Origin of the sequence: Tepidimonas sp., assembly GCF_046292505.1 — a bacterium.
In the GTDB taxonomy this organism is placed as follows: Bacteria; Pseudomonadota; Gammaproteobacteria; order Burkholderiales; family Burkholderiaceae_C; genus Tepidimonas.
Genome location: NZ_JBKBQX010000006.1, coordinates 55,771 through 110,165, shown reverse-complemented (window position 1 = coordinate 110,165; position 54,395 = coordinate 55,771). Strand labels below are relative to the sequence as shown.

Genomic DNA, 54,395 nt, shown 5'->3' with positions numbered 1-54,395 from the left:
GCCCTTCAGGCGCGGGTGCCCGTCGGGGCCGGTGTCCAGCCGCCGTGGCTGCGGCAGCCACCAGGGGGGCTCCCACAGGGCAGCCATGGCGGCCAGGGCGAGCGCATGGGCCGCAGCCCCACGGTCGCTGCCCCGGCGTCCTTCGGTGTCCAGGGGGGCTTGGAGGGCGGCGCGCCATCGCTGACGCCGTGCCGGATCCCAATCGGCGGCGCGTTGCACGGTCTGCACCCGGGCCGGGCCGAGCCGGGCCGACAGGCGTTCCAGCAGCGCCTCCCAGCTCAGGGTATCGTCGGCGGGCCGGTCCGGCAGCAGCGTGGTGGGTGCCGGGCTCCATGGGACGACATGGATGGTTTCCAGCCACAGCCCCTCGACCGCGGCATCCAGGCGGGCGCGCGCCAGGGCGTCGTGGAGCTGCGAGCGCAGCAGTCGGGTGTCCCGTGTGGGCCGCCGGTGCCGAAATTCCAGGGCCGTTGCCGCCGGGTGGCCCTGCCAGCCCAGCCGCCAGTGCAACACACCGGCCTGCCGCTGCTGCAGCCAGGCCATCAACTGGCCCAGCAGCCGCTGGCCCGCGAAGGCCAGCGCGGCGGTCTCGGCGCTGGGCGCGGGCAATGCCAGGGTCTGGTGGAAGCGTTCCGGTGCCCGCCAGCCGGGCAGCGCGAGTGCTCCCTGACCGTACAGCGCGTCCAGCGCCTGCAGCAGGTCCGGCGCGGTGCGGCGTGCCAGGCCCGCGCGCGGGCAGCGGCGCAAGTCCCCCAGCGTGTGCATCCCCAAGGCGTTCAGCACCGGTCGATGCGGTCGGGCGGGGCCCAAGTGGCTGGCGGGCAGCGCATCCAGACGGGCCCACCAGTCCGGTCCCAGCGCATAGCCGAAGCCGCCGGCCGTGGGGGTGGCGCGGGCGATCGCCAAGGCGGCCAGGGCGGTCGGCGCCGCTCCCAGCCGCCTCCAGCCCAGGGCGGCCCCTTCGTGCCGCAGGCGTCGCAGCAGGGCTGCCCGTCCGCCAAACAGCCGCTGGCTGGCCGTCAGATCCAGCAGCCAGCCGTCCTCGTGCGGCACGGGATGCGGGCCGTAGCGGGCCAGCCAAGGGCCTGCGGGTTCAGGGGTGGACGAGCCGCAGGCGGGCAGACAGGCGATCCACAGGGCGTTCGGTGGCATGGCGTGCGGGGTCTTCCGGCGGGGATGGGGGCAGCAGCCGGCGCAGCGGCAGCGGGGCTTGTAGCCGCACGGGGTGCGCCAGCGGTGGGCCGCGTCGCTTGCGGATGTGCACCGTCAGGCCATCGGCATCGCCTGCACCGATGTCCAGCCGCAGCGGTGCGGCCGAGGCGGGCAAGCCGTGCGCCCGGTCATGGCTGGCCAGCACCAGCGGGGCCGGCCACGCCCCGGGTCGGGTGCCGTCGCGCTGCGCGCTCGAGGCCGCCAGTTGCAGCCGGCGCACCAGTCCCGCCGTCGGCCGCTGCCAATGCACCCAGCACAGGCTGACGTCGGGGCAGCGCAGCGCCTGCTCGGCCGCCCACAGGGCGTCGGCATCGCCCGTGGGCTGCAGGCGCAGCAGTCGCTCCGGGGCCACCCCCTGGGCGGCCCAGGCGTGGGCGTTGGGCTCCAGCGGCAGGCCGATCAGCACGAGCGGCCCCTGCTGGACGGCCGTCTGCAATACCGGCAGCAGCAACCGCCAGGGCAGGGTGTCGGCGTCGAGCGCGCATTCGACCACGGCACCGAGCGGCCATCCGCTGCCCGGCAGCACGGCGTCCAGGGCCGTCCACCCGGTCGTGTGGGTGGACCGCGTGACCGGGGCCATCTGGTCGGCCCACCAGATATCGTGGCGCAGGGGGTTCGGTGCCATACCGATACTGTACAAAAAAACAGTATTGGAGCAAAAGCGTGGGCTCACACGGGGGATGGCTGGCGAACAGCACGCGGGCGGTGCCACGAAAGTAAAAAAGGGTGCCGAAGGTGGTCGGTAGCCGCCGAACGGCGCCGCAGCCGGCTTGGTGATGGCGAGCGCTCGCCCTACAATGCCCAGTGTGGCCGCGGTGTCCGTCCGGTTGGTGTGCAACCGGGTGGGGCGGGCGGCGACGTATCGGCAAATTTGCTGGGTTCGCGTAAAGGGATTGCATGTCTGGATTTGAGTCGGCCTGGAGTCTGTTCATCGACTTCCTGGCCCAGGGGCTGACCGCAGCCTCGTGGTGGCAGATCGTTCTGTTCACCCTGGTGCTCACGCACATCACCATCGTCAGCGTCACGCTGTTTTTGCACCGCCATCAGGCGCACCGCGCGCTGGACCTGCACCCGGCGGTATCGCATGTCTTTCGCTTCTGGCTCTGGATGACCACCGGCATGGTCACCAAGGAGTGGGCGGCCATCCACCGCAAGCACCACGCCAAGTGCGAGCAGGAGGGCGACCCGCACAGCCCGCAGGTGTACGGTATCCGCAAGGTGTTCTGGGAAGGCGCCGAACTCTACCGGGCCGAAGCCAAGAACCAGGAAACCCTGCGCCGCTATGGCCATGGCACGCCGGACGACTGGATCGAGCGCCACCTGTACACCCGGCACTCGCGCCTGGGCGTCAGCCTGATGTTGATCATCGACGTCGCCCTGTTTGGCGCCGCCGGGCTGGCCGTGTGGGCGGTGCAGATGGTGTGGATTCCGTTCTGGGCGGCCGGTGTCATCAACGGCATCGGCCACTACTGGGGCTACCGCAACTTCGAGGCGCCGGACGCCAGCACCAATGTCTCGCCCTGGGGGTTGATCATCGGTGGCGAGGAGCTGCACAACAACCACCACACCTTCCCGACGTCGGCCAAGTTCTCCGTCAAGCCGTACGAGTTCGACATTGGCTGGGTGTACATCCAGGCGCTGGCCAAACTGGGGCTGGCCAAGCCCAAGAAGGTGCCGCCCAAGTTGGCGTTTGGTGATGCCAAGCCGGTGGCCGATGAGCAGACGCTGGAGGCGATCGTCGCCAACCGCTACGAGGTGATGGCCCGCTATGCGCGCCAGATGCGGGCGGCCATGCAGGCCGAATGGGACACCCTGCGGGCCAAGACGGGCGGCGACGAGTCGCTGTTGAAGCTGGCGCGTCGCTGGCTGCACCGCGATGATGACCAAGTGCCAGCCCCGGTGCGGGCCAAGCTGCAGCAGGTGTTCGGTGCCGCGCCCAGCCTGGCCAAAATGCACGCGATGCGCGAGGAGTTGCGCCAACTGTGGTCCAACACCGCGCTGACCCGTGAGCAGATGGCGCGCGAGCTGCAGGCGTGGATCCACCGTGCCGAGCACAGCGGCATCCAGGCCCTGAGCGATTTTGCCCAGCGCTTGCGCGCGGCGCGACTGGCGCCCTCGGCCCCCTGAAGCTGGGGGGCAGCGATAAAAAAACCGCCAGCGTTGCTGGCGGTTTTTTTTGTGGTGCCGATGCGAAAACCGCTCGACAGACAGCCGGCCGCGCGGGCCGGCTGGCGGCTGGTCACTTGAGCTTGGTTTCCTTGTACTCGACGTGCTTGCGCGCCACCGGATCGAACTTCATGAACGCCAGCTTGTCCGGCGTGGTCTTCTTGTTCTTGGTGGTGGTGTAGAAGTGGCCGGTCCCCGCGGTGGATTCCAGCTTGATCTTTTCGCGTCCGCCTTTGGCAGCCATGATGGACTCCTATGTGGTGATCAGGCCTGACCGCGGGCACGCAGGTCGGCCAGGACGGCATCGATGCCGACTTTGTCGATCAGGCGCAGCGCCGCGCCAGAGACGCGCAGACGCACCCAGCGGTTCTCGCTCTCGACCCAGAAGCGGCGGGTTTGCAGGTTCGGCAGGAACCGGCGCTTGGTTTTGTTGTTGGCGTGGGAGACGTTGTTCCCCACCATGGGCTTTTTGCCCGTGACTTCGCACACACGTGCCATGTTGGTCACTCCAATCAGAACAGCCCACCCGGTCGACCCGGGTCGGCACCTCGTCCGCGTCCTGTGTTGTGCCGCCTGCCACACGTGGAGTGCCCCATCGGGATGGTCTGGACAATACACGGCGTGTGGACGGCTCCGGCTCGCGGACGGCCAAATTGCCGCGGCCGCTTGACCGCAGCGAATCAAAGATTATACCGGGTTACCGATGCTTGGGGTTGCACTCTCTTAGGGTGGGGAAGTGGACAGAGGGCTTGTCAGCCTTATGCAGACGGACCGGAACGCACGCGCAGGCGCAATCCGTTGGGCAGAGGGGTCGCTTGACGAAGCACGCCTTCGGCCAGCCAAAGCGCTGACCGTTGGGCGCGCTCGGCCACCAAGGGCAGCGGCAGTTGCAGGTAGTCGTCGTTGAAGACCTCGAAGCTGTAGTCGCCCTGATAGCCGATCTGATCGAGCTTGAGCACCAACTGCACCAACTGCTCGCTGTGCACGCCTTCGCCAGGAAACACGCGGAAGGTCCGCGCGGTGGTCATGCGCTCTTCGAACGTGCGTGTCTCCTGCCACATGAAGTCGGCCAGCTGCACCAGAAAAATTTTGTCCGGTTGTAGGTAGTCGATTTCGTCCAGCGCGGTTTGCGCGGCGAAGATGTGGAACGAGTCGATGCCCAGTCCGAGGTTGGGGCAATCGGCGCGCATCACCGCTTCCCAGGCGGTGGTGAACTCATTGACATGCCGCCCCCACGATAGGGCTTCGTAAGCGATCTTGATGCCGTAGGGAATGGCCAGCATGGCGAGCTTGCGAAGATCGCGGGCGATGTGATCCAGTTTGCCGCTGGCATGACGCGAGGTAGACGAACAGACCAATAGCACGTCGCACCCCAGCGCCGCGCACATCTCCAGCATGGCCTTGGCGATGTCTACCTTGTAGTGGTGCAGGTGGCCGCTCAAACCCTCGAAATCGCGCAGCACCTGAAAGCCCGTGCCGCGCAGCCCGCTGGCCTGTACCGCCTTGACGGCTGCCCGCCAGCCGCCCGGGTGCCCTACTAGGTCGTTGGCTTTGAGCATGACCTGACTGAAACCGGCATCTTTCATTGCCTCCAGTTTGGCCTCCAACGGGCCGGCCAGGCTGATGGTGTCCATGCCAAAGCGGGCAATGGTCTGCTCGATGGAGTGGGTCCGGCGCCACATGATTCAAGCTCCGCCCGTTTCGCTGTGCACCAGCTCGAACACGACCGAGCCCAGATAGGTTTTGGTGATGGCGCCACGGGGCTCGGTGTGGGCCTCAGGTGTCTCCACGAATTCCACCCCCAAGGCGCGCAGCGCCCGTACCGCGGCCAGCACATCCGGCACGCCCAGGCCGATGCGCTGTAGGCGCTCGCTCGCATCGTAAACGTTGGGCTCGGGCTCGACGAGCTGGATCAGGAAGCGGTGGGCAGCCGACAATGCCGGCACACGCAACAACTTGCCCTTGGGCATGATGCCGAAGCGTTCCTCATCCGGAATCGGCTCGGCGCCGAGGAGCTCGCGGTAAAACTCGATCCAGTCGTAACTGCGGCCGGGCCCGATGTATTGCACGATCCCGAAAAAGTGGATGCCTGCTGTGGCCGGCGGATGCTGATCCACCGTGGGGATGGGAACGAAATCGACGTCGTAGATGGAAAACTCCTGATACCGGTCCACCAGATAGATGCGGCTGCCGCCCGCGCCGTGGATGGCGGGGATGTTGAGCTCCATCACCTCGGGATGGGTGGGAACCGCCCACGCCCCCCGCTCCAGCACGTAGTCGTAGGCGGCCCGGGCATCGCGCACGCGCAGCGCGATGCCCGAGATGCTGGGGGCTTCACCGCCGTGGTTGGCGGCTCGGGCTTCATCGGGATGGGCGTTGACGACGATGTTGAGGCCGCCTTGCCGATACAGCAGCACTTCGCGCGAGCGGTGGCGGGCAATGGGGCGAAACCCCATCATCTCCAGCACCTGTCCCAGCGCCTGCGGCTTGCTGGTGGCGTATTCGATGAATTCCACCCCGTCGAGGCCAATGGGGTTGGATGCGTCGCTGAACGAGGCTTGCAACGGTTCACGGGCCGATGCGGTGGGCTTGGTCAGAAAGTCGCTCACAGGTGGCCTCCGATACGGTGGCTCAGTAGCTCAGGCGGGCCAGCGCCCGCAGGTGGTCGGCGCTGGTGCTGGGGTAGCCGAAAAACTCCAGATAGGCCGGGATCTGCTCGAACAGCATGTCAGCGCCCACTTGGATGCGGCAGCCCCGCGCCTGCGCGGCGGCGAGAAAGGCGGTCATTTCGGCGCGCATCACCACTTCGCCCACAAACGTTTGCGGCGAGAGCCGATCCATGTCGATCGGCAGCGGGTCGCCCTCGTTCATGCCCATTGGCGAAGCGTTGACCACTAGGTCGTAGCCGCGGGGGTCGCGTGTGTGCAGTCGTACCGACAGGGCGGGGAAGTGCGCTTGCAGACGGGCGGCCAAGGTTTCGGCCACCTGTGGCTGAATGTCATGCAGTCCCAGGCTGCTCACGCCCGCGGCAGCCAGAGAGGCCGCGATAGCGCTGCCCACGCCGCCGCAGCCTACGATCAGCGCCTTGGCGCCTTCCAGCGCCAGACCTTTGCGCCGTAGGCCGCGCACAAAGCCTACCCCATCGAACAAATCGCCTACGAGGCGCCCGTCTGCACCGCGCTTGACAGCGTTGCAGGCGCCAGCCACCTGCACCGTCGGGCTGGCTTCGTCGAGCAGCGCCACCGTAGCCACTTTGTGTGGCATGGTGATGAGAGCACCCCGCACGTTCTCCACCCGGAACAGGCTGCGCAACAGATCGGGATAGGCCTCGGGTCTGCAACCCATGGGCACCACCACGGCATCAATGCCGCTGGCCTCGAAATATGGGTTGTAAATCATCGGCGCCTTGAAGCTGTGCGTGGGGTAGCCGATGTGGGCGATGAGTTCGGTGTTGCCCGTGATCATGGCTTGGGCTTACTTGCGTAGTTTGTTCAGTTCAGCCATGACGGCATTGACCGTGGCCTCGCCCACATTGACGCTGTGTTTGGCGATGACGGGTTTCATGCGCTCGCGAAACTTGGCCAGTTCGGCGAGGGGCAATTCGGTCACCTGCATGCCGGCCTTGCGCAGGTTATCCAGTGTGCTGGCTACGGCGGCGCGGGATTGCTCACGCTGGTATTTGATGGATTCGGCCGCCGCTTCACGCAGGATGCGCTGCTCATCGCTGCTCAAGCGATCCCAGAAGCGCTTGCTGACTAAAATGGACTGCGGGTTGTACTGGTGGTAGGTAAGGGCCAGATGACGCTGAACCTCAAAGAGCTTGGCACCGTAAATGGTGGCCAAAGGGTTTTCCTGACCGTCCACGGCCCGCTGCTCCAAGGCGGCGTACAACTCGGGGAAAGGTAGCGGGGTGGGGTTGGCCCCCAAGGCGCTGACCCAGTCCACGTTGATGGGGTTGGGGATGACGCGCAGCTTCAGGCCGGCGATGTCTTCCACCCGGTTGATGGGGCGGCGGCTGTTGGTGATGTGCCTAAAGCCCAGCTCGTAGTAGCCCAGTGCGACGAGGCCGCGCTCTTCCAGCTTGGCGTGCAGGCTGCGGCCGAATTCACCGTCCACCACGGCATCGGCCTCCTGCGGGTTGGCAAACAGGAAGGGGAAGTCATAGACGGCGAAGTCGCGCACCAGGCTGGCCAGGATGCCCGAATTCATCGAGGCCATTTCCAATGTGCCGCCTTGCAGGGCCGACAGGTTGGCCTGGTCGCTGCCCAAGGCGCCACCTGGGAAGATATTGACCTTGAGCGTGCCGCCCGATTTGGCCTCGACCAGTTCACCGAATTTTTCCATTCCCATCACGATGGGGTGACCTTTGGCGTTCTGGTTGGCAAATTTGATCGTCTTGGTCTGTGCTGCGGCCACGCCGACGGTGGCGACGGCGGCCAGCGCCAGAACGGTCTTGAGGAACAGTCGTTTCATGGTGTCTCCTGCGGGTAGGGCGGCACGCGAAATGGGGATGGGGTGCGGCCGGCGTGCCGGTCGGTCTGGCCCCAGACGGCATCAGGAATAGAACCAGCGGTACGGAGTGATCACGATTTGCGGGAACAGCACCAGCAAAAACAGCACGATGACCTGGGCCAGCAGGAAGGGCCAAACCCCTTGGGCCACCTGTTGAATCTTCATCTTGCCCACCCCGGCCACCACGTTGAGCACCGTGCCGACCGGTGGTGTGATCAGCCCAATCGCACCGTTCATCACGAACAGAACTCCGAAGTACACCGGATCGGTGCCCGCAGCCTTGACCACTGGCATCAGAACCGGGGCAAGAATCAAAATCATGGGTGTCAGATCCATTGCCATGCCAATGACCAGGATCAGCAACATGATCACGATCAGCAGCAGGGTCGGGTTGTCCATGAAGGGCTGCAGGATGTCGATGAGTTGCCCCGGCAGGTTGGCCACGGTGATGAGCCAGGCGCTGACCGCGGCGGCCGCCACGAGGAACATAATGATGGCGGTGGTCTTGGAGGCAGCCACCAACACCTGATAGAGCTGCTGAAGGCGCATTTCCCGGTACACCACGGTGGCCACGAACAGCGCATAGACCGCGGCCACCACGGCTGCCTCGGTGGGGGTGAATACCCCCATCTTCAGGCCCACCAGCACGATCACGGGCAAGCCCAGCGCCCAGGTCGATTCGCGCAGGGCTTTCCATATCTCGGCGCGACTGGCTCGCGGTGGGGTGGAAGCGCCTTCTTTGCGGGCCACCAGCCACCAAGTGATGGCGATGGCGATTCCCATCAGAATGCCGGGTACGATGCCGGCGATGAACAGTCGCCCGATGGAGACGTTGGCGGCGACGCCGAAAATCACGAACGGAATCGAAGGTGGAATGACCGGGGCAATGATCCCTGCCGAGGCGATCAGGCCGCCGGAACGGGCCCGGTCGTGGCCGGCCTTGACCATCATGGGCAACAGCAACGCTGCCAGCGCCGCCGTATCGGCCACCGCCGATCCGGACAGCGACGCCAGCAGCACCGCCGCCAGGATGGTGACGAAGCCCAGGCCGCCGCGCACGTGGCCCACCAGGGCGAGTGCCAGATTGACGATGCGCCGCGACAGACCGCCGACGTTCATGATCTCGCCAGCCAGCATGAAGAAAGGCACCGCCAGCAGCGGAAAGCTGTTGGCGCCTTCGAGCACGTTTTGCGCCAGGATCTGGGCATCGAACAGATCCAGATGCCACATCAGCGCCACGCCGGAGAGCAGCAGGGCATAGGCAATCGGGATGCCCAGGGCAATGGCGCCGATCAGCGCGCCAACGAATATCAGAACGGCCATGTGGGCATCCCCGGTCAATGTTTGGGGTCGGGTGAGGCGGATGCAGAGGCTTCGGAGGGTTCCAGCCCGCGCGGGCTGTGCATGTGCGCCAGGGTCAGGCGTCCGGTGACTATGCGCCAGAGGTCGATGAGCAGCAGGCAGCCGGCTGAAGCGGCAAACACCACGCCGCTGCCATACGCCCATCCCATCGACCAGCCCGTCACTGGGGCCTGGACATCCCAGTTGATGCGGGTTTGCGCCAGGCTGCCCTGGAACATCAGCCAGGTGGCGAACAGCATCAAGCCGTGACCGATCAGCAGGCCCATGCGCTGGCCCAGCGGCGGCAGCCGTGCGATCAGCATGTCCACCCCCATGTGGGCGCGTTCCCGGATGGCCACCACCGCCCCTAGGAACACCAGCCACAGAAACAGCCAGCGCGACAGTTCCTCGGACACGGCAATGCCGGAATTGAAGCCATAGCGCAACACGACATTGCCGAACACCATGAGGACCATTGCCGCCAGGCAGAAGGCCATGATGGCGCTGAGCGCGCGGCAATAGTGGTCCAGCAAACGATCGAGCATGGGTGTCTCCTTGGATAGTTATTTTGTACGAACTGGTTAGTTTTTTTATAGGGGTAAACCATGACCCCGTGCAAACGGCTGGTGCAAAAGGGGTCAGCGGTCGGCGCGCAGGTAGCGGACCACCATCTCCACCGCCAAGGCGCGGCGATGCGCCACCGCGTCGGTATCTGGGCGGTCGCGCTTGAAGATCAGGTCGAAGGTGTGGCGGTTGGAGACGTTGAAAAACGCCAGCGAAGAAATGGCCCAGTGAATGTCTAGCGGGTCCAAGCCAGGCCGAAACACGCCTTCGGCCACGCCACGGTCATACAGCTGGCGGATGGCAGTGATGGCCGGGGTGTTGAGCTCCTGAATGAAGCGGCTTTGGGCCAGGTACTGGCCACGGTGGATGTTTTCCGACATCACCAGCCGGATGTACGGCTCGTTGCTGTAGTGGTGGTCGAAGGTGTAGGCTACCAGGCGACGCAGGGCTTCCTCGGGGGGGAGGTCTTCCAGGTGCAAGGCTGCCTCGTTTTGTCGCATCCGGCGGTAGGACTCCTCCAGCACCGCCAGGTACAGCCCCTCCTTGCTACCGAAGTAGTAGTAAATCATCCGCTTGCTGGTCCGGGTGGCATCGGCGATTTCGTCGATGCGTGCGCCCGCCAGCCCCTTTTCAGCAAACACCTGGGTGGCCACTTCCAGGATGTTGGCCATGGTCCGCCCAGGGTCGTTGGTACGGGTTGCCACCCACTCGCGACCAGTGCGGGAAGCGCGGGCAGATGGAGACCGCGTAGCGGGATGTACCATCTGGTTCATGGCGGCAGTATATGCCGCCTGCTCGGTCCGGCGCCTCAGCTCGGCTGTTGTTCCAGGAAGCGCTGCGCATCCAGCGCCGCCATGCAGCCAGTGCCGGCGCTGGTGATGGCCTGGCGGTAGACGTGGTCCTGCACGTCGCCGGCGGCGAACACCCCCGGCACGCTGGTCATCGTCGCCATGCCGTCGTGGCCGCCGCGCGTGACGATGTAGCCGTCTTTCATGTCGAGCTGGCCGGCGAAGATCTGCGTGTTGGGGCTGTGGCCGATGGCGATGAAGACGCCCTGCAGCGCCAGCTCCTCGGTGGCGCCGGTCTGCACGTGGCGGATGCGCACGCCGGTGACGCCCTTGTCGTCGCCCAGCACCTCGTCGAGCACGTGCCAGAGCTTGAGCTCGATCTTGCCTTCGCGCACCTTCTCCATCAGCTTGTCGACCATGATGGCCTCGGCGCGGAAGGTGTCGCGGCGGTGGATCAGCGTGACCTTGCGCGCGATATTGGCCAGGTACAGCGCTTCCTCCACGGCGGTGTTGCCGCCGCCGACGACGCAGACGTCCTGCCCGCGGTAGAAGAAGCCGTCGCAGGTGGCGCAGGCGCTCACGCCCTTGCCCATGAAGGCCTGCTCCGACGGCAGGCCGAGGTACTTGGCCGAGGCGCCGGTGGCGATGATCAGGGCGTCGCAGGTGTAGGTGCCGGCGTCGCCAGTCAGCGTGAAGGGTCGTTTCGACAGGTCGGCCGTGTGGATGTGGTCGAACACGATCTGCGTGGCGAAGCGCTCGGCGTGCTGCTGGAAGCGCTGCATCAGCTCCGGGCCCTGCACGCCGTGCACGTCGGCCGGCCAGTTGTCGACCTCGGTGGTCGTCATCAGCTGGCCGCCCTGGGCCAGGCCGGTGATCAGCAGCGGCTTCAGGTTGGCGCGCGCGGCGTAGATCGCCGCGGTGTAGCCGGCCGGACCGGAGCCGAGGATGAGAACGTGGGCGTGCGTGGACATGCCAACGATTGTACGGAGGTGTCGGGCACCGCGCTCGGGTTAAGCTTGGGGTTGCCCACCCAGCTTGCCCGTTTGCCCATGAGCCGATCCGTCAATGCCCTCAACGCCGACCTGGCCACCCCGGGGAGGGGCTGGAAGCGATTCGCGCAGGAGATCGGTTTGCTCCTGGGCGCGGTGGTGCTGGCCTTTGCCTTTCTGGCCATGCTCAGCCACGATGCGGCCGACCCGGCCTGGTCCACTTCGGGCACGGGGGTGGGCTACCGCAACTGGGGCGGTCGGCTGGGGGCGTGGGTGTCGGACATCGGCTACTACGTGTTCGGCGCCTCGGTCTGGTGGTTGCTGGCCGCGGGCGCGCGCGCCTGGCTGGCGTCGCTGGCGCGCTGGTTGCGCGCCACGCCCGCACCGCCGCCCGGGTCCGCCTGGTGGCAGACGCCCGCGTGGCGCACGGCCGCGTTCGGCGTCGCCGTGGTGGGGCTGATGTGGGCCAGTTGCGTGCTCGAATGGAGCCGGCTGACCCGCTGGGACGCCTGGGTGCCTGGGCATATTGCCGGCGGCGTCCTGGGCGAACTGGCCGGACCGGTCGCGCTGCGCTGGCTGGGGGATACCGGATCGGCCTTGGTGGCGCTGGCCGTGTGGACGGTGTCGGTGGCGGTGGTGTTTGGGTTTTCGTGGGCGCAGGTGGCCGAGCGCATCGGCGCGGCGGTGGACCAGTGGATCGAAGCCCGGCGGGAGCGACGCGAGGTGGACGAAGATGTGCGCATCGGCCAGCGGGCTGCGCGCGAACGCAGCCGCCAGGAGGCCGAGGTGCGCGCCTCGCATCCCCCGCACGAGCCGCATTTCGATGTGCCGCCGCCGGCGCCCGAAGCCGACGCGGGCCCGCGGGCCGAGGCGCCCACGGCGGCACCGTCCGATCAGGAGGGTGTCCGTGCGGCGCCCAAGTCGACCGCCCGGCTGCAGATCGAGCCCACCGTGGCCGAGGTGGAACCCAGCGCCCGCGCCGTCAAGGAGCGCCAGCAAGCGCTGTTTGCCGACGGCGAGTCGCCGCTGCCGCGGCTGGACCTGCTCGACCCGCCGGCGCGCCAGCCGACCACCGTGGCGCCCGAGACGCTGGAGATGACCAGCCGGCTGATCGAGAAAAAACTCGCCGATTTCGGCGTCGAGGTGCAGGTGGTGGCGGCGCAGCCTGGCCCGGTCATCACCCGCTACGAGATCGAGCCCGCCACCGGTGTCAAGGGCTCGCAGATCGTCAACCTGGCCAAGGACCTGGCGCGCTCGCTGTCGCTGGTGTCGATCCGCGTCATCGAGACCATCCCCGGCAAGAGCCTGATGGCGCTGGAGCTGCCCAACGCGCGGCGCCAGACCATCCACCTGAGCGAAATCCTCGGCTCGCAGGTCTACCACGAGGCGCGCAGCCTGCTGACGATGGGGCTGGGCAAGGACATCGCCGGCCATCCGGTGGTGGTGGACTTGGCCCGCATGCCGCACTGTCTGGTGGCGGGCACCACCGGCTCGGGCAAGTCGGTCGGCATCAACGCCATGATCCTGAGCCTGCTCTACAAGGCTGAGCCGAAGGACGTGCGGCTGCTGCTGATCGACCCGAAGATGCTGGAACTCAGCGTCTACGAGGGCATCCCGCACCTGATCGCGCCGGTCGTCACGGACATGAAGCAGGCCGCCAACGGCCTGAACTGGTGCGTGGCCGAGATGGAGAAGCGCTACCGCCTGATGAGCAAGCTGGGCGTGCGCAACCTCGCGGGCTACAACGCCAAGATCGACGAGGCCGCGCAGCGCGGCGAGTCGATCCCCAATCCGTTCAGCCTGACGCCGGAGGCGCCCGAGCCGCTGGCGCGTCTGCCCTACATCGTGGTGGTGATCGACGAGCTGGCCGACCTGATGATGGTGGTCGGCAAGAAGATCGAGGAGCTGATCGCGCGCCTGGCGCAGAAGGCGCGCGCCGCCGGCATCCACCTGATCCTGGCCACGCAGCGGCCCAGCGTCGACGTCATCACCGGCCTGATCAAGGCCAACATCCCGACGCGCATCAGCTTTCAGGTCAGCAGCAAGATCGACAGCCGCACCATCCTCGACCAGATGGGCGCCGAGGCGCTGCTCGGCATGGGCGACATGCTCTACATGCCGGCCGGCACAGGTTTCCCGACCCGGGTGCACGGCGCCTTCGTCAGCGACGACGAGGTGCACCGCGTGGTGGCGTTCCTGAAGGAGCGCTATGGCGAGCCGGACTACGTCGAGGACGTGCTGGAGAGCGCCGGCGGCGACGGCTTCGGCGGCCCCGAAGGCGGTGGCGACGCACAGGGCGGCGGCGAAAAGGACCCGCTGTACGACCAGGCCGTGGCCATCGTGCTGCAGGACCGCAAGGCTAGCATCAGCTACGTGCAGCGTAAGCTCAAGATCGGCTACAACCGCGCCGCGCGGCTGCTGGAGGACATGGAGAAAGCCGGCCTGGTCAGCGCGCTGACCGCCAGCGGCCAGCGCGACATCCTGGTGGGCGGCCGCACCGAATGAGGCCGGCGCGCAGCGGCACCCTGACCCCCCGCGCAGGCGCGGAACCCCGCCACCCCCATCCCTTTCCAAGCACCATGCAACGACGCTTCGCATTGCTCGCCTTGACGGGGTCCGCCCTGGGCTGGTTGCCCCTCTCCACCTGGGCCCAAACCGAGGGCCTGCGCGAACTGGAAACCTTTCTGTCCAGCGTGCAGCAGGGCCGCTGCGCCTTCACGCAGACCGTGACGGCCCCCCCGCGCGACGGCGAGGCCATGGCGCGCACCCGCACCAGCCGCGGCGAATTCGAGTTTTTGCGGCCGGATCGCTTTCGCTTCCGCTACACCCAGCCGTTCGAGCAAGTCATCGTGGCGGACGGACAGACGCTGTGGCTGTTCGACCCGGATCTCAACCAAGTCACCGCGCGCCGGCAGGCCGACGTGTTGGCCAACACCCCGGCGGCGCTGCTGGCCGCCGCCCCCGATCTGCGCGCCGTGCGTCAGGCGTTCACCCTGTCAGCGGGCGAATCGCGCGACGGGCTGCACTGGGTAGAGGCTGCGCCCAAGGCGCGCGACGGTCAGGTGCAGCGCATTCGCATTGGATTTCGCCAAGGCCAGCTCGAGGTGCTGGAGATCCTGGACAGCTTCGGCCAGCGCTCTGTGATGCGGTTCGGCCCCCTGGATCGTTCGACCCAATTCACGGCGGCGCACTTTCGCTTCCAGCCACCCGTCGGCGCCGAGGTGCTGCGCCAGTGATGTCCCGGCCCGCATGCACGCCGGGGCACTGCCTGGGCCCATGCCGCCTCAGCCCCGCAGCGGCAGTGCCGCGCCGATGGCCATGAAGACGCCGCCGCAGGCCTGATTGAAGCGCCGGCCCGCGCGGCGCAGCCACGGCGTCAGGCGCGAGGCCGTGCTTGCAATCAGGGTCTCGGTGATCACCTCGATGACGGCGAAGGTGCCGGCCATGACCGCGAACTGCCCCCACAGGCTGCGATGCGGGTCGATGAACTGGGGCAGGAACGCGGCAAAAAACAGCAGCCCTTTGGGGTTGGTGACGGCCGACAGCAGCCCCTGGCGGAACAACGACAGCCCCGAGCGCCGCTGCGGGCTGGGGCGTATGTCCATGCCGATCGGCGGCGCCCGCCAGACCTGGATGCCCAGGTACACCAGATACAGACCGCCCACCCACTTCATGACGGTGAGCCAGACCAGCGAAGTCTGCAGCAGCGCCCCGATGCCAAACATCGACAGCGCAATCACCACGACGAAGCCCAGCGCCCCGCCGCCGATGGTGTAGAGCGTGCGCTGCCGCCCGTACAGCGCGCCGTGGGTGAGGGCCAGCAGGCCATTGGGCCCGGGCGACAGCGACAGCCCCAAAGCCGCCAAGGCGTACAGAAGCCAGGTGTCGAAAGCCATGCGGCCATCGTGCCACTGCGCGGCAGGGGCGGTCAAGCCGTGCGCGCGGCGCGGGGTGCACCTGGGCGACAATCGCCGCATGGCCCAGACCCCCTCCGTCCCCCTGGCCGAACGGCTGCGCCCGCGCACGCTGTCCGAGGTCGTCGGCCAAGCGCATCTGCTTGGCCCCGGTATGCCACTGCGGCTGGCATTCGAGAGCGGCCGGCCGCACAGCTGCATCCTGTGGGGGCCGCCGGGCGTGGGCAAGACCACGATCGCGCGCCTGATGGCGCAGGCGTTCGACGCCCAGTTCATCGCCCTGAGCGCGGTGCTGGGCGGCGTCAAGGACATTCGCGACGCGGTCGAGCGCGCCGAGGCCGCGCGCAGTGGGCTGCACCCGCAATCGACGCTGGTGTTCGTCGATGAGGTGCACCGCTTCAACAAGGTGCAGCAGGACGCCTTTTTGCCGCATGTGGAAAGCGGCCTGTTCACCTTCGTCGGCGCCACCACCGAAAACCCGAGTTTCGAGGTCAACGCCGCGCTGCTGTCGCGCGCCACCGTCTACGTGTTGCAGCCGCTGGCGGAGGCTGACCTGCAGGCGCTGATCGAGCGGGCCTCGAGCACCGGCGAGGTGCCGGCGCTCAGCGCCGCAGCGCGGCAGCGTCTGGTGGCCTACGCCGATGGCGACGCGCGCCGGCTGCTCAACACGCTGGAGACGCTGGCCGTCACCGCGCGCGCGCAGGGCCGCGCCGAGGTGGATGACGCCTGGCTGCTGGCGACGCTGGGCGAGCGGTTGCGTCGCTACGACAAGGGTGGCGACCAGTTCTACGACACCATCAGTGCGCTGCACAAGAGCGTGCGCGGCAGCGACCCGGACGCGGCGCTGTACTGGTTCGTGCGCATGCTCGATGGCGGTGTGGATCCGCGCTACGTTGCGCGCCGACTGGTGCGCATGGCCACCGAGGATGTCGGGCTGGCCGATCCGCGCGCGCTGCGGCTGGCGCTGGACGCGGCCGAGACCTACGAGCGGCTCGGCAGCCCGGAAGGCGAGCTGGCGCTGGCGCAGGCGGTGGTGTACCTGGCCGTGGCGCCCAAGAGCAACGCCGTCTATACCGCCTACAAGGCCGCGCGCACCTTCGTGGCGCGCGACGGCACACGCGCGGTGCCGCTGCACCTGCGCAATGCGCCCACGGCGCTGATGCGCCAGCTCGACCATGGTCGCGGCTACCGCTATGCGCACGACGAGCCCGATGCGTTTGCCGCGGGCGAGCGCTACTTCCCCGAAGGCGTGCAGGAACCGCGCTTCTACGAGCCGGTGCCGCGCGGGCTGGAGCTGCGCATCGGCGAAAAGCTGACCGAGCTGCGCCGGCGCAACGCCGAGGCGCGTGCTGCGGCGGCGACCGGCGTGCCGCCGGCCGGCAGCTCACATTAGTTCGCCTAATGCGTTTGGAGTTGCATTGATAGGAATTCTGGTTTTCCCCGGGTGGGCGCGGAAATTGCCGGGTAAACCCTAGGGTTTGGCGGGTCAGCTAGGGCAAACACGCACCGGTTGGCGAAAAACGCTTCGCTACAATCCGCCCACTCTGAACCCGCCCCAAGGCCGCACCCAGGCCGGAACTGGCGGGTTTTTTGCTAACCCGGCCGGCCAGCAGCCACCGGGATGGTGGTTCCTCACAACGGAGAGCTCTCATGGATGTTTTGCTACAGCAGATCATCAACGGTCTGGTGCTGGGCAGCATGTACGCGTTGGTGGCGCTTGGCTACACCATGGTGTACGGCATCATCGGGCTGATCAACTTTGCCCATGGTGACGTGCTCATGATCGGCGCGCTGACCAGCTGGACGATCATCGTCCAGGCCCGCGAGGCCGCGCCCGGTATGCCCGGCTGGGCGTTGTTGGTCCTGGCCGCGCTGATCTCGATGGTCGTCTGCGCCGCGATCAACTTCTCGATCGAGAAGCTGGCCTACAAGCCGCTGCGCAACTCCCCGCGGCTGGCGCCGCTGATCACCGCGATCGGCATGAGCATCTTGCTGCAGACGCTGGCGATGATCGTGTGGAAGCCCAATCCCAAGTCGTATCCGACGCTGTTGTCGAGCGAGCCGTTCAACCTGGGTGGTGCGGTCATCTCGCCCACGCAGGTGACGATCCTGGCCACCACCGCCATCGTGCTGTCGCTGTTGATGTTCATGGTCAACAAGACCAGCCTGGGCCGGGCCATGCGCGCCACCGCCGAAAACCCGCGCGTCGCCGGCCTGATGGGGATCCGGCCGGACGTGGTGATTTCGGCCACCTTCATCATCGGGGCGATGCTGGCGGCCATCGCCGGCATCATGTGGGCATCCAACTACGGCACGGTGCAGCACTCGATGGGCTTCATGCCGGGGCTCAAGGCCTTCGTCGCCGCGGTCTTTGGCGGCATCGGCAACCTGGCCGGTGCCGTGGTCGGCGGCATCTCGCTCGGCCTGATCGAATCGCTGGGGGCAGGCTATCTGGGGCCGCTGACGGGCGGCTTCCTGGGCAGCCAGTATTCCGACATCTTCGCCTTCATCGTCCTGGCCATCGTCCTGACGCTGCGTCCGTCGGGCCTGCTTGGCGAGCGGGTGGCCGACCGCGCCTGATGCGCCCGGACAGGAGATGCTGACATGAGTCAATCCAAACAATCTTCCAAGCTGGTCGTCTTTGCTCTGGCGGCCATCGGCCTGCTGGTTCTGCCGCTGCTGCTGCAGGCCACGGGCAGCAACTCGTGGGTGCGCATCGTCGATGTGGCGCTGCTGTACGTGATGCTGGCGCTGGGCCTGAACATCGTGGTGGGCTACGCGGGCCTGCTCGACCTGGGCTTCATCGCTTTCTTCGCGGTCGGTGCCTACCTCTACAGCTTGCTGGCCTCCAGCCATCTGGCGGACAACTTCCCCGCGATCGCGGCGATGTTCCCCAACGGCATTCACCTCAGCTTCTGGATCGTCATCTTCCTGGCCGCCATCCTGGCCGGCATGACCGGGCTGATGCTGGGCTACCCCGTGCTCAAGCTGCGCGGCGACTACCTGGCCATTGTGACGCTGGGGTTTGGCGAGATCGTGCGCATCTTCATGCTCAACCTGGACCGCCCGATCAACCTGACCAACGGGCCCAAGGGGATTGCCGGTGTCGATGCGGTGACGGTCTTCGGCCACAACATGGGGCAACGGCTGACCATATCGCTCGGGGACTGGACCTACACCTTCGAGTCGGTGACGCTGTACTACTACCTGATCCTGTTCTTCGTCGTGATGACGGTGATCATTGCGCACCGCATGGGCAACTCCCGCATCGGGCGCGCGTGGATGGCCATCCGCGAGGACGAGATCGCCGCCAAGGCCATGGGCATCAACACCCGCAACCTCAAGCTTGCGGCCTTCGGCTCCAGCGCCACCTTCGGCGGCGTCGCGGGCGTGCTGTTCGCCTCGCTGATGCGCGGCGTCTATCCGGAATCGTTCATCCTGATGGAGTCGGTGATGATCGTGGCGATGGTGGTGCTGGGTGGTCTCGGCCACATCCCGGGCGTGATCCTGGGGGCGCTGCTGCTGGGCGGCCTGCCGGAGCTGCTGCGCCACCTGGCCGGTCCGCTGCACTACCTCACCGACGGGCGTCTGGCGCCCGAGATCTTGCGCCAGTTGCTGATCGCGCTGGCCATGATCATCGTCATGCTGCTGCGCCCGCGCGGTCTGTGGCCCGCGCCCGAGCACGGCAAGTCGCTGAGCAAGTGAGGAGCTCTCCATGACAGACACCATCCTGAAAGTCAGCGGCGTCTCCAAGCGCTTCGGCGGCCTGCAGGCGCTCTCGGACGTCGGCATCGAGATCAAGCGCGGCCAGGTCTATGGCCTGATCGGCCCCAACGGCGCCGGCAAGACGACCTTCTTCAACGTGCTGACGGGCCTGTACACCCCCGACAGCGGCTCGTTCGAGCTGGCGGGCCAGCCCTACACGCCCACCGCGGTGCACGAGGTGGCCAAGGCCGGTATCGCGCGCACTTTCCAGAACATTCGGCTGTTCGCCGAGATGACGGTGCTGGAAAACGTCATGGTCGGCCGCCATGTGCGCACGCGCTCGGGCATCTTCGGCTCCATCCTGCGCACGAGCAGCTTCAAGGCCGAGGAAAAAGCCATCGCCGAGCGCTCGATGGAACTGCTCGAATACGTCGGCATCGCCAAATACGCCGACTACAAGGCGCGCACCCTGTCCTATGGCGACCAGCGCCGGCTGGAGATCGCGCGCGCCCTGGCCACCGACCCCAAGCTGATCGCGCTGGATGAGCCGGCCGCCGGCATGAACGCGACCGAGAAGGTGCAGCTGCGCGAGCTGATCGACCGCATCCGCCGCGACAACCGCACCATTTTGCTGATCGAGCACGACGTCAAGCTGGTCATGGGCCTGTGCGACCGCGTCACCGTGCTGGACTACGGCAAGCAGCTCGCCGAGGGCACGCCCGCCGAGGTGCAAAAGAATCCCAAGGTGATCGAGGCCTACCTTGGTACCGGAGGACACTGAAATGGCGAATACCCTGTTGAAAGTCACGGGCTTGAAGGTCTCGTACGGCGGCATCAAGGCGGTCAAGGGCATCGACCTGGAGGTGCGCGAGGGCGAGCTGGTCACCCTGATCGGCTCCAACGGCGCGGGCAAGACCACGACCATGAAGGCCATCACCGGCATGTTGGTGTCCGAGGGCGGCGACATCGTCTACCAGGGCCAGTCCATCCGCGGGGCGGGGTCGTGGGATCTGGTCAAGCGCGGGCTGGCCATGGTGCCGGAGGGCCGCGGCGTCTTCACGCGCATGACCATCACCGAAAACCTGCTGATGGGCGCCTACGTGCGCACCGACAAGGCCGAGATCCAGCGCGACATCGATCGCATGTTCGAGCTGTTTCCGCGCCTGAAAGAACGACGCGACCAGCTCGCCGGCACGATGTCCGGCGGCGAGCAGCAGATGCTGGCGATGGCGCGCGCGCTGATGAGCCGTCCCAAGCTGCTGCTGCTGGACGAGCCGTCGATGGGCCTGTCGCCGATCATGGTGGACAAGATCTTCGAGGTGGTGCGCGATGTGCACGCGCAGGGGATGACGGTGCTGCTGGTGGAGCAGAACGCCCGCCGCGCGCTGCAGGTGGCCGACCGAGGCTATGTGATGGACTCGGGCGAGATCATCATGCACGGCGAGGCCAAGGCCATGCTGGACGATCCGAAGGTCCGCGCGGCCTACCTGGGCGAAGCGGCCGTCTGACGGCCTGCCGATGCGAACGGGGCGGCACCGGCGTGGGCCGCCTACAATCGAGGGTTTTGCGGTGTGGGCCGCAAAACCCTTTGTTTTTTGCATCCCGGTGGTGCCATGACCGATTCCGTCCATCCCGCGCCCGTCGAGGCCCCGAGCGAAAACCAGCTCATCGCTGAGCGCCGCGAAAAACTCCAGGCGCTGCGTGCCGCTGCCGGTCAGGGTGCCGGGCCGGCCTTCCCCAACGACGTGCGGCCGCAGCACACGGCCGAGGCTCTGCAGGCTGAGTACGGCCACATGAGCAACGAGATGCTCGAGCCGCTGCAGGCCCGCGTCAGCGTCGCCGGGCGCATGATGCTCAAGCGCGTCATGGGCAAGGCCAGCTTTGCCACCGTGCAGGATGCCTCCTTCGGCCCCACCGGCGGGCGCATCCAGCTCTACCTCACCAAGGACGCGTTGGGCGAGGCCGCCTACGACGCCTTCAAGCACTGGGATTTGGGTGACATCGTCTATGCCGAAGGCACGGTGTTCAAGACCCGCACGGGCGAGCTGTCCGTCAAGGCCGATCGGCTGCGTCTGGTGGTCAAGAGCCTGCGCCCGCTGCCGGACAAGTTCCACGGCATCCACGACCAGGAGCTGAAGTACCGCCAGCGCTATGTCGATCTCATGACCGATGTCGCGGCGCGCGAGCGCTTCGTCGTGCGCAGCCTGGCTGTCACGGCCCTGCGTGAGTTCATGGTGCAGCACGGTTTTCTGGAGGTGGAAACACCCATGCTGCACCCCATCCCCGGGGGGGCGAACGCCAAACCCTTCGTGACCCACCACAATGCGCTGGATCAGGAGATGTTCCTGCGTATCGCCCCGGAGCTCTACCTCAAGCGCCTGCTGGTGGGGGGCTTCGATCGCGTGTTCGAGATCAACCGCAACTTCCGCAACGAGGGGATCAGCGTTCGCCACAACCCCGAGTTCACCATGATGGAGTTTTACGCGGCGTACTGGAACCACGTGGATTTGATGGCGTTTACCGAGCAGCTCATCCGCCACGTGGCCCACACCGTGTGCGGTGGCGGCCGGCTCGTCTACCAGGGGCGGGACGTGGACCTGGATGCGCCGTTCGAGCGACTGACCATCCGCGAGGCCATCCTCAAGCACACCGACGCGGGCGAGCGTGTGGACGATCCGGCGTGGCTGCGCGAGCAGTTGCGGCGCCTGGGGCTGGATCCCGTCAAGGACCGGCTGGACAGCCGCAGCCTGGCCGGTCTGCAGGTCCTGTACTTCGAAGAGACGGTGGAGGACAAGCTCTGGCAGCCGACCTTCATCTGCAACCACCCCACCGAAATCTCGCCGCTGGCGCGCGCCAGCGACACCGATCCGACGATCACCGAGCGCTTCGAGCTCTACATCACCGGGCGGGAAGTGGGCAACGGCTTTTCCGAGCTGAACGACCCCGAGGACCAGGCCGCGCGCTTCCATGCCCAGGTGGCCAACAAAGACGCCGGCGACGACGAGGCCATGTACTTCGACGCCGACTACATCCGGGCGCTGGAGTACGGCATGCCGCCCGCCGGCGGCTGCGGGGTGGGCATCGACCGGCTGATCATGCTGCTGACCGACAGCCCGAGTATTCGCGACGTGATCCTGTTCCCGGCTTTGCGGCGCGAGGCCTGATCCGGGCCGCGGATCAGGCGTACGCGCGCAGCGCCTGGCGCATCTTCTTCATCGCCGCTGCCTCGATCTGGCGGATGCGCTCGGCGCTCACGCCGTATTCATCGGCCAGCTCCTGCAGCGTGGCGCCGCCGGTGCCGTCGTCGTTGACCTGTAGCCAGCGCGCCGTCACGATGCGGCGCGAGCGCTCGTCGAGTTGCGCCAGCGCGTGTTCGATGCCCTCCGAGCCCAGGCGCTCGCGTTCGCGCGCCTCCAGCACGGCGGTGGGCTCGTGGCGGTGGTCGGCCAGGTAGGCGATCGGGCCGTAGGCCTCTTCCCCATCCTCGTTGGGCAGGGGGTCGAGCACCACGTCTGCGCCACCCAGGCGGGTTTCCATCTCGATCACATCCTCGCGGCGCACGTTGAGTTCGCGAGCCACGACGTCGATTTCGGCCTCGGACAGGCGCTCGCGTGCCACATCCTCGTCCAGCGCATCGGCCTTGAAGCCCCGCTTGAGCGAGCGCAAATTGAAAAACAGCTTGCGCTGGGCCTTGGTGGTGGCGACCTTGACCATGCGCCAGTTGCGCAGAATGAATTCGTGGATTTCCGCCTTGATCCAGTGCACCGCGTAGCTGACCAGCCGCACGCCCTGGGCGGGGTCGAAGCGCTTGACGGCCTTCATCAGGCCGATGTTGCCCTCCTGGATCAGGTCTGCCTGGGGCAGGCCGTAGCCCAGATACTGGCGCGAGATGGCCACCACCAGCCGCAGGTGGGACATCACCAGCTTGCCGGCCGCCTCCAGGTCCTGATGCTGACGCCAGCGCTGGGCGCAGTCGCGCTCTTCGTCCGCGCTGAGCAGCGGAATGCGGTTGACGGCGCTGATGTAGGCATCCAGATTGCCCAGCGGCGGCAGTGTCAGCGACGTGCTGGACCACGACGCCGCCGGCGCGGCGGGGGACGCAGGCGTGAGGGCAAGGGACATCGCGGTCATGGGCTCTCCTCTCCTGGACTGATCGCTCATCATGTTAGCACTCTCTTGGATCGAGTGCTAAATGCGGAGTTCCCTCCCCGGTGCTCGGTCGGGGGGCGTGGTTGCCCTCGGGCGCCCGAGGGCCGCTTGACGGCCGGCGTCCGATCGGAAACCATCCCGTCATCATGACAATGCATGGGCTCGGTCGTTGGTGCGCTTGGCGTGTGGGGCGACGGGGACTGCCCCGGGCGGTGCTGGGCGCGGGGCTGGCCCTGGCACTGGCGTCGGTGGCCCCGCCGATGCGCATGGCCGTTGCGGAGCCCGCCCGCTTGCGTGCCGAGGTGGTGGCCGCCGGACTGGAGCACCCCTGGGCGCTGGCGTTTTTGCCGGATGGGCGCTTTCTGGTCACCGAGCGTCCCGGGCGCTTGCGTGTGGTCGAGGCCGACGGCCGTCTGGGCGCGCCGATCGCCGGCCTGCCCCGGGTGGATGCGGCGGGACAGGGCGGCTTGCTCGATCTGGCGCTGGACAGTGACTTTCCCCGCCACCGCACCCTGTATTTCTGCTACGCGGAGCCGCAACCCCAGGGCCGCGGCAATTCCACCGCCCTGGCGCGCGCGGTCCTGTCCGCGGACGCGACCCGGTTGCAGGATCTGCGGGTGATCTTTCGCCAGCAGCCGCGTGTCGCCAGCCGATTGCACTTTGGCTGCCGCATCGTCGAGGCGCCCGACGGCACCCTGTTTCTGACGCTGGGCGAGCGCTATCAACGCATGGCCGATGCGCAGACGCTGGACAACCACCATGGCAAGGTCGTGCGCGTGACCAAAAACGGTGCCGTCCCGCCCGACAACCCACTGGTGGGCCGCGAGGGCGCCTTGCCCGAGATCTGGAGCTGGGGCCACCGCAACCCGCAAGGGGCCGCCTGGGGCCTAGACGGCCGGCTGTGGATGCACGAGCACGGCCCGCAGGGTGGGGACGAGCTGAACCGCCCCGAGCGCGGCGGCAACCACGGCTGGCCGGTGGTGACCTTTGGCGAGCAGTATGGCGGCGGGCGCATCGGCGAAGGCTCGCACAAGCCCGGCATGGTGCCGCCGCTGCACCACTGGACGCCGTCGATCGCGCCCTCCGGCATGGCGTGGCTGACCAGCGACCGCTACGGAGCGGCGTGGCGCGGCAACCTGTTCATCGGCGCGCTGCGCGGCCAGCACCTGGTGCGGCTGGAGCTGGACGGCACGCGCGTGGTGCGTGAGCACCGCCTGTTGACCGAGCTGGGTGAGCGCATCCGCGATGTGCGCCAGGGACCGGACGGCTGGCTGTATGTGCTGACCGACGCCCCGGATGGGCGTCTGCTGCGCCTGCGCCCCGCGCCCTGAGGCCCGCTCTGGGGGGCAAACGGGGGCAAACGGGGGCAAACGGCGCCTCCTGGCGTAGACTGTCCGCCTGGGGCCGGCAGGGGGTCGGCCCCAACCGTCTGGAGTCGACCCATGCGCACCCTGTCCCTTCGCTTCACCACGGGTTTGATCGCCGGCGCCACGGCGCTGGCCTTGGTGGCCGGCCCGGCCTGGGCCACCGCCCCGACCGACGGCGCGGGTCCCACTTGCCATGCGGCCGCGGCCCAAAAAAAGCTGGCGGGTGCCGCCAAGACGTCGTTCCTGAAGAAGTGCGAACAAGACGCCCAGACCGCCTGCGATGCCCGAGCGGCCGAGAAAAAGCTGGCTGGCGCGGCCAAGACCAGCTTCACACAGAAATGCCTGCGCGACGCCGTGGGCCAGGCGCCGCATTGAAGCGGTTGAGCGGTCGCGGCGAGAGGGAGCATCCATGTCCGTGTTGACCCTGCAGCAGGCCGTGCGCGCCAACCCCGTGCTGGCCGATGTGGCCGAGCGCGCCTGGGTGTCGCGGCGGCTGCTCCAGCGGGTGGCCGTGCATTTGCCCCCCCTGCTGCGCGAGCGGGTGACCGCCGGGCCGCTGGAGGACGGGGTGTGGTGCCTGCTCGCGGCCAACCCCTCGGTGGCGGCCAAGGTGCGGCAGCTCGCGCCAGTGTTGCTGGCGGCGGCCCGTTCCGCGGGTGGCGAAGTGCAGACCCTGCAGGTGCGGGTGCAGGGGCGCGACGCGTCCCAGGTGCCCGTCCGGTAGCCCGTGCACGCGGGGCTACAATGCCCGCACTGTCGGTTCCGGGTGCGCAGGCCCCCGGGCGGCGTGTCATGGCGTTCCGCCGCTGGCGGAGCGGTCCGAGAATTGCTTGAGCCGCGCCTGCCCCCGGGCGGTCGCGCGGCGGGGTTTGTATGGCCATCCCGTTCCTGACCAAGATTTTCGGCAGCCGCAACGATCGGCTGCTCAAGGGTTATCGCAAAACGGTGGCGCGCATCAATGCGCTGGAGCCGACGTTTGCCGCGCTGAGCGACGAGCAGTTGCAGGCCAAGACGGCCGAGTTCCGCCAGCGGCTGGCCAACGGCGAGTCGCTCGATGCCCTGCTGCCCGAGGCATTTGCCACGGTGCGCGAGGCCAGCAAGCGCGTCATGATGATGCGTCACTTCGACGTGCAGCTGATGGGCGGCATCGCGCTGCACCAGGGCAAGATCGCCGAAATGCGCACCGGCGAGGGCAAGACGCTGACGGCCACGCTGCCGGTGTATCTGAACGCCCTGACGGGCAAGGGCGTGCACGTCGTCACCGTCAACGATTATCTGGCCAGCCGCGATGCCCAGTGGATGGGCAAGCTCTACCACTGGCTGGGCCTGAGCGTGGGGGTCAATCTGCCCCAGATGCCGCGCGAGCAGAAGCAGGCCGCCTACGCCGCCGACATCACCTACGGCACCAACAACGAATACGGCTTCGATTACCTGCGCGACAACATGGTGTACGAGGCCCGCGACCGCGTGCAACGCGGCCTGAACTACGCCATCGTCGACGAGGTGGACTCCATCCTGATCGACGAGGCACGTACGCCACTCATCATCAGCGGCCAGGCCGAGGACCACACCGAGCTGTACCAACGCATCAAGACGCTGGTGCCGGCCCTGACCCGGCAGGAAGGGGAGGCCGACCCCCGAACGGGCGAGGGGGTCATCAAGCCCGGTGACTTCACGCTCGACGAAAAGTCGCACCAGATTCACCTGACCGAGCAGGGGCACGAGCACGCCGAACAACTGCTGGCGCGCGCGGGGCTGCTGCCCGAGGGCGCGTCGCTGTACGACCCGGCCAACATCACCCTGCTGCATCACCTGGTGACGGCGCTCAAGGCCCAGCACCTGTACCACCGGGACCAGCATTACGTGGTGCAAAACGGCGAGATCGTCATCGTCGACGAGTTCACCGGCCGCCTGATGGTCGGGCGGCGCTGGAGCGACGGCCTGCACCAGGCGGTGGAGGCCAAGGAGGGCGTGGCCATCCAGCCCGAGAACCAGACGCTGGCCTCGATCACGTTCCAGAACTATTTCCGCCTGTACGGCAAGCTGGCGGGCATGACCGGCACCGCCGACACCGAGGCGTACGAGTTCCAGGAAATCTACGGCCTGGAGACGGTGGTCATCCCGCCCAACCGGCCCAGCCAGCGCCGCGACGAACAAGACCGTGTCTACAAGACCACCGGCGAGAAGTACCGGGCCGTCATCGCCGACATTCGCGACTGCCACGAGCGTGGCCAGCCCGTGCTGGTGGGGACCTCGTCGATCGAGAACTCCGAGATCATCGCCCAACTGCTGCAGCGCGAGGGGCTGCCGCACGAGGTGCTCAACGCCAAGCAGCACGCGCGCGAGGCCGAGATCATCGCCCAGGCCGGCCGCCCGGGCGCGATCACCATCGCCACCAACATGGCCGGCCGTGGCACCGACATCGTGCTGGGCGGCAACCTGGAGAAGATGATCGCCGCGGTGGAGGCCGACCCGGCGCTGGACGAGGCCGCCAAGGCGCAGCGCATCGAGCAGCTGCGCCAGCAGTGGCAGGCCGACCACGAGAAGGTCAAGCAGCTCGGCGGGTTGCGCATCATCGGCACCGAGCGGCACGAAAGCCGCCGCATCGACAACCAGTTGCGTGGCCGTGCCGGCCGCCAGGGGGACCCGGGTTCCAGCCGCTTCTACCTGAGCCTGGACGATCCGCTGATGCGCATCTTCGCCGGCGACCGGGTGCGCGCCATCATGGACCGCCTCAAGATGCCGGAGGGCGAAGCCATCGAGGCCGGCATCGTCACCCGCTCCATCGAGAGCGCGCAGCGCAAGGTCGAGGCGCGCAACTTCGACATCCGCAAGCAGCTGCTGGAATACGACGACGTCGCCAACGACCAGCGCAAGGTCATCTACCAGCAGCGCAACGACATCATCGATGCCGAGGACCTGTCGGCGCAGGTCGCGGCGCTGCGCGAGGGCTGTTTGACCGACCTGGTCCGCCAGTATGTGCCGGCCGGCAGCGTGGAGGAGCAGTGGGACGTGCCCGGCCTGCAGCAGGCCCTGGCCGAGGAGTACGGGCTGAGCGTCGATCTGGTCGGCGAACTGGAGCGCGCCGAGGCCATGGACGACGAGGACATCGTGCGCCGGGTCGTCGAGGCGGGTCACGCCGCCTACGAGGCCAAGGTGGCGCTGGCGGGCCGAGCGGCGTTCACCCCCTTCGAGCGGGTGGTGCTGCTGCAAACCCTGGACAGCCACTGGCGCGACCACTTGAGCGCGCTGGACTACCTGCGCCAGGGCATCCACCTGCGCGGCTATGCGCAGAAGCAGCCCAAGCAGGAGTACAAGCGCGAGGCGTTCCAGCTCTTTGCCCAGATGCTCGACGGCGTGCGCAACGAAGTCACGCGCGTGCTGATGAATGTGAAGGTGCAGTCGCCCGAGCAGGTGAGCGACGCTGCCGAGCGCCTGGAGCAGGACGCCGAGCGCCTGACCAACGTCACCTATACCGCACCGACCGAGACCGGCGAGGCCGAGACCACCGCCGATCAGGGGCTGCTCAACAAGGCGGGGGCCGCCGCATTGCCGCGCGTCGGCCGCAACGACCCCTGCCCGTGCGGCAGCGGCAAGAAGTACAAGCACTGTCACGGCAAGCTGACCTGAGCTGCCGACCCAGGAGTCCGCGATGGCCGTCAACTGGAGCGTTCCTGACACCGCCGACCTGCTGCCCGTGCCCGGCCTGCGCCTGGGCGTGGCCGAGGCGCACGTGCGCAAGCCCAACCGCAAGGATCTCACCGTCATGCTGCTGGACGAAGGCAGCGCGGTGGGTGGCGTCTTCACGCGCAACCGCTACTGCGCCGCGCCGGTGCAGGTCTGCCGCGAGCACCTGGCCGCGGGGCAGGGCATCCGCGCGCTGGTGGTCAACACCGGCTGCGCCAACGCCGGCACCGGCGAGCAGGGGTTGGTGGATGCGCGCACCGTGTGCATCGCGCTGGCGCAGCGGCTCGGCGTGGCGCCGCAGCAGGTGCTGCCGTTTTCTACCGGCGTCATCATGGAGCCGCTGCCGGTGGATCGCATCGTCGCCGGGCTGCCGGCGGCGCTGGCCGACGCGGCCGGGGACGGCGCCCACTGGCTGCGCGCGTCCGAGGGCATCATGACCACCGACACCGTGCCGAAAGCCGCCAGCCGCCGCGTGGCGATCGAGGGCGTGCCGGTGACGGTGACCGGCATCGCCAAGGGCGCCGGCATGATCCGGCCCAACATGGCCACGATGCTGGGCTTCGTCGCCACCGACGCGCCGGTGGCGCCGGCGCTGATCGGGGAGCTGGCCCGCCGCGCTGCCGACGGCTCGTTCAACCGCATCACGGTCGATGGCGACACGTCCACCAACGACTCCTTCGTCGTGATGGCCACCGGGCGTGCGCCGCTGGCGCGCCTCGAGACGCTCGACAGCCCCGCCGGGCAGGCCTTGCTGGCGGCGGTGACGGAGGTGGCGCGCACGCTGGCGCACGCCATCGTGCGCGACGGCGAGGGCGCGACCAAGTTCATCACCGTGCGCGTGGAGGGCGGGCGCACCACCGACGAGTGCCTGAAGGTCGCCTACGCGATCGCGCACTCGCCGCTGGTCAAGACCGCCTTCTACGCCAGCGACCCCAACCTCGGCCGCATCCTGGCGGCGGTGGGCTACGCGGGTATCGACGACCTCGACCAGGGCCGCATCGAGCTGTTCCTGGACGACGTGCACGTCGTCACGCGCGGCGGGCGCCACCCGGCCTACCGCGAGGAGGACGGCCAGCGCGTGATGAAGCAAAGCGAGATCACCGTGCGCGTGGACCTGGGGCGAGGTGCGGCCGCCGAGACGGTGTGGACGTGCGACCTCAGTCACGACTACGTCCGCATCAACGCCGACTACCGCAGCTGAGCTCAAGCCGATGAACGAACGATTCGAACGGTTGCTGGCGCGCGCCGAGGCGCTGATCGAGCGCATCGAGTCCATCCTGCCGCAGCCGCTATCGGCGCCGGACTGGGCGGCCTCGGTGGCGTTCCGCTACCGCAAGCGCGGCGCGCACGGCGTGCTGGAACCGGTGCGGCATGTGGCCTCGATCCGGCTCGACGACCTGCAGGCCATCGATGAGCAGAAGGCCAAGGTGCAGCGCAACCTGGAGCGCTTCGTGCGCGGGCTGCCGGCCAACAACGTGCTGCTGACCGGTGCGCGCGGCACCGGCAAGAGCTCGCTGATCAAGGCGTGCCTGAACGAATACGCCGCGCAGGGCCTGCGCCTGATCGAAGTGGACAAGGCCGACCTCACCGACCTGCCCGACCTCGTCGAGGTGGTGGCGCCGCGGCCGGAGCGCTTCCTCATCTTCTGCGACGACCTGAGCTTCGAGGAGGGCGAGCCGGGTTACAAGGCGCTGAAGTCGATCCTGGACGGCTCGGTGGCCGCGGCCACCCCCAACGTGCTGATCTGCGCCACCAGCAACCGCCGCCATCTGCTGCCGGAGAAGATGCGCGACAACCTCGCCGCCACCTACGACGACGACGGCGAGCTGCATCCGGGCGAGGCGGTGGAGGAGAAGGTCTCGCTGTCGGAGCGCTTCGGCCTGTGGGTGAGCTTCTACCCGTTCAGCCAGGACGAATACCTGGCCGTGGTGCGGCAATGGCTGGCGGCCTACGGCGTGCCCGAGGCGCAGTGGGACGAGGCGCGCCGCGCGGCGCTGGTGTGGGCGCTGGAGCGCGGCGCGCGCAGCGGGCGCGTGGCCTATCAGTTCGCGCGCGACTGGGCTGGCCGCACGTCGCCGGAGGCGGCATGAGCGCGCCCGCCGCCGCGCCGGCGCCGCACGAGGTGCTGGTGGTCGATGCGGATCAGCCGCGCGCGCCCGGGCCGCGCCCGGTGGTGGACGTCGCGGTCGGCGTGCTGATCGACCGCGACGGGCGGTTTTTGCTGACGACCCGGCCGTCCGGCAAGGCCTACGCCGGGCACTGGGAATTCCCCGGCGGCAAGGTGGAGCCGGGCGAGACGGTGGAGCAGGCGCTGCGCCGCGAGCTGCAGGAGGAAATCGGCGTGACGATCGGTGCCGCGCATCCTTGGCGCGTGCTGGAGGCCGACTACCCGCACGCGCGCGTGCGGCTGCACGTCTGCCGCGTGCACGACTGGCGCGGCGAGCTGCAGATGCACGAGGGGCAGGCGTTTGCCTGGCAGACGCTGCCGGTGACGGTGGCGCCGGTGTTGCCCGGGACGTGGCCGCTGCTGCGCTGGATGGGGCAAGAGGGCGGTCCCGAGATCGCCCAGGCAACGGCCTGATCTGCTCACCGGAACAGGTGGCGGGGAATCCACCACAGGTAGAACACCATCCCCGCCAGTTCCACCAGCGATTGCAGGACGATGATCAGGGCGACCACTTCCCACCCCGGGGGCAGGGCAAGGGCGAACGGCAGCACGACGAAGGAGTTGCGCGTGCCCAGACTGAAGGCGAGCGTGCGGCCCTGATCGCGCGGCAGTCGCATCAGGCGGGCCAGCGCCTTGGCGATGGCCCCGCCCAGCAGCAGAAAGACGACGAAGACAGGGATGACTCCGGCCAGCGAGCCCAAGGCGTCCCAGGCCGCATGGGCCTGGGCACCCGCGATCAAAAACACCACCACGGCCAGCAGCGGAACCGGCCACCACGCCAGCCGTTCCCGCCAGGCGTGCCGGGTGGGTCGGGCTTCGATCCAGCGCTCCGACGCGGCCGCCAGCAGCAGGGGCACGGCCACCACGCCCAGGGCGGGCGCGATATCCGTCAACCCCCACCCGGCGAGCGGGTGCGCATCCAGCAGCAACCACAGGTACACCGGCAGCAGCGCCAGTTGGAGCAACAGGTTGATGGGGGTGGTTGCGATGGCGCGTGCGACATTGGCCCCGCCCAGTTGGCTGAAGGTGATGAACCAGTCGGTGCAGGGCACGAGCAACACCATGGCGACTCCCAGGCGTACCGCGGGGTCCGGCGGCAACCCGGCGAGCAGCGCCGCCACGACCGCTGGCAAAACGACGAAGTTGCCCACCAGCATCGCCGCGATGAAGCGGTGGTCGCGGAAGGCATCGCGCACATGCCACAGGGGTACCTGCACGAAGGTCACGTACAGCAGCAGCACCAGGGTGGGCCACAGCCACGCCTCCAGCACGGGGGCGGTGTCGGGCCAGACGCCGCCGGTGAGCAGGCCGGCCGCGATGGCCACGGCATAGATCCAGACCTGCCGGCGTTCGAGGGTCAGGCGGTTCATGACCCGGCCACCGCAATCACGAGGGGACGGGGCCGTCGGGCCACTCGCCCGAATTGGGGGGTGTCGGGTCGGGCACGCGAAAGCGCTCGCTGGCCCAGGCGCCCAGGTCCAGTTGCTTGCAGCGCTCGCTGCAAAAGGGGCGCCAGGGGTTGTCGGGCGCGTAGCGCGACGGTCCGCCGCAGGCAGGGCAGGTGACGGTGCGGGCGGCGAAGGGCTGCGTCATCGGGGCGCTGGCCGGCATCAGGCACACAGGTGGACTTCGAACTCGGCCTCGGCGTCGGCGGCGTGCTCCAGCCGGCCGTCGTCGGTGCGCCGCAGCAGCCGCACCGAAAACAGCAGCCGGTTGCCGCTGATCTCGGGGATCAATTGCAGCGCGGGGTCCAGCCACACGCGCAGCAATTGGAAGGTGCGGCTTTGCGGCAGGCTTTGTTGGTATTGACCGTGCGTGGCGTAGACCTTTTGCGCCAGGCCCGATTCGCGCAGCAGCCGCAGCAGCAGATGCACGGGCTCGGCCAGGCAGGCGATCTCACCCGCCCAGCGGGCCAGGTCGGCCTGCCGCTGTTCGACCGGACGGTGTTGCCAGTCGTGGTAGGCGGGCAAGTCGAACTCGCAAGTGCCGCCGGGGATGGCGATGCGGTTGCGAATGGCCGTCAGCCATTCGTTGCCGGCCAAGGCATGCCCCGCCTTGCCCTCGTCGTCGCGCAGGGCCGCGTAGCAGGTGTCGATGCGGGCGATGAACTGGTCCAGCGCCGCCTCCGAGATGGCGGGGTTGCCCCGATAGCCGTTGAAGATCTGCTTGTGGCGCTCCAGGTCTTTCAGGATCTCGGTTTTGAGGTCGGCGCGGGCGCCGACGTCCACGATCTCGAACAGCGTCTGGATCGCATAGTGGTGATCCAGCGGGTGCGTGCGCGACACCAGTTCGGCCAGCCGCCGCAGCAGGTGCTCCAGGCGCAGGTAGGTGCGGATGCGCTCGTTGAAGGGGTATTCGTACAGGATCACGCGGGCATCATAGCGGCAATCCCCGCGCTTCCCACGCACGCCGCACGCGCTCGCGCAAGGTGTCCAGATCGACGTCGTCGTTGTCGATCACCACGTCGGCCGCGGCCAGCCGTTGGGCCCGGCCGGCCTGTTGGGCGAGTACGGCCAGCACCTGCTCGCGCGGCCAGCCATTGCGGGCCATGACGCGGCGGATTTGCGTCTCTGGTGCGCAGTCGACCACCCACACCCGGTCGCAGCGCTGCCGCCACGCCGCCGACTCCACCAGCAGCGGCAAGTCCAGCACGATGGCGTCGGCCGTGCAGGCGGCGATGCGGCGGTCGATCTCGGCCCGCACCAGGGGGTGGACGATGGCCTCGAGCCGCGCCTTGGCGTCGCCGTCGCTGAACACCCGCGCGCGCATGCGGTCGCGGTCCAGCGCGCCCGCAGGCGTGATGAAGGCGTCGCCGAAGGCCTGCCGGATCGGCTCGATCGCGGCGCCGCCCGCCGCGGTGCTGGCGCGCGAGATGGCGTCCGCATCCACCACGGTCGCGCCCAGCGCAGCGAGCATGGCCGCAACCGTGCTTTTGCCGCTGCCGATGCCGCCGGTCAGCCCGATGCGCAGGGGTCTGCCCATCACAACCCCAACGCGCCCAGCAGGCGCTGCGGTCCAAGCGCCCACACCAGCAAGCCGCCAAAGGCCAGAAAGGGCCCGAAGGGCACGTAGCGGCCCTCGCGCAGGGTGTTGGATGCTTTCATGGTCAGCCCGACGACGGCGCCCAGGGCCGAGGCGACCAGCACCAGCGGGATCAGCGCGGACCAACCCAGCCACGCCCCCAGCGCGGCCAGCAGCTTGAAGTCGCCGTATCCCATGCCCTCCTTGCCGGTGAGCAGCTTGAACGCCCAGTAGATGCTCCACAGCGACAGATAGCCAGCCACCGCGCCCCACAGCGCATCGGGCAGGGCGACCCCGCTCAGGCCGGTGGCGGCGGCGATCAGACCGGCCCAGACCAGCGGCAGCGTGATGTCGTCCGGCAGCAGGGTGGTGTCCCAGTCGATGAAGGCCAGAGCCAGCACGGCGGCCATGAACCCCCACCACGCGACGGTGGCCGCGCTGGCCCCGTGGCGGGCAAACACCAGGGCGAAGGCCAGGCCGGTCAGCCCCTCGACCAGCGGGTACCGCCAGGGGATGGGCGCTGCGCACGCCGCACAACGGCCGCGCAGCATCAGCCAGCTCAGTACCGGAACGTTGTGGAACCAGCGGATGGGGGTGTGGCATGCCGGGCAGTGGGAGCGCGGCGTCAACAGGTCGTAGCGGGCCGGGGCCGGGGCGACCGCATCCCCGTTGTCGCCTGCGGCGGGCGTTTGCAGCGCGGCGCATTCGGCCGCCCAGCGGCGCTCCAGCATCCGCGGCAGGCGGTGGATCACGACGTTGAGGAAGCTCCCAACGATGAGCCCCAGCACGGCAGAGATGACCCACCCCCACGGATCGGGTAGGGTGTCAAGGTAGGTGGAGGACATGCGCGCGGTACTTGCAGCATAGCGGTACGGATACCGGCAGTGTAGTGGCTGCGAAGTCCGGAGCCCCGCTCAGGCGGTGAGCAGCCCGCGCCGTTCGATGAACCGAACCACCTCGTCCACGCCGTGCAAGGTCCGCGCGCGCCAGCGCTCGGCCAGCAGCGCGGCGCTGGGATTTTCGCGCCGCAGCCGCGGGTGGGCGATGATGGCGTTGCCATACAACTTGACGCCGTGCTGGGCGTAGGGCATGACCACGATCTCGTCGGTCTTGACGCCACGCGCCTCCAGGTTGAGCAGCGAGGTGAACGAAAACCCCGTGATGGCGTCGATGTCGCCGCGCACCAGCATGGTTTCGCGCAGAGGCGGATCCATCGAGGTCCAGGTCACAGGCCCCACGCCGTTGGCCTTTTCGAAGATGGGCCAGGCCTTGCGGCCGGCGTCGAAGACGGGCGCCCCCAGCTTCTTGCCGCTCAGGTCCTTGGGCGTGCGGATGCCGGATTTTTTGAGCGCCAGCACCGCCGCCGGGGTGTTGTTGTAGACCATCATGACGGCCACCGGCTTGTTGGGCGCGTCGGGGTTGTTGGCGTGGAACTCCATCAGCGCGGCCATGTCCGCGAGGCCCATGTCGTAGGTGCCCGAGGCGACGCGGGTGACGGTGCCGGCCGAGCCGTTGCCGGCGTCGATGCTCACATGTGCGAGCAGGCCGGCCGCGCGTCAGCCCCGCACCCGCGCCGCCGCGACCGCCGTCATATTCAGCACACGGCGCACGGTGGCTGCCGGCGTCAGCACATAGGCCGTGCCGTTGACGCCCATCAGGATCGGCCCCACCGTCACGCCGCCGCTGGTGGTGGTCTTCATGACGTTGTAGAGGATGTTGGCGGCGTCCAGGTTGGGGCAGACCAGCAGGTTGGCGCTGCCGGACAGCGTCGAGTCGGACAGGAAGCGCCCGCGGATCTCCGGCTCCAGCGCGGCGTCGCCGTGCAGCTCGCCGTCGCACTCGATCTCGGGGTGCGCGGCGACGAACAGGTCGCGCGCGGCGCGCATTTTGCGCGCGCTGGCGCGCTTGGACGAGCCGAAGGTGGAGTGCGACAGGAACGCCACCTTGGGCACGATGCCAAAGCGCTGCACCTCCTGCGTGGCCATCCAGGCAATCTCGGCCAGTTGTTCGGCGCTGGGGTCCTCGTTGACGTAGGTGTCGGTGATGAAGATCGGCCCGCGGTCGGTGTTGACCGCATTGAGCGCGGCGTAGAGCGAAGCCCCGGGACGCCGCCCGAGGATGGCGTCGATGCGCTCCAGGTGCGTGGTGTAGGTGCCGACCAACCCGCAAATGAGGGCGTCCGCATCGCCCAGGTGCACCATCAACGAGCCGATGATGGTGTTGGAGCGGCGCACCGCGGCCTTGGCCACCTCGGGGGTGGCACCGTTGCGCTTCATCAACTGGTGGTAGGCCTCCCAATACTGCCGGAAGCGCGGGTCGTCCTCGGGGTTGACGTTCTCGACGTCCACCCCGAGCCGCAGGTGCAGCCCCGCTTTGCGGATGCGCGCCTCGATGACCGCCGGGCGGCCGATCAGGATCGGCTGAGCGATGCCTTCCTCCAGCGCGAGCTGGGCCGCGCGCAGGGCGCGTTCGTCCTCGCCGTCCGCATAGGCCACGCGGGCTTTGGGCGCCACGGCCTTGGCAGCGTTGAAGACCGGCTTCATCAGGATGCCGGTCTGGTAGACGAAGCGCTGGAGGCTGTCGCGGTAGGCCTCGATGTCGGCGATCGGGCGCGCGGCGACGCCCGAGTCGGCGGCCGCCTGCGCGACCGCCGGGGCGATGCGCAAGATCAGCCGGGTGTCGAACGGCTTGGGGATGAGGTAATCCGGGCCAAACTGCAACTCCTGCCCGGCGTAGGCGGCGGCGACCTCGTCGCTGATCTCGGCCTTGGCCAGGGCCGCGATCTCGTGCACGCAGGCGAGCTTCATCGCCTCGGTGATGCGGGTGGCGCCGCAGTCGAGCGCGCCACGGAAGATGTAGGGGAAGCACAGGACGTTGTTGACCTGGTTGGGGTAGTCGCTGCGCCCGGTGGCGATGATGCAGTCCGGCCGTGCCGCCTTGGCGACCTCGGGACGGATTTCCGGCTCGGGGTTGGCCAGTGCCAGGATGACCGGCCGCTCGGCCATGGTCTGCACCATCTCGGCCGTCAGCACCCCGGGCGCCGAGCAGCCCAGGAACACGTCGGCACCGCGCACCGCATCGGCCAGCGTGCGCGCCGCCGTTGTGCGGCAGTAGCGGCGCTTGGATTCGTCCAGCCGGCCGGACAGGGCATCCTCGCGCTGGTCGTGGATCACGCCCTTGGAGTCGCACACCAGCATGTGCTCGGGCCGCGCCCCCAGCGCGACGAACAGGTCCAGCACCGCGATCGCGGCCGCCCCTGCGCCGCTGACGGCGATGCGCACCTCGCCGATGCTTTTGCCGACCAGCTCCAGCGCATTGATCAGCGCCGCCGTCGAGATGATCGCTGTGCCATGCTGGTCGTCATGGAACACGGGGATCTTCATGCGCTCGCGCAACTGGCGCTCGATGTAAAAGCACTCCGGCGCTTTGATGTCTTCCAGATTCACGCCGCCGAGCGTGGGCTCCAGCGCGGCGATGATATCGACCAGCTTATCCGGGTCCTTCTCGGCCAGCTCGATGTCGAACACATCGATGCCGGCAAACTTTTTGAACAGGCAACCCTTGCCCTCCATCACCGGCTTGCCGGCCAGCGGGCCGATGTCGCCCAGGCCCAGCACGGCGGTGCCGTTGGTCACCACGCCGACCAGGTTGCCGCGGCTGGTGTAGTCGGCGGCCTTGTTGGGGTCGGCTGCGATCTCCAGACACGGATAGGCCACGCCGGGGGAGTAGGCCAGGCTCAGGTCGCGCTGGTTGGACAGCGCCTTGGTGGGCGTGACGGAGACTTTGCCCCGGGTCGGGGTGCGGTGGTATTCGAGCGCGGCGTCGCGCAGGGCTTGTTCGGCGGGCGTCATGGTGGCGTGATGCGCAAGGGACGAAAAAGGGACATCGCCACCCGCCGGGGCCCCCGGTCGGGCGGCATGACGCGCCAAGTGTAACGAGCACACGTCCGGGCAATGCTCACTACAATGTGAACAGTGATCGCGATCGTCCGTCATCGCCGCTGGCCGCTTGCGCTGGCCCTTCTGGCGCTGCTGTGGGCAGCGCTGGCGCCCACGCTCGCCCGGGCGTGGGTGGGCGATCCACGTGCCGGTGAGCGGGTGCAGATCTGCACCAGCACCGGCATGGCGTGGGTGACGCTGGAAGCAGCCGGCGACGCCGCGCCGGACGATGGCAGCGCCGCCGCGATGGCGTGCGACTGGTGCCTGCTGCACGGCGGGCCAGGGTTGCCGCCGTCCGCAGCCGGCGGCGGTCTGCCGCCTGCCGCCGATCCGTCGGCGCCGGTGCTCGATAAGGTCGGCGCGGCCGTGCCACCGCTGGCGTGGTGGTGGCCGCAGCCGCACGCGCCTCCGCTCCTGTTTGTCTGACGCCGCACCGCGTGCGGGCCGTGCTGGCTCGCCCTGGCGCTGCCGCCGTGGCCGCCCGCCGCCGATCGCGGCATGCCGGGCGCGCCTCCCCCTTCTGTCACGACGCCCAGGAGGCTTGCTTTCGATGAACCCTGATCGCTTGGCCGCGGCGCCCCGGCGCCGCTGGCTCGGCCTCGCTGCTGCCGCGCTGGCGGCCGTGGCCGTCCCTTGGTTGGCCGGCTGCGAGCGCGGAGCCGACCGCCCCGCGCTGCGCGGCATCGATGTCACCGGCGCGCCGTACGGCCGCACGCTGTCCCTGACCGATCAGCACGGCCAGCGCCGCACGCTGCAGGACTTTCGCGGCAAGGTGGTGATGCTGTACTTCGGCTTCGTGCAGTGCCCGGACGTCTGTCCGACGGCGCTGGCGCGCGCGGTGGAGGTGATGCAGCGCCTGGGGCCCGACGCCGAGCGTGTGCAACTGCTGTTCGTCACCGTGGACCCGGAGCGCGACACCCCCGCGCTGCTGCGCGACTACATGGCGGCGTTTTACCCGTCCTTTCTCGGGCTGACCGGCACGCCCGACGAGATCGCCGCGGCGGCGCGTGAATTCAAGGTGTACTACGCCAAGGTGCCCACCGGCAGCGGCTACACCATGGACCACTCGGCGCAGACCTACCTGATCGATGCGCAGGGTCGCCTGCGCATCGTGCTCAAGCACGAGCAAACCGCCGACGACTACGCGCACGACATCGCGTGGTTGCTGCGCGAGGGCGCCTGATGCCCCACCGTTCCGTTTTCCAACCCCCCCGAAAGGAGATCCCACCATGTCCCGCAACCTGATCCGCAGCGCCGTCGCTGGCGCACTGCTGGCCCTGACCGCCACCGCTTGGGCGCAGACCGTCAAGATCGACGAGCCCTGGGTGCGCGGCACCGTCGCGCAGCAGAAGGCCACCGGCGCCTTCATGCGCCTGACCGCCCCAGAAGCCATGCGCCTGGTGGCCGGCGAGTCGCCGGTGGCCGGCGTCGTCGAGATCCACGAGATGGCGATGGACGGCGACGTGATGCGCATGCGCGCCATTCCCGGGCTGGCGCTGCCCGCGGGCCGGCCGGTGGAGCTCAAGCCCGGCGGCTACCACGTGATGCTGATGGACCTCAAGCGCCCGCTGGCCGGCGGCGAAACGGTGCCGCTGACGCTGGTGTTCGAGAACGCCGCCGGGCAGCGCGTGCGCCAGGAGGTTCAGGCCAAGGTGATGGCGTTGGGTGCGCCCTCTGGTTCCATGGGGGGCGCTGGTCACGGCGCGCATCGCCACTGATTCCGAAATCCGAAATCTGACATCTCGAAAGGAGGATCGCGATGGATCCCGTTAGGGTGGCCCTGGGGCGAATTGGCTCGATCCGCATGGCGATGGCCACGCTGCTGTTGGGTTTGGGCTTGCTGGCCAGCGTGCCGGCGTGGGCGCGCACCAGCATGGCCGATGAATCCACGCCGATCGTGGAGTTGATGCCGCTGATCCTCAAACACGAGGCGCAGCTGGGTCTGGCCGACGCGCAGCGTCAGGCGCTGGAGCAGTTCCGCAAGGAGGCGATGCCGCGCCGCATCGCGCTGACCAAGCGCATCCGTGACCTGCGCGGTGAGCTGCGGCTGGCCATTCTGGAGGGCGCGCCGCAGGTTCGCCGCGACGAGCTGCGCCAGCAGCTCGTGCAGGCCGAGCAAGAGCACCTGCAGGCGCGCGAACGCTGCGCCGAGTTCGTGCGTGCGACGCTGACGCCGGAGCAATTCGCGCGCGTGCGCCAGTGGTATCTGGAAAGCCTGCATTGAGATGGTTGCCGCAGCCGTTCCGGATGACAGGCAAGGGGCCCCTTGCGCGTCGCCGTCGTCGGTGATGCTGGCGCCGCAGCAGATCCTGTTCGACGCCGGCGGTGGTGGTGGGCCTTGGCGTCTGCTGCGTGGGCTGGTGCGGTTGGATCATGTCGGCCGTGACGGGCCGCTGCTGGTGATGTTGGCCGAGCCAGGCGACTGGCTCGGCATCGATGCGCTGGCAGCGCAGCCGCACGGCTGGCGCGCCACCGCCATCACCCCGGTGGTGCTGCAGGGGCCGCTGGCGCCGCCCGATGCGACGCAGCGTGCGACTTGGCTGACCGAGGCGCTGCTGCAGCTGCCTGAGCGTGCGCACTCGATGGCGCTCTTGCGCACCGGCTCGGTGCGCCAGCGGCTGGCGGCACTGCTTCGTTTGCTGGCGCGGCCGGATGTGCTGGGCGAGGCCGACGGCCCGCTGGGCCTGCGCCGCCGCTTGCCGCCGCTGCGCGTGCTGGCGGAGTTGGTGGACGCCAAGCACGAGACGGTGTGCCGCGTGCTGGCCGAACTGCTGCCGCGCCAGCCTGTGCAGGCCGCCGAGGTGGCCGGGGCGGTTGTCCAGGCCGCCGCGGCCTGAGAGGCGACGTCACCCGGCTCAGACAGTGGCGTGCTGCAGCGCCACGGCCGGGGCTGGCGCCGAGGCCGCCCCGGCGCCGCGCGCGAACGTGACCACGTGGTCGACCGCGGCGCGGATGCCGATCCACTCCCCGATCGCATGGTCGTGGTGCGACGGCACGTGCACTTGCAGCAGTTGACCGTCGGCCAGCCGCAGCGTGTAGAGAAACTCCGCGCCACGGAAGGCCTTGCGCACGATCTCGGCCCGAAACGGCGAGGCGTCGTCGTGCACCACGTCGTCGGCGCGCAGCAGCACCTCGCACAGCCCGTCGGGGAAGGCGCTGGGCAGCGGACACTCGGCCACATCCTCCAGCTCGCCCAACGGCGTTTCCACCACCACCTGCTGGCCCCGCGTCAAGATGCGCGCCGGCGCAAACACGCCGTGCCCGATGAACTCCGCGACGAAGCGCGTGGCCGGCCGGTGGTAGAGCGCATAGGCGTCGTCCCATTGGTGCAGCCGCCCCTGGTGCATGACGCCGATCACGTCCCCGATCGCGAAGGCCTCCAACTGATCGTGCGTGACGAAGAGCGCCGTGATGCCCGCAGCCTTGATGATGCTGCGGATCTCGTGCGCCAGCCGTTCGCGCAGATCCACGTCCAGGTTGGAGAAGGGCTCGTCCAGCAACAGCAGGCGCGGCTGCGGTGCCAGCGCCCGTGCCAGGGCCACGCGCTGCTGCTGACCGCCCGAGAGTTCGTGCGGATAGCGCCGCTGCAGGCCCTCCAGCCCGACCAGGCGCAGCGCCTCGGCCACCCGCGCGCGGCGCTGGCCGGCATCCCAGTGGGCCAAGCCAAAGCCCACGTTGCGCTCCACGTCCAGGTGCGGGAACAGCGCATAGTCCTGGAACACCATGCCGATGCGCCGGTGCTCCGGCGCCACATGCACACCGTCGCCGCTGACCGGCTCGCCCCCCAGCGCGATGGTGCCGCCGGCAATGCGCTCCAGCCCCGCCACCGCGCGCAGCAGCGTGGTTTTGCCGCATCCCGATGGTCCGATGAGCACGCCGATGTCGCCGGCGCGCAGGCCCAATGTGACGCCATCGACAGCGGGCTGGGGCGCGCGCGGATACCGCACGGAAACCTGGGTGACAGCGAGGTCCATGCCAGCATTGTAGATAATGCGCATTCTCATTTGCACCCGCTCATGGATAACCCACCCAACGTCGCTCCGGCACCGCGTCCCGCGGTGTCTCCGTCCCGCTGGCTGGGTCGCCGCTGGCCGGTGGGGCAGATGCTGGCGCAGGCGGGGCTGCCCCTGTTTGCCGCCGCGCTGGCCCTGCCGGTCATGGCCCTGGTCGTGGCGGCGCTGGCGGGGGATGCGGCATCCGCCAATGTCTTGCGCGAGATGGCGGCCACGGTGCTGCCCGGGTACGTGTGGACCAGCCTCTGGCTGTGCCTGGGCGTCGCGGTGGCGGTGGGGCTGGTCGGATCGGCGACGGCAGTGGCCGTGACGCTGTTCGACTTTCCCGGGCGGCGCACGGCCGAGTGGCTGCTGCTGCTGCCGCTGGCCATGCCGGCGTATGTCGTGGCCTACGCCTACACGGACTTTCTGCAGTTTTCCGGGCCGCTGCAGACCACACTGCGCGAGGCGTTTGGCTGGCAGGGGCGCCTGTTCCCCGAGATTCGCAACCCCTGGGGCGCGGCCTGGGTGTTCACCTTCACCCTGTACCCCTATGTCTATCTGCTGGCGCGCACGGCGCTGGCGGAGCGCGCGCCACAGTTGCTGGAGGCGGCGCGGCTGCTCGGTGCCCCGTTTGCCCGGCGCGTGCGCGAGGTCGCGCTGCCACTGGCGCGCCCCGCCATCGCGGCTGGCATCGCCCTGGCGCTGATGGAGACGCTTGCCGACTACGGGGTGGTCAGCTATTTCGGGGTGCAGACCTTCACCGCCGGCATCTACAAAGCGTGGCTGGTGATGGACGACCGCACCGCCGCGGCGCAGCTCGCCCTGATGTTGTTGGCCACCGTGGCCCTGCTGCTCTGGGCAGAGCGGCGGGCGCAGCGGCGCTTGCGGTTTTCCGCCCCGCGCGCCCAGCGCCAGGGGGCCGACGCACAGCCAGCGCGGCTGATGGGCCGGCAGGTGGTGCTGGCCTGGGCCGTGTGCGGCCTGCCCGTCGTGTTGGGTTTCGTGCTGCCGGTGGCCTTCATGCTGCGTCCCTTGGTGCAGGGTTGGGATGAGCTGCCATGGCACGCCTTTGGCGGGTGGGCGCGCAACAGCCTGCTGTTGGCGGGAGGCAGTGCCGTACTCGCCACAGGGGCGGCCCTGGCCCTGGCCCATGCGGTGCGGCGAGCGCCCAGCGTGCTCAACCGGTGGGCGGTGCGTGTGGTGGGCCTCGGGTATGCAGTGCCGGGGGCTGTCGTCGTCGTCGGCCTGCTGCTGCCCGTGGGCTGGGCGCAGGCCCGCTGGCCGGACAGTTCGGTGTCCTACTGGGTGACGGCCACGGTGCTGGGCATCGTCTGGGCGTATCTGGTGCGCTTCACGGCAGTGGCGCTGCAGTCGGTGCAAAGCGGCTACAGCCGCATCCCCGCCAGTTGGGACGATGCGGCCGCCACCCTCGGGGTGGCAGGCGCTGCCCTGTGGTGGCGCGTGCATTGGCCGCTGTTGCGCCGCTCCACGCTGGCCGCGCTGCTGCTGGTGTTCGTCGATGTGATGAAGGAACTGCCCGCGACACTGGTCCTGCGGCCCTTCAACAGCGACACGCTGGCGGTGGTGGCGCACCAACTCGCCCGCGACGAGCGCCTGGGCGAAGCCGCCTTGCCCGCCCTCGCGCTGGTGGCGGTGGGCTTGATCCCCGTGGTGCTGCTCAGCCGCGCCCTGCGCCGCGGGGAGGCGGCTGCGTGCTGATGGCGCGACCCCCTGGCGCGTTGCCAGGCATTGGCCCCCCCGCCAGGAATCGAACCTGGATTTGCCGCTTAGGAGGCGGCCGTTCTATCCATTGAACTACGGCGGGTTCCTGGTGTGGCGTCGCGGCCATCGTGAACATGCCAGTCTACACCAAGACCTTTACGTTCTCGGCAATGGGGCGTTTGGGGGCTTCGATGTCAAAGACGCATTGACTACAATGCAATCATTGCAAGCAACTGGAAGTGCCCCCATGGCTGCCCTGACGATACGGAACGTCGACGAGGCCCTCAAGCGGTCGCTGCGCCTGCGCGCGGCGCAGCATGGCGTGTCCATGGAAGAAGAAGCGCGCCGCATTCTGCGGGAAGCCTTGCTGCGCGTATCCCCCACCCAGCCGTTGGGGCAGCGCCTGCGGCAGCGGTTTGCCGACGTGGCGGATGCAGACTTCGAACTGCCGGTGCGTCAGAAGCCGCGCACGCCCCCCGTTTGGGATGATGCGCCGTGATCTTGCTCGACACGAACGTGCTGTCGGAAGCCATGCGGCCGCAGCCCGCCGAGGCGGTGCTGGCGTGGCTGGACGGCCAGCCGACCGAGCAGGTGTGGGTGTGCTCCATCAGCCGTGCCGAAATCGCGCTGGGGCTGGCCCTGATGCCGGCGAGCAAACGCCAAGCCGCACTGGCGCACGCGGCCGAGGCGATGTTCGCGCAAGACTTCGCCGGGCGCTGCCTGCCCTTCGACGAGCGGGCGGCGCTGCACTATGCCGCCATCGTGGCGCAGCGCACCCGCGCCGGGCGCCCCATCAGTACCGAAGATGTCCAGATCGCGGCCATCGCGCGGTTGCATGGCCTGGCGTTGGCCACGCGCCGTGTGGCGGATTTCGAGGGGATTGACGGTTTGGCCGTGGTCAATCCCTGGCTGGCCGGCGCTTGACCGGGCGTTTGCCGCGCCGTCTTTTTCGGCACCGTTTTTCAGCGCGGTCATTTGGACAACAGGCGCATCGCGTCCTCCAGCCCCTTGAGCGTGAGCGGGAACATGCGCCCGCCCATCAGCTGCTGGATGATCGAGATGCTTTGCCGGTACTGCCACACGCCCTGCGGCTCGGGATTGATCCACGCAAAGCGCGGGAAGGCGTGCGTCAGGCGCTGCAGCCACTCGGCGCCCGCTTCCTCGTTGTTGTATTCGACGCTGCCACCGGGTTGCAGGATTTCGTAGGGGCTCATGGTGGCGTCGCCCACGAAGATGAGCTTGTAGTCCTTGTTGTAGCGCCGGATCACGTCCCAGGTGGGGTGCTTCTCGGCGTAGCGGCGGCGGTTGTTCTTCCACACATAGTCGTACACGCAGTTGTGGAAGTAATAAAACTCCAGGTGTTTGAACTCGGCCCGCACGGCCGAAAAAAGCTCCTCGACGCGCTGGATGTGCTCGTCCATGGTGCCGCCCACGTCCATCAGCAGCAGCACCTTCACATGGTTGTGCCGCTCGGGCACCATCTTGATGTCCAGGTAGCCTGCGTTGGCCGCGGTGGCGCGGATGGTGTCGGGCAGATCCAGCTCCAAGTCCGAGCCCTCGCGCGCGAAGCGCCGCAGCCGCCGCAGCGCCATTTTGATGTTGCGCGTGCCCAGCTCTTGCGTGTCGTCGTAGTCGCGGTAGCTGCGCTGCTCCCACACCTTGACCGCGCTGCGTCCGCCACCCTTGCCGCCGATGCGGATGCCCTGCGGGTTGTGGCCGCCGTGGCCAAAGGGGCTGGTGCCGCCGGTGCCGATCCACTTGCTGCCGCCGGCGTGGCGCTCTTTCTGCTCTTCCAGGCGCTTGCGCAACTCCTCCATCAACTGGTCCCACTCCAGCCGTGGAGCGTTGGCCTTTTGTTCCTCGGACAACACGCGCTCCAGGGTCTGGCGCAGCCAGTCGGCGGGGATGTCCTTGGTGAAGTCGGCGATTTGCTCCACCCCATGGAAGTACGTGGCGAAGGCGCGGTCGAACTTGTCGTAGTGCTTTTCGTCCTTGACCAGGGTGGTGCGAGCCAGGTAGTAGAAGTCGTCGATCGAGCACGCCTCGGGGTTGAGCGGGCCGACCACGCCGGCCTGCAGGGCTTCCAGCAGCGTGAGGTACTCCTTGACCGACACGGGCAGTCGGGCCGCACGGAGGGTGTAAAAAAAGTCGGTCAACATGGGGTGGGGGGGCGGGTCAGCGCGGGCGCGCCAACTGATGCTGCAGGTGCGCCTTCACGCTCGGCCACTCGCTGGCGATGATGCTGTAGACGCAGGTGTCGCGCAAGCTGCCCGGCGCGTCCGGGTGGGTGCAGATCTGGTGGCTGCGCAGCACGCCGTCCAGCTTGGCGCCCAGCCGCTCGATGCCCGCGCGGCTGGCTCGGTTGAAGAAGTGCGTGCGGAATTCCACCGCGATGCAGCCCAGCTCCTCGAACGCGTGGCGCATCAGCAGCCATTTGCACTCGGTGTTGAGGGCCGTGCGCTGCACGGCCCGCCGATACCAGGTGCTGCCGATTTCCAGGCGCCGGTTGGGGGCGTCGATGTGCATGTAGGTGGTCATGCCGACTGCGCGCCCCGCGAGCGCCCCGCTTTGGGCGATGACTGCAAACGGCAGCATGCTGCCGGCTGCCTGCAGTGACAGGCGGCGTTCGATCTCGGCGCGCATGTCCTGCGGCTGGGCAATGGCGGTGTACCACAGCCGCCACAGCTCGCCGTCCTGCACCGCGTCCACCAGGTCGTCGTGGTGCGCCAGTGCCAGGGGCTCCAGCCGGGCATGCTGGCCGACCAGGGTAACGGGCTGACACCAGGGGGTCGAGGGTGGGGTCATGGGCGCACCGATGTGGGCGGGTGTCAGCGGTTGCGCTGGTTCATGAACACGAGCTTTTCGAACAGAACCAGGTCCTGCTCGTTTTTCAGCAGTGCGCCGACCAGCGGGGGCACCGCCAGCTTGCCGTCACCGGACTGCAGCGCGCTCGGGGCAATGTCTTCGGCGGCCAGCAGCTTGAGCCAGTCCAGCAGCTCCGACGTGGAGGGCTTTTTCTTCAGCCCCGGCAGTTGCCGGATGTCGAAGAAGGTCCGCATCGCGGCGCCGACCAGCTCGTCCTTCAGGCCGGGGAAGTGCACCTCCACGATCTGCTTCATCGTGGCCGGCTCGGGGAACTTGATGTAGTGGAAGAAGCAGCGGCGCAGGAAGGCGTCGGGCAGCTCCTTCTCGTTGTTGGAGGTGATGAACACCAGCGGCCGGTGGCGCGCACGGATGGTCTCGCGCGTCTCGTAGCAGTGGAACTCCATGCGGTCGAGCTCGCGCAGCAGGTCGTTGGGGAATTCGATGTCGGCCTTGTCGATCTCGTCGATCAACAGCGCCACCGGACGCTCGGCGGCAAAGGCCTCCCAGAGCACGCCCTTGACGATGTAGTTGCGGATGTCCTTGACGCGGTCGTCGCCGAGCTGGCTGTCACGCAGGCGGCTGACCGCGTCGTACTCGTAGAGGCCCTGTTGCGCCTTGGTGGTGGATTTGATGTGCCACTGCAGCAGCGGCATGTCCAGCGCGCGCGCCACCTCCTCGGCCAGCATGGTCTTGCCGGTGCCGGGTTCGCCCTTGAGCAGCAGCGGTCGCTGCAGCCGGATGGCGGCGTTGACGGCCAGCAGCAGATCGGGGGTCGCAACGTAGGAGGACGAACCGGTAAAACGCATGGTTTTCATGGAGGATCGAGGGTGGAACGAGTCTATATAATCGGGCGTTGATTTTTGTCAAACGTCCCTCCGATTGTGCTTGCAACATGAACCAAACGATGACCACTCTGCTGAAATCCGTTGTCGCAAGCGCGACCGTCGTTGCTGCCCTGGGCGCGCAAGCCCAGACCCCCGCGGGGGACGTCAAAGCCGGTGAATCCAAGGCGGCCATGTGCATCGGCTGCCACGGCATCCCGGGTTACCAGAACAGCTTCCCGGAGATCCACAAGGTCCCCAAGATTTCTGGTCAGTCGGAGCCGTATATCGCGGCCGCGCTGCAGGCGTACCGCAAGGGTGATCGCAAGCATCCGACGATGCGCGGCATCGCTGGCTCGCTGTCGGATCAGGACATCGCCGATCTGGCGGCGTTCTACGCCGGACACAACCCCGGCGTGACCGCGCCCGAGCAGCCGAAGGCGGCGCCGGCAGCCGTTGCCGCGCTGCTCGAAAAAGGCGCTTGCGTGTCGTGCCATGGGGCCAACTTCAGCAAGCCCATCGACCCGAGCTATCCCAAGATTGCCGGCCAACATGCCGACTACCTCTACGTCGCACTCAAATCCTACGGCGTGGAGGGCAACCCCCACATCGGCCGGGCCAACCCGATCATGGGGGGCATCGTCAAGCAGTTCACGCTGGCAGAGCTCAAGCAGATTGCCAACTACATGGCGACCGTGTCGGGCGAGCTGGCGACCAAGCCGCAGTCTCGCTTCCGTTGATCGCGCAAGCGTCCCCTGCCTGATCGACCGGCCCCTTGTGGGCCGGTCGGCGTTTTTGCGGTGTGCCGTGGTCGGTGCCACGGCATGCGGGCGGGCGGGCCGGGTTTTGGGTGGTCCGGGGCTGTACAATGGAAAGTTTCGTCCAGACCAGAGTCGGTCTGGTGGTGCAACACGATTGGATGGGGGATCGAGCCATGCAAGGGCTTCATCTGACGGCTGATCTGTACGACTGCCGAGGGGCCGACGGTCTGTTGACCGATGCGGCCATGCTGGCCGAGCTGTGCCGGCGCCACACGATCGGGGTGGGGCTGACCCTGGTCGACGAGAAGTGGTATCCGTTTCCGCCGTACAACGGCCAGCCCGGCGGTGTGACCGGCATGCTGCTGCTGGCCGAGTCGCACCTGGCGGTGCACACCTGGCCGGAGCGCCGCGCGGTGACGCTGGACGTCTACGTCTGCAACTTCACCACCGACAACTCCGCCAAGGCCGAGGCGCTGCTGCGCGAGATCGTGGCCGCCTTCGGGCCCGGCCGCAGCGAGATCCACCGCCTGCAGCGCGGCAGCGAGCAGCGTCCGCCGGCGGAGACGATCCTGGAGGCGCTCAACGACGAGGGCGATGCGGTCTACGGCTACACCAGCAGCGAGCGGGTGCTGAGCCGCCGCAGTCCCTTCCAGACGATCGAGCTGATGCGCACGCCGCGCTTCGGCCTGGCGATGCGCATCGACGGGCACTTCATGACCTCCGAAGGCGAGGAGTTCTACTACCACGAGTGCCTGGTGCACCCGGCGGCGGTGGCGCACGGGGCGCCGCGGCGCGTGCTGATCATCGGCGGCGGCGACGGCGGCGCGGCGGAGGAGGTGCTCAAGCACCGCAGCGTCGAGCGCGTCGTGATGGCCGAGCTGGACGGCGACGTGGTGGCGATCGCGAAGGAGCATCTGCGCGCGGTGCACCGCGGGGCCTTCGACGACCCGCGGCTGGAGGTGCGCATCGGCGACGGCCTGGCGTTCGTCGCTGAGACCGCGGAGCGCTTCGACCTGATCCTGCTCGACCTGACCGACCCGGAGACGCCGGCCGGCTCGCTGTATCAGGAGCCGTTCTTCCGCTCGCTGAAGCGCATCCTGAACCCGGGCGGGGCGGTGGTGCTGCACACCGGCACGCCGGTGTTCGAGCCGCAGCAGGTGCGCCGCATCAACGCCGAGCTGCGCGCGGTGTTCGAGCAGGTGCACCCGTTGGGGCTCTACATCCCGCTCTACGGGGCGTACTGGGGCTTCTCGCTGGCCTCCGACCGGCTGCAGCCGCGTGCGCTGGACGAAGCGACGCTGCGGGCGCGCGTGGCGGCGCTGCCGGACCTGCAGTACTACAACGCCGAGGTGCACCCGGCGCTGTTCGCGCTGCCGACCTATTACCGCAAGCTGGTGCAGCCGCAGGAGAGCGCCGCGCCGCTGGAGGGCAAGGGCTGCTGCGCCGAGCCGGCGCTGGTCTGAAACGCGCCGCAGCGCCGGATCCGGCGGGACGGCAGCGGCAGGTTGCTGGTCCGCCCTGTCGGACGGACGTTTCGGCGGGCCGGCCAGGAGCCCTTGGCCCGCAAGCCGGGACCGCCGCCGCGGGGCATCAGGCCGCGGCCAGCCCCAACCGCGCGCGGTGGCGCTCGATTTGCTGCCGCACCTGTTGCGGCGCCGTGCCGCCCACCGTGGCGCGCGCCGCCAGGCTGCCGGCCAGGCTCAGCACGTCGTAGACGTCGGCCTCGATGCCGGGGTGGAAGCGGCGCAGCTCCTCCAGCGGTAGCTCGCTTAAGTCCACGCCGCGCTCGCTGGCCAGCCGCACTGCGGCGGCCACCGTCTCGTGCGCGTCGCGGAAGGGCACGCCCTTCTTGACCAGGTAGTCCGCCAGATCCGTCGCCGTGGCGTAGCCGCGCCGCGCCGCGGCTTCCATCGCCTCGCGGTTGACTGTCAGACCCCCCGAGCGCTGCCCGGTGGCGGGGTCGCGCTCGCCGCCGATCATGTCGGTGAAGATGCGCAGCGTGTCTTTCACGGTGTCCACCGTGTCGAACAGCGGTTCCTTGTCTTCCTGGTTGTCCTTGTTGTAGGCCAGCGGCTGGCCCTTCATCAGCGTCAGCAGCCCCATCAGGTGGCCGACGACGCGGCCGGTCTTGCCGCGCGCCAGCTCCGGCACGTCGGGGTTCTTCTTCTGCGGCATGATGGAGCTACCGGTGGTGAAGCGGTCGGCGATGCGGATGAAGCCGAAGTTCTGGCTCATCCACAGGATCAGCTCCTCGCTCAGGCGGCTGATGTGCACCATGATCAGCGCGGCGGCGGCGCTGAATTCGATGGCGAAATCGCGGTCGCTGACCGCATCCAAGCTGTTGAGGCACAGCTGCGGCTCGCCGTGCTCATCGACCATGCCCAGCGTGCGCGCCACGCGTGCGCGGTCCAGCGGGTAGGTGGTGCCGGCCAGCGCCGCGCTGCCCAGCGGCAGGCGATTGGTGCGCCGGCGCACGTCGGCCAGCCGCTCCTCGTCGCGCGCGAACATCTCCACGTACGCCAGCAGGTGGTGCGCAAAACTGACCGGCTGCGCCACCTGCAGGTGCGTGAAGCCCGGCAGGATCACGTCCACGTGCCGCTCGGCCACCTCCACCAGCGCCGCCTGCAGCTCGCGCAGCAGCGCGGCGATGGCGTCGATCTCGTCGCGCAGCCACAGGCGCACGTCGGTGGCGACCTGGTCGTTGCGGCTGCGGCCGGTGTGCAGCCGCTTGCCGGCGTCGCCCACGAGCTGCGTCAGCCGCGCCTCGATGTTGAGGTGCACGTCCTCCAGGTCCAGTTTCCACTCGAACTGGCCGGACTCGATCTCGGCGCGGATCTGCGCCATGCCGCGCTGGATGTCGGCCCAGTCCTGCGCGCTGAGGATGCCCTGTGCTGCGAGCATCTCGGCGTGCGCCAGGCTGCCCTGGATGTCGGCCTGCCAAAGCCTGCGGTCGAAGAACACGCTGGCGGTGTAGCGCTTGACCAACTCGCTCATCGGTTCGGAGAACAGGGCCGACCAGGCCTGGGACTTGGCATCGAGCTGATTGGGCGACATGACGGGACGGATGGGGTGGGGCGCCGATGGACGACTGGCCGGCGCAAGGGTATAAATAAAGCAGCAACGATTCTACCGGGGTCGCCGGGGCGGCCCGGCGGGAGTACGCACGATGGTCACTCGGGTGCTGGTGGTGGACGACGAGGCCTTGGCGCGCGAACGCCTGCGCGATCTGCTCGGGCGGCTGGATGGGGCGCTCGAGGTCGGTGAGGCCGCGGACGCCCGCACGGCGTACGCGCGTCTGATCAGCGAGCCTTGGGACGTGGTGCTGTTGGACGTGCAGATGCCCGGCATGGATGGGCTGGGCTTGGCGGAGCTGCTGCGCGGCCGTGCGCGGGCGCCCGCGGTGGTGTTCGTCACCGCCCATGCCGAGCATGCGCTGCGGGCATTCGAGCTGGATGCCGTCGATTACCTGACCAAACCCGTGCGGCTGGAGCGCTTGCGCCAAGCGCTGGACAAGGCGCTGCGCTGGCGCGCCGCCGCCCGGGACGCGGCCGCGGAGGGCGAGGGATCGGGCCCTGCCGCGGGTGGCATCGGCACCTGCCTCGTCATCCACGACCGCGGGCGCACCGAGCGCGTACCGATCGACGAAGTGATCTATCTGAAAGCGGAGCTCAAGTACGTCACCGTGCGCACGCGGGACCGCAGCTATATCTATGACGGCTCGCTGCACGAGTTCGAGCGGGCCCAGCCGGAACGTTGGCTGCGCATCCACCGCAACGCCTTGGTCGCGCGCGAGCGCGTGCGCGCCCTGGAGCGTGTGCATGAGCGCACCGGTGACAACCCGGGCGAGCCGTTCGATGGCTGGGTGGTGCGGCTGGATGGCGTCAGCGAGCGTCTGCAGGTCTCGCGCCGCCAGCTCGCCACCGTGCGTGAGGCGCTGCTGGCCGAGCGGGCGGCGTGCTAGCATCCCCGGCATGTCCCAATCCCTGCCCCGTGGGGCGGCCGCTGCGCCGTCCGGTACCCCTTTATCTGCCCTCGATCTGACCATCGCCACCCGCGAAAGCCGCCTGGCCTTGTGGCAGGCCGAGCACGTCCGCGCCTGCCTTCAGGGGTTGGGCCACCGGGTGCGCCTGCTGGGCATGACCACGCGGGGCGACCAAATCCTGGATCGGGCGCTGTCCAAGGTGGGCGGCAAGGGCCTGTTCGTCAAAGAGCTGGAAGTGGCCATGGATGAAGGGCGGGCGGATCTGGCGGTCCACTCGCTCAAGGACGTGCCGATGGAGCTGCCCGAGGGCTTTCGGCTGGCCTGCGTGATGGCGCGGGAGGACCCGCGCGATGCCTGGGTTTCCCCGCACGGCGACGGCCCGCAGGATCTGCCAGCCGGGGCGGTGATCGGCACCTCCAGCCTGCGCCGGGTCGTGCTGCTGCGCGAGGCGCTGGCCCGCCTGGGCCGCGATGACGTCCGCATCGAGCCCCTGCGCGGCAATCTGGATACGCGGCTGCGCAAACTGGACGAGGGACAGTACCACGCCATCGTCCTGGCGGCGGCCGGTTTGCGCCGCTTGGGACTGCAGGCGCGCATCCGGCGCGTGTTCGAGCCGACCGAGATGCTGCCTGCCGCCGGCCAGGGAGCGCTTGGCATCGAAATCCGGGCCGAGCGCAGTGACGTCGCGGCGGCCCTCGCACCCCTGGGGCATTGGCCCACCTGGGCCGCTGTGGCCGCGGAGCGGGCCGTCTCCCGCGCATTGGGGGGGAGCTGTTCCGTCCCGCTGGCGGCGCACGCCACCTGGGTGGGGCCGGCGCCGTCCGGGCCGGGCAACCCGGCCCGCTTGCGCATCGAGGCCGCCTGGGCCGAGTCCGATGCCGTCTTGCCGCTGCTGCGCGCGGTGGTCGAGGCCGAGGTGGCCGATCTGGCCTCGGCGGAGGCGGCGGGGCAGCGCGTGGCGCAGCGCCTGATCGCGCAGGGGGCGCGCGTCGTTGCCGCGGGGTGATTCCGTGTCCGCCGAGCGGGCGTCGCGGCCCACGGTCGTCGTCACTCGGCCGGCCGATCAAGCTGGCGTGTGGGTGCAGGGCGTGCATGCGGCCGGCTGGCCCGTGCTGGCGCTGCCGCTGATCGAGATCGTCCCTGCCGCCGATCCGCCCGCTTTGCGCGCGGCGGTGGCGGACTGGACCGATCTGGACGCCGCAATGTTCGTCAGCCCCGCCGCCGTGGGGGCGCTGCGACAGGCCGCCGTCCCGGCCCCCGCGCCAGGGTTGCGCTGCTGGGCGCCGGGCACCGGCACGGTGCGCGCCCTGCTGGACTGGGGGGTCGCACGGGCAGCCATCGATCACCCCCCGGCCGATGCGGCGCAGATGGATTCCGAGGCGCTGTGGTCGGTGGTCGGGCCGCAGGTGCGCCGGGGCCACCGCTTGTTGATTGTGCGCGGGGTTTCGGCCAACGGGCATGCGGGGCGGGACTGGCTGTTGGAGCGTTGCCGCGGCGCCGGTGCCACGGTGCGCACCGTCGTGGCCTACCGGCGACAACCCCCAGTCTGGGATGCGACCCGACGTGCCGAAGCCGCCCGGGCGGTGGCCGACGGTACCGTGTGGCTGTTCAGCAGCAGCGAGGCGGTCGGGCATTTGCGCGACCTGCTGCCGCAGGCCGCATGGTCGCGGGCCCGCGCCATCGCCACCCACCCGCGCATTGCCGAGGCGGCCCGGGCACTCGGCTTCGGCGAGGTCCGCACCTGCCGCCCCACGCTGCCCGACGTCGTGCAGGCCCTAGAATCGTCGCCGTGAGCGACCCCGTTTCCACCGATCCCGTCACCACCCCGCCGCCTGTCCCTCAGACGGGTACGGGGGGTGGGTCTTCGCGCCTGCTTGCCGCGGTGGCGACGGGGCTCGCCGTGGTGGCCCTGGCAGGAACTGCGGTGCTGTGGCAACGCCTGGCGCGCACGCAGGAGGAGCTGGCGCGCCGCACCACCGACGCCCAGGCCGAGCTGGCCGCGACGCGGGTGCTGGCCGATCAGGCCCAGGCGGCAGTGGCCGATCTGCAGGCCCGACTTGGGGTGGCGGAGGTCAAGCTGTCGGAGGTGTCGCTGCAGCGCACCCAGCTCGAGGAGCTGATGCTGTCGGTGTCGCGTTCCCGCGACGATGCCCTGGTGCAGGACCTGGAAGCGGCGTTGCGTCTGGCCATCCAGCAAAGCCAGCTCACCGGCAGCGTCCAGCCCGTGGTGACGGCGCTGCAGGGCGCTCAGCAGCGCATCGAGCGCGCCGCGCAACCTCGCCTGAATCCGGTGCAGCGGGCCATCGCCCGCGATCTGGAGCGCATCCGGGCCGCCTCACTGGTGGATGTGCCCGCCCTAGTGACCCGATTGGACGAACTGGCGCGCGCGGTGGACGAGTGGCCTCTGCGGTCTGGTCCGCCGCTGGACGATCCGATCCGCCCCGCGGGGGCGCCCGAACCCGCGGCGGATCTGCCGTCTGCGCCGACGGCAGGGGAGGGGGGGGCGCCAACCGACTCCACCTGGGCACGCGCCCGCGCCAGCGTCCAACGCTGGGTGGAGGCCGGCTGGATGCGGCTGCAGGTCGCCACCCGCGACCTGGTCCGGCTGCGCCGCATCGATCAGCCGGAGGCCGTGCTGCTCGCCCCGGACCAAGCCTATTTTTTGCGCGAGAACGTGCGCCTGATGTTGCTCAACGCCCGGCTGGGCCTGCTGGCACGGCAGTTCGACA

General features: G+C 68.7%; 55 protein-coding genes, 1 tRNA gene and 1 pseudogene (2 of these 57 only partly in view). 30 read left to right on the top strand and 27 right to left on the bottom strand.

The genetic code is table 11. The features are described 5' to 3' along the window. Together ACK4TH_RS05000 and ACK4TH_RS04995 are read right to left on the bottom strand one after the other, a co-directional pair. Positions 1–1,152, bottom strand: partial view of a hypothetical protein gene (locus ACK4TH_RS05000; protein ID WP_409623479.1) — the 5' portion only. The gene continues 180 nt to the left of window position 1, outside the view; only the first 1,152 of its 1,332 coding nucleotides appear in the window; the start codon lies at positions 1,150–1,152; its stop codon lies off the left edge, out of view. Continuing rightward, a complete protein-coding gene (locus ACK4TH_RS04995; protein WP_409623477.1) occupies positions 1,094–1,837 on the bottom strand; it encodes a hypothetical protein in 744 nt (247 codons plus the stop codon). Before ACK4TH_RS04995 ends, ACK4TH_RS05000 begins: the two co-directional genes overlap by 59 nt. Before the next feature lie 272 nt (positions 1,838–2,109). On the opposite strand from ACK4TH_RS04995, the gene ACK4TH_RS04990 reads away from it, so the two are divergent. After that, on the top strand, positions 2,110–3,339 hold the full coding sequence (locus tag ACK4TH_RS04990; RefSeq protein ID WP_409623475.1) for a fatty acid desaturase: 1,230 nt from the start codon (positions 2,110–2,112) through the stop codon (positions 3,337–3,339). 112 nt (positions 3,340–3,451) lie between these two features. Here the strand turns inward: ACK4TH_RS04990 and rpmG are convergent, their stop codons facing one another. The 10 genes from rpmG to trxB form a co-directional block, all read right to left on the bottom strand. Further along, a complete protein-coding gene (gene rpmG, locus ACK4TH_RS04985; protein WP_068608721.1) occupies positions 3,452–3,622 on the bottom strand; it encodes a 50S ribosomal protein L33 in 171 nt (56 codons plus the stop codon). A 20-nt stretch (positions 3,623–3,642) separates the two neighbouring features. Then, positions 3,643–3,876: a 50S ribosomal protein L28 gene (rpmB, locus tag ACK4TH_RS04980; protein WP_043698877.1), complete on the bottom strand. Its 234-nt coding sequence runs from the start codon at positions 3,874–3,876 to the stop codon at positions 3,643–3,645. A gap of 260 nt (positions 3,877–4,136) precedes the next feature. Continuing rightward, positions 4,137–5,060, bottom strand: a complete 924-nt coding sequence (locus ACK4TH_RS04975; protein WP_409623473.1) for a sugar phosphate isomerase/epimerase family protein — start codon at positions 5,058–5,060, stop codon at positions 4,137–4,139. Positions 5,061–5,063: 3 nt separating this feature from the next. Further along, a complete protein-coding gene (locus ACK4TH_RS04970; protein WP_409623518.1) occupies positions 5,064–5,975 on the bottom strand; it encodes a VOC family protein in 912 nt (303 codons plus the stop codon). Between the two features lie 34 nt (positions 5,976–6,009). After that, a complete protein-coding gene (locus ACK4TH_RS04965; RefSeq protein ID WP_409623471.1) occupies positions 6,010–6,843 on the bottom strand; it encodes a shikimate dehydrogenase family protein in 834 nt (277 codons plus the stop codon). A gap of 9 nt (positions 6,844–6,852) precedes the next feature. Beyond that, positions 6,853–7,851 carry a TRAP transporter substrate-binding protein gene (locus ACK4TH_RS04960; protein ID WP_409623469.1) on the bottom strand — a complete coding sequence of 333 codons (999 nt, stop codon included), beginning with the start codon at positions 7,849–7,851 and terminating at the stop codon, positions 6,853–6,855. An 81-nt stretch (positions 7,852–7,932) separates the two neighbouring features. Next, on the bottom strand, positions 7,933–9,213 hold the full coding sequence (locus tag ACK4TH_RS04955; RefSeq protein WP_409623467.1) for a TRAP transporter large permease subunit: 1,281 nt from the start codon (positions 9,211–9,213) through the stop codon (positions 7,933–7,935). Positions 9,214–9,227: 14 nt separating this feature from the next. Beyond that, positions 9,228–9,776, bottom strand: a complete 549-nt coding sequence (locus tag ACK4TH_RS04950) for a TRAP transporter small permease (protein WP_409623465.1) — start codon at positions 9,774–9,776, stop codon at positions 9,228–9,230. A 93-nt stretch (positions 9,777–9,869) separates the two neighbouring features. Continuing rightward, positions 9,870–10,466, bottom strand: coding sequence for a TetR/AcrR family transcriptional regulator (locus ACK4TH_RS04945; RefSeq protein WP_409623463.1), 597 nt, complete (start codon positions 10,464–10,466; stop codon positions 9,870–9,872). 137 nt (positions 10,467–10,603) lie between these two features. Then, positions 10,604–11,554, bottom strand: a complete 951-nt coding sequence (trxB, locus tag ACK4TH_RS04940; protein ID WP_409623461.1) for a thioredoxin-disulfide reductase — start codon at positions 11,552–11,554, stop codon at positions 10,604–10,606. A gap of 78 nt (positions 11,555–11,632) precedes the next feature. Between trxB and ACK4TH_RS04935 the strand changes: the two genes are divergently transcribed. Then, positions 11,633–14,077 (top strand): DNA translocase FtsK, encoded by a 2,445-nt coding sequence (locus tag ACK4TH_RS04935; RefSeq protein WP_409623459.1) that lies wholly within the window; start codon positions 11,633–11,635, stop codon positions 14,075–14,077. Positions 14,078–14,151: 74 nt separating this feature from the next. Beyond that, positions 14,152–14,808 carry an outer membrane lipoprotein chaperone LolA gene (lolA, locus tag ACK4TH_RS04930; protein WP_409623457.1) on the top strand — a complete coding sequence of 219 codons (657 nt, stop codon included), beginning with the start codon at positions 14,152–14,154 and terminating at the stop codon, positions 14,806–14,808. Positions 14,809–14,856: 48 nt separating this feature from the next. On the opposite strand, the gene ACK4TH_RS04925 is transcribed toward lolA, so the two are convergent. After that, the gene (locus tag ACK4TH_RS04925) at positions 14,857–15,468 is read right to left on the bottom strand and encodes a LysE family translocator (protein WP_409623516.1); all 612 of its coding nucleotides are present in this window, start codon (positions 15,466–15,468) and stop codon (positions 14,857–14,859) included. 79 nt (positions 15,469–15,547) lie between these two features. Between ACK4TH_RS04925 and ACK4TH_RS04920 the strand changes: the two genes are divergently transcribed. From ACK4TH_RS04920 to lysS, 6 genes are all read left to right on the top strand, one after another. Continuing rightward, the gene (locus ACK4TH_RS04920; RefSeq protein ID WP_409623455.1) at positions 15,548–16,879 is read left to right on the top strand and encodes a replication-associated recombination protein A; all 1,332 of its coding nucleotides are present in this window, start codon (positions 15,548–15,550) and stop codon (positions 16,877–16,879) included. A gap of 257 nt (positions 16,880–17,136) precedes the next feature. Continuing rightward, positions 17,137–18,066 carry a branched-chain amino acid ABC transporter permease gene (locus ACK4TH_RS04915; protein ID WP_409623453.1) on the top strand — a complete coding sequence of 310 codons (930 nt, stop codon included), beginning with the start codon at positions 17,137–17,139 and terminating at the stop codon, positions 18,064–18,066. 24 nt (positions 18,067–18,090) lie between these two features. Next, a complete protein-coding gene (locus tag ACK4TH_RS04910) occupies positions 18,091–19,191 on the top strand; it encodes an ABC transporter permease subunit (protein ID WP_409623451.1) in 1,101 nt (366 codons plus the stop codon). Positions 19,192–19,201: 10 nt separating this feature from the next. Continuing rightward, complete coding sequence (locus ACK4TH_RS04905; RefSeq protein WP_409623449.1) at positions 19,202–19,972, top strand: ABC transporter ATP-binding protein; 771 nt, start codon at positions 19,202–19,204, stop codon at positions 19,970–19,972. A gap of 1 nt (position 19,973) precedes the next feature. Then, entirely contained in the window at positions 19,974–20,699 is a 726-nt protein-coding gene (locus ACK4TH_RS04900) for an ABC transporter ATP-binding protein (protein WP_409623447.1), read from the top strand. Positions 20,700–20,804: 105 nt separating this feature from the next. Next, on the top strand, positions 20,805–22,355 hold the full coding sequence (gene lysS / locus ACK4TH_RS04895) for a lysine--tRNA ligase (RefSeq protein ID WP_409623445.1): 1,551 nt from the start codon (positions 20,805–20,807) through the stop codon (positions 22,353–22,355). A gap of 13 nt (positions 22,356–22,368) precedes the next feature. On the opposite strand, the gene rpoH is transcribed toward lysS, so the two are convergent. Next, the gene (gene rpoH, locus ACK4TH_RS04890) at positions 22,369–23,322 is read right to left on the bottom strand and encodes an RNA polymerase sigma factor RpoH (protein ID WP_409623443.1); all 954 of its coding nucleotides are present in this window, start codon (positions 23,320–23,322) and stop codon (positions 22,369–22,371) included. A 278-nt stretch (positions 23,323–23,600) separates the two neighbouring features. On the opposite strand from rpoH, the gene ACK4TH_RS04885 reads away from it, so the two are divergent. From ACK4TH_RS04885 to ACK4TH_RS04855, 7 genes are all read left to right on the top strand, one after another. Continuing rightward, positions 23,601–24,671, top strand: coding sequence for a PQQ-dependent sugar dehydrogenase (locus tag ACK4TH_RS04885; protein WP_409623514.1), 1,071 nt, complete (start codon positions 23,601–23,603; stop codon positions 24,669–24,671). A 111-nt stretch (positions 24,672–24,782) separates the two neighbouring features. Next, positions 24,783–25,082 carry a hypothetical protein gene (locus ACK4TH_RS04880; RefSeq protein WP_409623441.1) on the top strand — a complete coding sequence of 100 codons (300 nt, stop codon included), beginning with the start codon at positions 24,783–24,785 and terminating at the stop codon, positions 25,080–25,082. Positions 25,083–25,116: 34 nt separating this feature from the next. Further along, positions 25,117–25,431, top strand: coding sequence for a hypothetical protein (locus ACK4TH_RS04875; protein ID WP_409623439.1), 315 nt, complete (start codon positions 25,117–25,119; stop codon positions 25,429–25,431). A gap of 149 nt (positions 25,432–25,580) precedes the next feature. Further along, a complete protein-coding gene (secA, locus tag ACK4TH_RS04870) occupies positions 25,581–28,337 on the top strand; it encodes a preprotein translocase subunit SecA (protein WP_409623437.1) in 2,757 nt (918 codons plus the stop codon). A gap of 22 nt (positions 28,338–28,359) precedes the next feature. Then, positions 28,360–29,595, top strand: a complete 1,236-nt coding sequence (gene argJ, locus ACK4TH_RS04865; protein ID WP_409623435.1) for a bifunctional glutamate N-acetyltransferase/amino-acid acetyltransferase ArgJ — start codon at positions 28,360–28,362, stop codon at positions 29,593–29,595. Between the two features lie 10 nt (positions 29,596–29,605). After that, on the top strand, positions 29,606–30,484 hold the full coding sequence (locus tag ACK4TH_RS04860) for an ATP-binding protein (RefSeq protein ID WP_409623433.1): 879 nt from the start codon (positions 29,606–29,608) through the stop codon (positions 30,482–30,484). After that, positions 30,481–30,975 (top strand): NUDIX domain-containing protein, encoded by a 495-nt coding sequence (locus ACK4TH_RS04855; RefSeq protein ID WP_409623431.1) that lies wholly within the window; start codon positions 30,481–30,483, stop codon positions 30,973–30,975. The genes ACK4TH_RS04860 and ACK4TH_RS04855 overlap by 4 nt, the downstream gene beginning before the upstream one ends. Positions 30,976–30,980: 5 nt before the next feature. On the opposite strand, the gene ACK4TH_RS04850 is transcribed toward ACK4TH_RS04855, so the two are convergent. From ACK4TH_RS04850 to ACK4TH_RS04820, 7 genes and pseudogenes are all read right to left on the bottom strand, one after another. Next, positions 30,981–31,931 carry an arsenic resistance protein gene (locus tag ACK4TH_RS04850; protein WP_409623429.1) on the bottom strand — a complete coding sequence of 317 codons (951 nt, stop codon included), beginning with the start codon at positions 31,929–31,931 and terminating at the stop codon, positions 30,981–30,983. 16 nt (positions 31,932–31,947) lie between these two features. Further along, a complete protein-coding gene (locus ACK4TH_RS04845) occupies positions 31,948–32,154 on the bottom strand; it encodes a DNA gyrase inhibitor YacG (protein ID WP_409623427.1) in 207 nt (68 codons plus the stop codon). A 17-nt stretch (positions 32,155–32,171) separates the two neighbouring features. Then, the gene (gene zapD / locus ACK4TH_RS04840) at positions 32,172–32,930 is read right to left on the bottom strand and encodes a cell division protein ZapD (protein WP_409623425.1); all 759 of its coding nucleotides are present in this window, start codon (positions 32,928–32,930) and stop codon (positions 32,172–32,174) included. Positions 32,931–32,937: 7 nt separating this feature from the next. After that, positions 32,938–33,543 (bottom strand): dephospho-CoA kinase, encoded by a 606-nt coding sequence (gene coaE / locus ACK4TH_RS04835; RefSeq protein WP_409623423.1) that lies wholly within the window; start codon positions 33,541–33,543, stop codon positions 32,938–32,940. Beyond that, positions 33,543–34,427 (bottom strand): prepilin peptidase, encoded by an 885-nt coding sequence (locus ACK4TH_RS04830; RefSeq protein ID WP_409623421.1) that lies wholly within the window; start codon positions 34,425–34,427, stop codon positions 33,543–33,545. The genes coaE and ACK4TH_RS04830 overlap by 1 nt, the downstream gene beginning before the upstream one ends. A gap of 162 nt (positions 34,428–34,589) precedes the next feature. Then, positions 34,590–35,138, bottom strand: a pseudogene (locus ACK4TH_RS04825) (ABC transporter substrate-binding protein); the annotation flags it as partial. Next, positions 35,139–37,433, bottom strand: coding sequence for an NADP-dependent malic enzyme (locus tag ACK4TH_RS04820; protein WP_409623419.1), 2,295 nt, complete (start codon positions 37,431–37,433; stop codon positions 35,139–35,141). It lies immediately after the preceding pseudogene. 123 nt (positions 37,434–37,556) lie between these two features. Between ACK4TH_RS04820 and ACK4TH_RS04815 the strand changes: the two genes are divergently transcribed. From ACK4TH_RS04815 to ACK4TH_RS04795, 5 genes are all read left to right on the top strand, one after another. After that, on the top strand, positions 37,557–37,946 hold the full coding sequence (locus tag ACK4TH_RS04815; protein WP_409623417.1) for a DUF2946 family protein: 390 nt from the start codon (positions 37,557–37,559) through the stop codon (positions 37,944–37,946). Between the two features lie 124 nt (positions 37,947–38,070). After that, positions 38,071–38,703 carry an SCO family protein gene (locus tag ACK4TH_RS04810; protein ID WP_409623415.1) on the top strand — a complete coding sequence of 211 codons (633 nt, stop codon included), beginning with the start codon at positions 38,071–38,073 and terminating at the stop codon, positions 38,701–38,703. Positions 38,704–38,749: 46 nt separating this feature from the next. Then, the gene (locus ACK4TH_RS04805) at positions 38,750–39,238 is read left to right on the top strand and encodes a copper chaperone PCu(A)C (RefSeq protein ID WP_409623413.1); all 489 of its coding nucleotides are present in this window, start codon (positions 38,750–38,752) and stop codon (positions 39,236–39,238) included. 41 nt (positions 39,239–39,279) lie between these two features. Continuing rightward, a complete protein-coding gene (locus ACK4TH_RS04800) occupies positions 39,280–39,744 on the top strand; it encodes a Spy/CpxP family protein refolding chaperone (protein ID WP_409623411.1) in 465 nt (154 codons plus the stop codon). A gap of 64 nt (positions 39,745–39,808) precedes the next feature. Continuing rightward, a complete protein-coding gene (locus ACK4TH_RS04795; protein ID WP_409623409.1) occupies positions 39,809–40,357 on the top strand; it encodes a hypothetical protein in 549 nt (182 codons plus the stop codon). An 18-nt stretch (positions 40,358–40,375) separates the two neighbouring features. On the opposite strand, the gene ACK4TH_RS04790 is transcribed toward ACK4TH_RS04795, so the two are convergent. Beyond that, the gene (locus ACK4TH_RS04790; protein WP_409623407.1) at positions 40,376–41,494 is read right to left on the bottom strand and encodes an ABC transporter ATP-binding protein; all 1,119 of its coding nucleotides are present in this window, start codon (positions 41,492–41,494) and stop codon (positions 40,376–40,378) included. 129 nt (positions 41,495–41,623) lie between these two features. Here ACK4TH_RS04790 and ACK4TH_RS04785 point away from each other — a divergent pair, with 129 nt between their 5' ends. Next, complete coding sequence (locus ACK4TH_RS04785; RefSeq protein WP_409623512.1) at positions 41,624–43,234, top strand: ABC transporter permease; 1,611 nt, start codon at positions 41,624–41,626, stop codon at positions 43,232–43,234. 31 nt (positions 43,235–43,265) lie between these two features. Here the strand turns inward: ACK4TH_RS04785 and ACK4TH_RS04780 are convergent. Beyond that, a tRNA-Arg gene (locus tag ACK4TH_RS04780) sits at positions 43,266–43,340 on the bottom strand. 144 nt (positions 43,341–43,484) lie between these two features. Between ACK4TH_RS04780 and ACK4TH_RS04775 the strand changes: the two genes are divergently transcribed. Together ACK4TH_RS04775 and ACK4TH_RS04770 are read left to right on the top strand one after the other, a co-directional pair. Next, entirely contained in the window at positions 43,485–43,736 is a 252-nt protein-coding gene (locus ACK4TH_RS04775; RefSeq protein WP_185974508.1) for a FitA-like ribbon-helix-helix domain-containing protein, read from the top strand. Further along, positions 43,733–44,161, top strand: coding sequence for a type II toxin-antitoxin system VapC family toxin (locus tag ACK4TH_RS04770; protein WP_409623404.1), 429 nt, complete (start codon positions 43,733–43,735; stop codon positions 44,159–44,161). Before ACK4TH_RS04775 ends, ACK4TH_RS04770 begins: the two co-directional genes overlap by 4 nt. A 47-nt stretch (positions 44,162–44,208) precedes the next feature. Here the strand turns inward: ACK4TH_RS04770 and ACK4TH_RS04765 are convergent, their stop codons facing one another. Genes ACK4TH_RS04765 through ACK4TH_RS04755 form a run of 3 tightly spaced genes read right to left on the bottom strand, consistent with a single transcriptional unit; the run spans position 44,209 to position 46,908 of the window. Then, positions 44,209–45,396, bottom strand: coding sequence for a vWA domain-containing protein (locus ACK4TH_RS04765; protein WP_409623402.1), 1,188 nt, complete (start codon positions 45,394–45,396; stop codon positions 44,209–44,211). 16 nt (positions 45,397–45,412) lie between these two features. After that, the gene (locus ACK4TH_RS04760) at positions 45,413–46,042 is read right to left on the bottom strand and encodes a GNAT family N-acetyltransferase (RefSeq protein WP_409623400.1); all 630 of its coding nucleotides are present in this window, start codon (positions 46,040–46,042) and stop codon (positions 45,413–45,415) included. 23 nt (positions 46,043–46,065) lie between these two features. Beyond that, entirely contained in the window at positions 46,066–46,908 is an 843-nt protein-coding gene (locus ACK4TH_RS04755) for an AAA family ATPase (RefSeq protein ID WP_068608812.1), read from the bottom strand. An 86-nt stretch (positions 46,909–46,994) separates the two neighbouring features. On the opposite strand from ACK4TH_RS04755, the gene ACK4TH_RS04750 reads away from it, so the two are divergent. Continuing rightward, positions 46,995–47,663, top strand: coding sequence for a c-type cytochrome (locus ACK4TH_RS04750; RefSeq protein ID WP_409623398.1), 669 nt, complete (start codon positions 46,995–46,997; stop codon positions 47,661–47,663). A gap of 194 nt (positions 47,664–47,857) precedes the next feature. Then, a complete protein-coding gene (gene speE, locus ACK4TH_RS04745) occupies positions 47,858–49,147 on the top strand; it encodes a polyamine aminopropyltransferase (protein WP_409623396.1) in 1,290 nt (429 codons plus the stop codon). A 127-nt stretch (positions 49,148–49,274) separates the two neighbouring features. Here speE and argH read toward each other — a convergent pair whose 3' ends face one another. Next, the gene (gene argH, locus ACK4TH_RS04740) at positions 49,275–50,738 is read right to left on the bottom strand and encodes an argininosuccinate lyase (protein ID WP_409623394.1); all 1,464 of its coding nucleotides are present in this window, start codon (positions 50,736–50,738) and stop codon (positions 49,275–49,277) included. Between the two features lie 112 nt (positions 50,739–50,850). Between argH and ACK4TH_RS04735 the strand changes: the two genes are divergently transcribed. The 4 genes in view from ACK4TH_RS04735 to ACK4TH_RS04720 are tightly spaced (at most 10 nt apart) and all read left to right on the top strand, a layout consistent with a single transcriptional unit that may run on beyond the window. Continuing rightward, a complete protein-coding gene (locus tag ACK4TH_RS04735; protein ID WP_409623392.1) occupies positions 50,851–51,645 on the top strand; it encodes a LytR/AlgR family response regulator transcription factor in 795 nt (264 codons plus the stop codon). Positions 51,646–51,655: 10 nt separating this feature from the next. Next, positions 51,656–52,672, top strand: coding sequence for a hydroxymethylbilane synthase (gene hemC / locus ACK4TH_RS04730; RefSeq protein ID WP_409623390.1), 1,017 nt, complete (start codon positions 51,656–51,658; stop codon positions 52,670–52,672). Between the two features lie 4 nt (positions 52,673–52,676). Then, positions 52,677–53,459, top strand: coding sequence for a uroporphyrinogen-III synthase (locus ACK4TH_RS04725; protein ID WP_409623388.1), 783 nt, complete (start codon positions 52,677–52,679; stop codon positions 53,457–53,459). Further along, positions 53,456–54,395: the 5' portion of a uroporphyrinogen-III C-methyltransferase gene (locus tag ACK4TH_RS04720; protein ID WP_409623386.1), read on the top strand. It continues 182 nt past the right edge of the window; only the first 940 of its 1,122 coding nucleotides appear in the window; it begins with the start codon at positions 53,456–53,458; its stop codon lies off the right edge, out of view. Before ACK4TH_RS04725 ends, ACK4TH_RS04720 begins: the two co-directional genes overlap by 4 nt.

Coding starts and splice junctions, on each gene's coding strand:
- ACK4TH_RS04750 (WP_409623398.1), top strand. CDS start 46,995: ATGAACCAAACGATGACCACTCTGCTGAAATCCGTTGTCGCAAGCGCG.
- ACK4TH_RS04875 (WP_409623439.1), top strand. CDS start 25,117: ATGTCCGTGTTGACCCTGCAGCAGGCCGTGCGCGCCAACCCCGTGCTG.
- ACK4TH_RS04860 (WP_409623433.1), top strand. CDS start 29,606: ATGAACGAACGATTCGAACGGTTGCTGGCGCGCGCCGAGGCGCTGATC.
- lysS (WP_409623445.1), top strand. CDS start 20,805: ATGACCGATTCCGTCCATCCCGCGCCCGTCGAGGCCCCGAGCGAAAAC.
- rpmB (WP_043698877.1), bottom strand. CDS start 3,876: ATGGCACGTGTGTGCGAAGTCACGGGCAAAAAGCCCATGGTGGGGAAC.
- ACK4TH_RS04945 (WP_409623463.1), bottom strand. CDS start 10,466: ATGGCCAACATCCTGGAAGTGGCCACCCAGGTGTTTGCTGAAAAGGGG.
- speE (WP_409623396.1), top strand. CDS start 47,858: ATGCAAGGGCTTCATCTGACGGCTGATCTGTACGACTGCCGAGGGGCC.
- ACK4TH_RS04810 (WP_409623415.1), top strand. CDS start 38,071: ATGAACCCTGATCGCTTGGCCGCGGCGCCCCGGCGCCGCTGGCTCGGC.
- trxB (WP_409623461.1), bottom strand. CDS start 11,554: ATGTCCACGCACGCCCACGTTCTCATCCTCGGCTCCGGTCCGGCCGGC.
- ACK4TH_RS04965 (WP_409623471.1), bottom strand. CDS start 6,843: ATGATCACGGGCAACACCGAACTCATCGCCCACATCGGCTACCCCACG.
- lolA (WP_409623457.1), top strand. CDS start 14,152: ATGCAACGACGCTTCGCATTGCTCGCCTTGACGGGGTCCGCCCTGGGC.
- ACK4TH_RS04735 (WP_409623392.1), top strand. CDS start 50,851: ATGGTCACTCGGGTGCTGGTGGTGGACGACGAGGCCTTGGCGCGCGAA.
- rpmG (WP_068608721.1), bottom strand. CDS start 3,622: ATGGCTGCCAAAGGCGGACGCGAAAAGATCAAGCTGGAATCCACCGCG.
- ACK4TH_RS04845 (WP_409623427.1), bottom strand. CDS start 32,154: ATGACGCAGCCCTTCGCCGCCCGCACCGTCACCTGCCCTGCCTGCGGC.
- ACK4TH_RS04785 (WP_409623512.1), top strand. CDS start 41,624: ATGCTGGCGCAGGCGGGGCTGCCCCTGTTTGCCGCCGCGCTGGCCCTG.
- ACK4TH_RS04855 (WP_409623431.1), top strand. CDS start 30,481: ATGAGCGCGCCCGCCGCCGCGCCGGCGCCGCACGAGGTGCTGGTGGTC.
- ACK4TH_RS04830 (WP_409623421.1), bottom strand. CDS start 34,427: ATGTCCTCCACCTACCTTGACACCCTACCCGATCCGTGGGGGTGGGTC.
- rpoH (WP_409623443.1), bottom strand. CDS start 23,322: ATGACCGCGATGTCCCTTGCCCTCACGCCTGCGTCCCCCGCCGCGCCG.
- ACK4TH_RS04765 (WP_409623402.1), bottom strand. CDS start 45,396: ATGTTGACCGACTTTTTTTACACCCTCCGTGCGGCCCGACTGCCCGTG.
- ACK4TH_RS04775 (WP_185974508.1), top strand. CDS start 43,485: ATGGCTGCCCTGACGATACGGAACGTCGACGAGGCCCTCAAGCGGTCG.
- ACK4TH_RS04975 (WP_409623473.1), bottom strand. CDS start 5,060: ATGTGGCGCCGGACCCACTCCATCGAGCAGACCATTGCCCGCTTTGGC.
- ACK4TH_RS04760 (WP_409623400.1), bottom strand. CDS start 46,042: ATGACCCCACCCTCGACCCCCTGGTGTCAGCCCGTTACCCTGGTCGGC.
- ACK4TH_RS04955 (WP_409623467.1), bottom strand. CDS start 9,213: ATGGCCGTTCTGATATTCGTTGGCGCGCTGATCGGCGCCATTGCCCTG.
- ACK4TH_RS04795 (WP_409623409.1), top strand. CDS start 39,809: ATGCTGGCGCCGCAGCAGATCCTGTTCGACGCCGGCGGTGGTGGTGGG.
- ACK4TH_RS04990 (WP_409623475.1), top strand. CDS start 2,110: ATGTCTGGATTTGAGTCGGCCTGGAGTCTGTTCATCGACTTCCTGGCC.
- ACK4TH_RS04950 (WP_409623465.1), bottom strand. CDS start 9,776: ATGCTCGATCGTTTGCTGGACCACTATTGCCGCGCGCTCAGCGCCATC.
- ACK4TH_RS04800 (WP_409623411.1), top strand. CDS start 39,280: ATGGATCCCGTTAGGGTGGCCCTGGGGCGAATTGGCTCGATCCGCATG.
- ACK4TH_RS04820 (WP_409623419.1), bottom strand. CDS start 37,433: ATGACGCCCGCCGAACAAGCCCTGCGCGACGCCGCGCTCGAATACCAC.
- ACK4TH_RS04755 (WP_068608812.1), bottom strand. CDS start 46,908: ATGCGTTTTACCGGTTCGTCCTCCTACGTTGCGACCCCCGATCTGCTG.
- secA (WP_409623437.1), top strand. CDS start 25,581: ATGGCCATCCCGTTCCTGACCAAGATTTTCGGCAGCCGCAACGATCGG.
- coaE (WP_409623423.1), bottom strand. CDS start 33,543: ATGGGCAGACCCCTGCGCATCGGGCTGACCGGCGGCATCGGCAGCGGC.
- ACK4TH_RS04925 (WP_409623516.1), bottom strand. CDS start 15,468: ATGGCTTTCGACACCTGGCTTCTGTACGCCTTGGCGGCTTTGGGGCTG.
- ACK4TH_RS04995 (WP_409623477.1), bottom strand. CDS start 1,837: ATGGCACCGAACCCCCTGCGCCACGATATCTGGTGGGCCGACCAGATG.
- ACK4TH_RS04790 (WP_409623407.1), bottom strand. CDS start 41,494: ATGGACCTCGCTGTCACCCAGGTTTCCGTGCGGTATCCGCGCGCGCCC.
- ACK4TH_RS04935 (WP_409623459.1), top strand. CDS start 11,633: ATGAGCCGATCCGTCAATGCCCTCAACGCCGACCTGGCCACCCCGGGG.
- argH (WP_409623394.1), bottom strand. CDS start 50,738: ATGTCGCCCAATCAGCTCGATGCCAAGTCCCAGGCCTGGTCGGCCCTG.
- ACK4TH_RS04880 (WP_409623441.1), top strand. CDS start 24,783: ATGCGCACCCTGTCCCTTCGCTTCACCACGGGTTTGATCGCCGGCGCC.
- ACK4TH_RS04850 (WP_409623429.1), bottom strand. CDS start 31,931: ATGAACCGCCTGACCCTCGAACGCCGGCAGGTCTGGATCTATGCCGTG.
- argJ (WP_409623435.1), top strand. CDS start 28,360: ATGGCCGTCAACTGGAGCGTTCCTGACACCGCCGACCTGCTGCCCGTG.
- ACK4TH_RS04905 (WP_409623449.1), top strand. CDS start 19,202: ATGACAGACACCATCCTGAAAGTCAGCGGCGTCTCCAAGCGCTTCGGC.
- ACK4TH_RS04910 (WP_409623451.1), top strand. CDS start 18,091: ATGAGTCAATCCAAACAATCTTCCAAGCTGGTCGTCTTTGCTCTGGCG.
- ACK4TH_RS04900 (WP_409623447.1), top strand. CDS start 19,974: ATGGCGAATACCCTGTTGAAAGTCACGGGCTTGAAGGTCTCGTACGGC.
- ACK4TH_RS04960 (WP_409623469.1), bottom strand. CDS start 7,851: ATGAAACGACTGTTCCTCAAGACCGTTCTGGCGCTGGCCGCCGTCGCC.
- ACK4TH_RS04805 (WP_409623413.1), top strand. CDS start 38,750: ATGTCCCGCAACCTGATCCGCAGCGCCGTCGCTGGCGCACTGCTGGCC.
- ACK4TH_RS04885 (WP_409623514.1), top strand. CDS start 23,601: ATGCGCATGGCCGTTGCGGAGCCCGCCCGCTTGCGTGCCGAGGTGGTG.
- ACK4TH_RS04920 (WP_409623455.1), top strand. CDS start 15,548: ATGGCCCAGACCCCCTCCGTCCCCCTGGCCGAACGGCTGCGCCCGCGC.
- ACK4TH_RS04915 (WP_409623453.1), top strand. CDS start 17,137: ATGGATGTTTTGCTACAGCAGATCATCAACGGTCTGGTGCTGGGCAGC.
- hemC (WP_409623390.1), top strand. CDS start 51,656: ATGTCCCAATCCCTGCCCCGTGGGGCGGCCGCTGCGCCGTCCGGTACC.